Annotated in this window: 54 protein-coding genes and 1 tRNA gene (1 of these 55 running past the window's edge); 5 read left to right on the forward strand and 50 right to left on the reverse strand. The window is 40.9% G+C overall.

Features of this window, described 5'->3' with window-relative positions:
- Positions 1-21 precede the first annotated feature (21 nt).
- The 45 genes from B3F51_RS15780 to B3F51_RS15995 form a co-directional block, all read right to left on the reverse strand.
- On the reverse strand, positions 22-759 hold the full coding sequence (locus B3F51_RS15780; protein ID WP_070371203.1) for a YlmH/Sll1252 family protein: 738 nt from the start codon (positions 757-759) through the stop codon (positions 22-24).
- A gap of 37 nt (positions 760-796) precedes the next feature.
- On the reverse strand, positions 797-1,090 hold the full coding sequence (locus B3F51_RS16280) for a YggT family protein (protein WP_414632384.1): 294 nt from the start codon (positions 1,088-1,090) through the stop codon (positions 797-799).
- A complete protein-coding gene (locus tag B3F51_RS15785) occupies positions 1,074-1,562 on the reverse strand; it encodes a cell division protein SepF (RefSeq protein WP_070371201.1) in 489 nt (162 codons plus the stop codon). The genes B3F51_RS16280 and B3F51_RS15785 overlap by 17 nt, the downstream gene beginning before the upstream one ends.
- A 10-nt stretch (positions 1,563-1,572) precedes the next feature.
- Positions 1,573-2,220 (reverse strand): YggS family pyridoxal phosphate-dependent enzyme, encoded by a 648-nt coding sequence (locus B3F51_RS15790; protein WP_286948071.1) that lies wholly within the window; start codon positions 2,218-2,220, stop codon positions 1,573-1,575.
- Between the two features lie 14 nt (positions 2,221-2,234).
- Positions 2,235-3,350, reverse strand: a complete 1,116-nt coding sequence (locus B3F51_RS15795; protein ID WP_286948074.1) for a hypothetical protein — start codon at positions 3,348-3,350, stop codon at positions 2,235-2,237.
- Between the two features lie 142 nt (positions 3,351-3,492).
- Positions 3,493-3,569, reverse strand: a tRNA-Pro gene (locus B3F51_RS15800).
- Positions 3,570-3,698: 129 nt separating this feature from the next.
- Positions 3,699-4,169: a SoxR reducing system RseC family protein gene (locus B3F51_RS15805; RefSeq protein ID WP_228883391.1), complete on the reverse strand. Its 471-nt coding sequence runs from the start codon at positions 4,167-4,169 to the stop codon at positions 3,699-3,701.
- Entirely contained in the window at positions 4,169-5,938 is a 1,770-nt protein-coding gene (aspS, locus tag B3F51_RS15810; RefSeq protein WP_228883389.1) for an aspartate--tRNA ligase, read from the reverse strand. Before aspS ends, B3F51_RS15805 begins: the two co-directional genes overlap by 1 nt.
- 205 nt (positions 5,939-6,143) lie before the next feature.
- Complete coding sequence (hemZ, locus tag B3F51_RS15815) at positions 6,144-7,607, reverse strand: coproporphyrinogen dehydrogenase HemZ (RefSeq protein ID WP_286948075.1); 1,464 nt, start codon at positions 7,605-7,607, stop codon at positions 6,144-6,146.
- Between the two features lie 9 nt (positions 7,608-7,616).
- Positions 7,617-8,246: an MBL fold metallo-hydrolase gene (locus B3F51_RS15820; protein WP_228883386.1), complete on the reverse strand. Its 630-nt coding sequence runs from the start codon at positions 8,244-8,246 to the stop codon at positions 7,617-7,619.
- Between the two features lie 27 nt (positions 8,247-8,273).
- Positions 8,274-8,726, reverse strand: a complete 453-nt coding sequence (dtd, locus tag B3F51_RS15825; protein WP_286948078.1) for a D-aminoacyl-tRNA deacylase — start codon at positions 8,724-8,726, stop codon at positions 8,274-8,276.
- A gap of 9 nt (positions 8,727-8,735) precedes the next feature.
- On the reverse strand, positions 8,736-10,907 hold the full coding sequence (locus B3F51_RS15830; protein ID WP_070371193.1) for a RelA/SpoT family protein: 2,172 nt from the start codon (positions 10,905-10,907) through the stop codon (positions 8,736-8,738).
- 31 nt (positions 10,908-10,938) lie between these two features.
- Complete coding sequence (locus B3F51_RS15835; protein ID WP_070371192.1) at positions 10,939-11,457, reverse strand: adenine phosphoribosyltransferase; 519 nt, start codon at positions 11,455-11,457, stop codon at positions 10,939-10,941.
- 14 nt (positions 11,458-11,471) lie between these two features.
- Entirely contained in the window at positions 11,472-13,574 is a 2,103-nt protein-coding gene (gene recJ / locus B3F51_RS15840) for a single-stranded-DNA-specific exonuclease RecJ (RefSeq protein ID WP_286948081.1), read from the reverse strand.
- A 133-nt stretch (positions 13,575-13,707) separates the two neighbouring features.
- On the reverse strand, positions 13,708-14,601 hold the full coding sequence (secF, locus tag B3F51_RS15845; RefSeq protein ID WP_286948083.1) for a protein translocase subunit SecF: 894 nt from the start codon (positions 14,599-14,601) through the stop codon (positions 13,708-13,710).
- Positions 14,602-14,614: 13 nt separating this feature from the next.
- On the reverse strand, positions 14,615-15,883 hold the full coding sequence (secD, locus tag B3F51_RS15850) for a protein translocase subunit SecD (RefSeq protein ID WP_084633610.1): 1,269 nt from the start codon (positions 15,881-15,883) through the stop codon (positions 14,615-14,617).
- 25 nt (positions 15,884-15,908) lie between these two features.
- Positions 15,909-17,387: a glutamate--tRNA ligase gene (gene gltX / locus B3F51_RS15855; protein ID WP_286948086.1), complete on the reverse strand. Its 1,479-nt coding sequence runs from the start codon at positions 17,385-17,387 to the stop codon at positions 15,909-15,911.
- A gap of 72 nt (positions 17,388-17,459) precedes the next feature.
- Positions 17,460-18,404 (reverse strand): tRNA epoxyqueuosine(34) reductase QueG, encoded by a 945-nt coding sequence (gene queG / locus B3F51_RS15860; protein WP_070371188.1) that lies wholly within the window; start codon positions 18,402-18,404, stop codon positions 17,460-17,462.
- Between the two features lie 132 nt (positions 18,405-18,536).
- Entirely contained in the window at positions 18,537-19,118 is a 582-nt protein-coding gene (gene yihA / locus B3F51_RS15865) for a ribosome biogenesis GTP-binding protein YihA/YsxC (protein WP_070371187.1), read from the reverse strand.
- 32 nt (positions 19,119-19,150) lie between these two features.
- Positions 19,151-21,535, reverse strand: a complete 2,385-nt coding sequence (gene lon, locus B3F51_RS15870) for an endopeptidase La (protein WP_084633609.1) — start codon at positions 21,533-21,535, stop codon at positions 19,151-19,153.
- A 162-nt stretch (positions 21,536-21,697) separates the two neighbouring features.
- Entirely contained in the window at positions 21,698-22,969 is a 1,272-nt protein-coding gene (clpX, locus tag B3F51_RS15875) for an ATP-dependent Clp protease ATP-binding subunit ClpX (RefSeq protein WP_070371186.1), read from the reverse strand.
- An 11-nt stretch (positions 22,970-22,980) separates the two neighbouring features.
- Positions 22,981-23,598: an ATP-dependent Clp endopeptidase proteolytic subunit ClpP gene (clpP, locus tag B3F51_RS15880; RefSeq protein WP_070371185.1), complete on the reverse strand. Its 618-nt coding sequence runs from the start codon at positions 23,596-23,598 to the stop codon at positions 22,981-22,983.
- 26 nt (positions 23,599-23,624) lie between these two features.
- Positions 23,625-24,923: a trigger factor gene (gene tig / locus B3F51_RS15885; RefSeq protein WP_070371184.1), complete on the reverse strand. Its 1,299-nt coding sequence runs from the start codon at positions 24,921-24,923 to the stop codon at positions 23,625-23,627.
- A gap of 184 nt (positions 24,924-25,107) precedes the next feature.
- On the reverse strand, positions 25,108-25,812 hold the full coding sequence (locus B3F51_RS15890) for an ABC transporter ATP-binding protein (protein ID WP_070371183.1): 705 nt from the start codon (positions 25,810-25,812) through the stop codon (positions 25,108-25,110).
- Between the two features lie 10 nt (positions 25,813-25,822).
- Positions 25,823-26,581 carry an ABC transporter ATP-binding protein gene (locus tag B3F51_RS15895; protein ID WP_070371182.1) on the reverse strand — a complete coding sequence of 253 codons (759 nt, stop codon included), beginning with the start codon at positions 26,579-26,581 and terminating at the stop codon, positions 25,823-25,825.
- Positions 26,578-27,585, reverse strand: a complete 1,008-nt coding sequence (locus tag B3F51_RS15900) for a branched-chain amino acid ABC transporter permease (RefSeq protein ID WP_148636421.1) — start codon at positions 27,583-27,585, stop codon at positions 26,578-26,580. Before B3F51_RS15900 ends, B3F51_RS15895 begins: the two co-directional genes overlap by 4 nt.
- Positions 27,586-27,588: 3 nt before the next feature.
- The gene (locus B3F51_RS15905; protein ID WP_070371180.1) at positions 27,589-28,494 is read right to left on the reverse strand and encodes a branched-chain amino acid ABC transporter permease; all 906 of its coding nucleotides are present in this window, start codon (positions 28,492-28,494) and stop codon (positions 27,589-27,591) included.
- A 71-nt stretch (positions 28,495-28,565) separates the two neighbouring features.
- A complete protein-coding gene (locus B3F51_RS15910) occupies positions 28,566-29,711 on the reverse strand; it encodes an ABC transporter substrate-binding protein (protein WP_070371179.1) in 1,146 nt (381 codons plus the stop codon).
- Between the two features lie 75 nt (positions 29,712-29,786).
- Positions 29,787-30,443 (reverse strand): endonuclease III, encoded by a 657-nt coding sequence (gene nth / locus B3F51_RS15915; protein ID WP_070371178.1) that lies wholly within the window; start codon positions 30,441-30,443, stop codon positions 29,787-29,789.
- Complete coding sequence (locus B3F51_RS15920) at positions 30,440-30,793, reverse strand: cupin domain-containing protein (RefSeq protein ID WP_070371177.1); 354 nt, start codon at positions 30,791-30,793, stop codon at positions 30,440-30,442. Before B3F51_RS15920 ends, nth begins: the two co-directional genes overlap by 4 nt.
- A gap of 12 nt (positions 30,794-30,805) precedes the next feature.
- Positions 30,806-32,998 carry a transglycosylase domain-containing protein gene (locus B3F51_RS15925; RefSeq protein ID WP_070371176.1) on the reverse strand — a complete coding sequence of 731 codons (2,193 nt, stop codon included), beginning with the start codon at positions 32,996-32,998 and terminating at the stop codon, positions 30,806-30,808.
- A 13-nt stretch (positions 32,999-33,011) separates the two neighbouring features.
- A complete protein-coding gene (locus tag B3F51_RS15930) occupies positions 33,012-33,872 on the reverse strand; it encodes an RluA family pseudouridine synthase (protein ID WP_243134714.1) in 861 nt (286 codons plus the stop codon).
- Between the two features lie 416 nt (positions 33,873-34,288).
- Positions 34,289-35,290: a 4Fe-4S binding protein gene (locus tag B3F51_RS15935; RefSeq protein WP_070371174.1), complete on the reverse strand. Its 1,002-nt coding sequence runs from the start codon at positions 35,288-35,290 to the stop codon at positions 34,289-34,291.
- A 12-nt stretch (positions 35,291-35,302) separates the two neighbouring features.
- Positions 35,303-35,881, reverse strand: a complete 579-nt coding sequence (gene rsxA, locus B3F51_RS15940) for an electron transport complex subunit RsxA (RefSeq protein ID WP_070371173.1) — start codon at positions 35,879-35,881, stop codon at positions 35,303-35,305.
- A gap of 12 nt (positions 35,882-35,893) precedes the next feature.
- Positions 35,894-36,484: an electron transport complex subunit RsxE gene (gene rsxE, locus B3F51_RS15945; protein ID WP_286948092.1), complete on the reverse strand. Its 591-nt coding sequence runs from the start codon at positions 36,482-36,484 to the stop codon at positions 35,894-35,896.
- 13 nt (positions 36,485-36,497) lie between these two features.
- Entirely contained in the window at positions 36,498-37,121 is a 624-nt protein-coding gene (locus B3F51_RS15950; protein WP_148636419.1) for an RnfABCDGE type electron transport complex subunit G, read from the reverse strand.
- Entirely contained in the window at positions 37,121-38,077 is a 957-nt protein-coding gene (locus B3F51_RS15955; protein WP_070371170.1) for an RnfABCDGE type electron transport complex subunit D, read from the reverse strand. Before B3F51_RS15955 ends, B3F51_RS15950 begins: the two co-directional genes overlap by 1 nt.
- A gap of 11 nt (positions 38,078-38,088) precedes the next feature.
- Entirely contained in the window at positions 38,089-39,420 is a 1,332-nt protein-coding gene (gene rsxC, locus B3F51_RS15960) for an electron transport complex subunit RsxC (protein WP_286948094.1), read from the reverse strand.
- A 324-nt stretch (positions 39,421-39,744) separates the two neighbouring features.
- The gene (locus B3F51_RS15965; protein ID WP_286948096.1) at positions 39,745-41,181 is read right to left on the reverse strand and encodes an aminopeptidase; all 1,437 of its coding nucleotides are present in this window, start codon (positions 41,179-41,181) and stop codon (positions 39,745-39,747) included.
- 37 nt (positions 41,182-41,218) lie between these two features.
- The gene (locus B3F51_RS15970) at positions 41,219-41,392 is read right to left on the reverse strand and encodes a DUF896 domain-containing protein (RefSeq protein WP_084633607.1); all 174 of its coding nucleotides are present in this window, start codon (positions 41,390-41,392) and stop codon (positions 41,219-41,221) included.
- A 31-nt stretch (positions 41,393-41,423) separates the two neighbouring features.
- Positions 41,424-42,722: an aminotransferase class I/II-fold pyridoxal phosphate-dependent enzyme gene (locus B3F51_RS15975; RefSeq protein WP_414632386.1), complete on the reverse strand. Its 1,299-nt coding sequence runs from the start codon at positions 42,720-42,722 to the stop codon at positions 41,424-41,426.
- A gap of 11 nt (positions 42,723-42,733) precedes the next feature.
- Positions 42,734-43,699 (reverse strand): tRNA (adenosine(37)-N6)-dimethylallyltransferase MiaA, encoded by a 966-nt coding sequence (miaA, locus tag B3F51_RS15980; RefSeq protein WP_070371166.1) that lies wholly within the window; start codon positions 43,697-43,699, stop codon positions 42,734-42,736.
- Between the two features lies 1 nt (position 43,700).
- Positions 43,701-45,785: a DNA mismatch repair endonuclease MutL gene (gene mutL / locus B3F51_RS15985; RefSeq protein ID WP_286948102.1), complete on the reverse strand. Its 2,085-nt coding sequence runs from the start codon at positions 45,783-45,785 to the stop codon at positions 43,701-43,703.
- A 143-nt stretch (positions 45,786-45,928) separates the two neighbouring features.
- A complete protein-coding gene (gene lon, locus B3F51_RS15990) occupies positions 45,929-48,316 on the reverse strand; it encodes an endopeptidase La (protein WP_286948103.1) in 2,388 nt (795 codons plus the stop codon).
- 37 nt (positions 48,317-48,353) lie between these two features.
- Positions 48,354-48,773 (reverse strand): MarR family winged helix-turn-helix transcriptional regulator, encoded by a 420-nt coding sequence (locus tag B3F51_RS15995; protein ID WP_070371163.1) that lies wholly within the window; start codon positions 48,771-48,773, stop codon positions 48,354-48,356.
- 299 nt (positions 48,774-49,072) lie between these two features.
- Here B3F51_RS15995 and B3F51_RS16000 point away from each other — a divergent pair, with 299 nt between their 5' ends.
- Positions 49,073-49,831 (forward strand): peptidylprolyl isomerase, encoded by a 759-nt coding sequence (locus B3F51_RS16000; protein WP_070371162.1) that lies wholly within the window; start codon positions 49,073-49,075, stop codon positions 49,829-49,831.
- A gap of 60 nt (positions 49,832-49,891) precedes the next feature.
- Here B3F51_RS16000 and B3F51_RS16005 read toward each other — a convergent pair whose 3' ends face one another.
- The 3 genes from B3F51_RS16005 to B3F51_RS16015 all read right to left on the reverse strand — a co-directional run bounded on the left by B3F51_RS16005 (position 49,892) and on the right by B3F51_RS16015 (position 52,015).
- Positions 49,892-50,059: a hypothetical protein gene (locus tag B3F51_RS16005; RefSeq protein WP_250932876.1), complete on the reverse strand. Its 168-nt coding sequence runs from the start codon at positions 50,057-50,059 to the stop codon at positions 49,892-49,894.
- 172 nt (positions 50,060-50,231) lie between these two features.
- Entirely contained in the window at positions 50,232-50,444 is a 213-nt protein-coding gene (locus B3F51_RS16010) for a YjfB family protein (protein ID WP_242871604.1), read from the reverse strand.
- A gap of 194 nt (positions 50,445-50,638) precedes the next feature.
- The gene (locus B3F51_RS16015) at positions 50,639-52,015 is read right to left on the reverse strand and encodes a GntP family permease (RefSeq protein WP_286948105.1); all 1,377 of its coding nucleotides are present in this window, start codon (positions 52,013-52,015) and stop codon (positions 50,639-50,641) included.
- 197 nt (positions 52,016-52,212) lie between these two features.
- Between B3F51_RS16015 and B3F51_RS16020 the strand changes: the two genes are divergently transcribed.
- Entirely contained in the window at positions 52,213-52,629 is a 417-nt protein-coding gene (locus B3F51_RS16020; protein WP_070371160.1) for a hypothetical protein, read from the forward strand.
- Positions 52,630-52,690: 61 nt separating this feature from the next.
- On the opposite strand, the gene B3F51_RS16025 is transcribed toward B3F51_RS16020, so the two are convergent.
- Together B3F51_RS16025 and B3F51_RS16030 are read right to left on the reverse strand one after the other, a co-directional pair.
- Positions 52,691-53,335 carry an HAD hydrolase-like protein gene (locus B3F51_RS16025; RefSeq protein WP_070371159.1) on the reverse strand — a complete coding sequence of 215 codons (645 nt, stop codon included), beginning with the start codon at positions 53,333-53,335 and terminating at the stop codon, positions 52,691-52,693.
- A gap of 15 nt (positions 53,336-53,350) precedes the next feature.
- On the reverse strand, positions 53,351-55,174 hold the full coding sequence (locus B3F51_RS16030) for a sensor domain-containing protein (RefSeq protein WP_286948109.1): 1,824 nt from the start codon (positions 55,172-55,174) through the stop codon (positions 53,351-53,353).
- Positions 55,175-55,568: 394 nt separating this feature from the next.
- On the opposite strand from B3F51_RS16030, the gene B3F51_RS16035 reads away from it, so the two are divergent.
- The 3 genes in view from B3F51_RS16035 to hisD are tightly spaced (at most 47 nt apart) and all read left to right on the forward strand, a layout consistent with a single transcriptional unit that may run on beyond the window.
- Positions 55,569-56,825 carry an ATP phosphoribosyltransferase regulatory subunit gene (locus B3F51_RS16035; RefSeq protein WP_070371157.1) on the forward strand — a complete coding sequence of 419 codons (1,257 nt, stop codon included), beginning with the start codon at positions 55,569-55,571 and terminating at the stop codon, positions 56,823-56,825.
- A complete protein-coding gene (hisG, locus tag B3F51_RS16040) occupies positions 56,826-57,446 on the forward strand; it encodes an ATP phosphoribosyltransferase (protein WP_070371156.1) in 621 nt (206 codons plus the stop codon). It abuts the gene before it with no gap.
- Positions 57,447-57,493: 47 nt separating this feature from the next.
- Positions 57,494-57,671, forward strand: the 5' end (the start) of a protein-coding gene (gene hisD, locus B3F51_RS16045; protein WP_286948112.1) for a histidinol dehydrogenase. Its footprint extends 1,103 nt past the window's final position; 178 of the gene's 1,281 nt are visible here — the first part of the coding sequence; it begins with the start codon at positions 57,494-57,496; its stop codon lies beyond the right edge, outside the window.

Raw genomic sequence — 57,671 nt, forward strand, 5'->3', positions numbered from 1 at the left:
TTTTCATTTCGCAATTACCTATTATATATATCGATCCACTTCTAATCGGATATTACCTTTTTTTGTCCGTTCATCCATACTGATGATTTTTGCCTTTCCTTTACCTCTTAGCGACAGAATATCACCTGATTTCAGCCGAAAATCATTTTTATATATCTCCACGTAGTTCACCCGCAGTTTACCTTGTTTGATTAAAACAAGACTATTCTGTCTCGAAAAACCCCATATTTTATTGATGATCCCGTCTATTCGGTTCGAAGCAACCACCACAGACAATCGCTTGTAGTTCTTTTCAAAGCTTTCGATTTGCTGACTGGTCTTTATTGTCGTTCGTATCTCCCGTCCTTTAATCTGATTGAAATTGATCCACATGAACTCCTGTAGTCGCTGATGCATGATAATTTGTACCTTTTCATCACCCACATCGATATCACCAATACTCTCCCTAGTTATTCCCAAGTGCATGAGTTCCCCTAAGACATTGCGGTGATCAATTGGCATCACTTTTTCGAATTCAATGGCGAAGATGGGCCATTCCAGATCCTCTGAAGAAAGATAATCCGGATAAATGCATAACATCTTACGCTCAGCATCCGGGTGCCCTCCAAAAAAAAGATAAGGGACACCACTATGCTTAATGGTGTCCGCTATTTTTTGTTGAAACACTTCATCATAAAAATCAAAGAATCGGGGTTTAAAATTTTTACAACACGCATCAGTAATACGTGATAATAAAAAAGTATCTTTTTTTTCTGTCATTAGACATCCCCTTAATACTTGATATCTGAATATAACTCTAAAATATTAACATGACGACCATTTTATAAAGCGGAAACAATACGATCTGCATTAATAATATCGCAGCAAAGGCTGATAAATCCAATGGTCCAATGATTGTAAATCGTCGCAACGGCGATAAAATGGGCTCCGTTAAACCATAAATCGTCTTTACAAAAATATTATCTGGATTGGGTCTCACCCAACTAAATATAATGTTGACAAAAATTAATAGTGTGATCAATTCAAATAATAGATTACCGGCTTGAATGAGAATTCCTTGGATCATAAACGACCTATTCCATATCCTCATCCCACTCTAAAATCGGCGCATTGAAATCCAAATCATCATGCTGTGGATTAGTCAACACCGCCACCGCTTTTGGAGCTAAAATAAATACATTGTCTGCAATTTTATTAATTGAACCGTCTAGTGCAAATAATGCTCCACTTAAAAAATCAAATATTTTACGACCATTTTCATAATCAGTGTTTTTTAAATTCAATACAACTGTTTTGTTATTTCTTATTTTATTGCAGATACTTGGTGCATCTTTAAAAACTTCAGGTTCCAACACTAAGACTTCTGGACCGTCATCGAGGGATAGTTCACTTCGTCTTGAAGTTGTTGTTTTTTTTGCTTTTGGCGCTGTGAAGGCACTTTTTGTATCTTCAACATCGTCATCATATACATCTTCCTCGTAAATTTCGTCGTAACCATCCTCATTGTCTACTTCCATGCCAAAAACCTTAATAATTTTATCCTTAAATTTTTCTGCTGCCATCGTATCTCTCCTAACTAAATATTTTGCGTCCAACTCTAATCATATTGGAGCCCTCTTCTATTGCAATGGTATAATCATCAGTCATACCCATGGAAAGATAATTCATTTGAATAACCTCACCCACAGATTCCTCTTTTATTTTATCATAAATTCTTTTTAAATCCACAAAAATCTCACGTATTTTGTCATTATTTTGAGTTAAAGGACCCATCGCCATCAGACCTTTGATCCGGACAAACTGATATCCGGACAACTCATTCAATACCGTTTGCAGATTTTCTTCGAGAATTCCAGATTTACTGTCTTCTCGAGCTAAATTTAACTGGAGTAAAACATCGGTAACAATTCCCTGTTTTTTTCCTTCCTTTTCAATGACATCCATCAACTCGATTGAATCGACAGAATGGATCAGAAAGGTTTTACCAATTAAATATTTTACCTTGTTTTTTTGCAAATGTCCAATAAAATGCCAACGTGGCTGATCGCCCAGAACCTCGTATTTTTTAAGAAAATCCTGAACCTTACTTTCGCCAAGGTCAAAAACGCCAGCTTCTAAAACCGCCTGGGTTGCTTCCAGACTTTGATATTTTGTCACCGCAACTAGCGTAACATCTTCGGGTATTTCTGATTTGATCCGTTTTATGTTTTCTGAAATCACTTTGTTTCACATCCTTAGGGATAAATACTAATCCGCATACCACTGCTTAAATTCGGATTCTCATCGGTTCTCAAAACAGCATAGCCATTATTATACTTTTCCACAACAACCGGAAATGAATCACTAAAATAACCTTTTGTTACGGTGTCGATCAATGTCTCATCTCCGATAGTGTATACTGCACTTTTGGGTATTTCATAGGCACTGTAGTCCTGAATAAAAACGTCTGACTTACCGATTACCACCTTGGAAAAATCATTAACATAGTCTTTAAGCATCAGTACAATTATCTTTTGGTTACCTTCATCAACAACATCTACAAAATAACCAGAATACACCTGATCATCAAATTTAAATCGAAGCTTAGGAAAATGGTATAACTGATCAACTCTTTTAATTAAAAACTCATAGTAATCTTGATTAATCCCACTGTCGGTAGTCCCCATCAATTCAGTCTTTAAAGCCTCAACCTCAGCTTCGCCCATAATGGCCATGTCACTTGGCATGGAAAAAGCGACATAAATGTGGTCATTATTTACAACCTTTAAAAGTCCTTCGGATTGCTGATCAACTTTACTGGCGGTTTTTAAAAAAGTGGTATTAATATAGGGGAGCATGCTTTCACTTAACGCTTTTTCAACTGGTTGGATCGAAGTATAAACATAGCCACTCGAAAGTAATCCAAGTTCATTCAAGGCAATGTTTCTCGGTTGACCACCAAGCAGGCCAACCAGCGTTTGCCGTTTTTGTTGAAGGGCGGCTAAATCTAATCCCATGTATTGCACTGATTCAATCAGAAATTTTTTTCGTTCCCGCTCTGTTTCACCGATCTGGTTGGTAATGCTCGAAATACCTTGATAATTCGTCACCATATCGCCCACGATCCGGCTCCAGTTGTTATAATACTCTTCTTTAATGATCGTGTCAATCACGGCAATTTGTTGATTTAAATATTCCGTATTAATAACCTTCGGTGAATTTGTCAACGGTTTATAACCATTGGCTTTTTCCCCTTCCATCAGCGATAAATCACTGGCCTGGAAATTATCGAGCGTTCGATAATCAACATCTTTGAAAAAATACATCTCTGTTTTATACGATTCAGTATACTCTTTTTTTTCGAGCAGCATGCTCATATTACCCCGGTAACTGGAAATAATAATTATTGCTACAATAAAAAAAAAACGATGCCAACAACAATTTTTCTTAAAGAATTGACTCGTCTATTATTTTTTCTTTTAATTTGACCCATATTTTCACCTTAATAAAAAATGGTCTGAGTGAGAGGATTTGAACCTCCGGCCTCTTGACCCCCAGTCAAGCGCGCTACCAAGCTGCGCTACACCCAGACAGTAAATATATTATAATGAATCACGGGGGATTAATCAAGCTTTTTTTTATTTATTTTGTTTAAACCAACAAAAATACATCAATATTTAAGGTATCTGCGTTAAAAACCGCAGATACCTCTTTCGTAATTAATTACCCATTCGTTTTTCCATAGGGGTCGATTTAATCTCAGCATTATCGATAACAGCAATGATCACGGGTTGATACTTGCTGTTAAATCGACCCTGACGATCAAAGTGACGGATTGCCAGATAGGCGATGGCCGTTAGACAGATTCCTGTCAAAAAAGAGACCAGCACTTGATCCAACCCTAATTTGAAGCTACCAATCACATAATATGTCACGCTACTTCCTAAAATAAAGGCAACAAGCGGTATTCCATACATGATAAATGCGGCAACAAAGACATTGACAAATTGCATTTCTACTTCAACCGTTTCACCGTTCTTAGCATTGACTGTGTTCTTCGCTGTCGTTAACATAACTGACTGATCTTTGCTGATGTGACAGGCACCACAGTCACCACAAGCTGAATTACGTTTAATTTCAACTTCGGCATTATTTCCCCGAAGTGATCTAACTGTTCCTATTTCTTTCATTACAATTCATCCACAGAGATGCCCAGATCGATGAGTTGATCCAGACTGGCACTCGCTGGTGCATCCATCATCAGACAACCATGATTTTGAGTTTTCGGGAAAGCAATAACGTCACGAATATTGTCATTATCGGTAAGCAACATCACCAGACGATCCAGACCAAAGGCCAACCCACCATGGGGCGGAGTACCATATTTAAGAGCTTCCAGCAAAAATCCGAATTGCTCCCAGGCTGATTCCTGAGTAAAGCCCAACGCCGTGAATACTTTTTCCTGGATGTCCTGGTTATGGATACGAATACTTCCACCGCCCAGTTCGACCCCGTTTACGACCATATCATAAGCATCCGCCCGAACCTTTAGCAGATCGGTTTCCAGATACTGCAAGTCTTCTTCAAGCGGCATGGTAAAAGGGTGGTGTTTAGCGGTATAACGGCCTGCTTCCGGGTCATATTCCAATAATGGAAAATCCGTTACCCAGAGAAAATTATACTGGTCTTTTAAATCATATTCCAATTTACGTGCCAGTTCCAGTCGTAATTGACCTAAAGCATTACAGACTATTTCGTTGGTATCTGCAATAATAAAAATTAAATCCCCTGGCTTTGCATCAGTTTTTTCAAAAATTGCGGTTTTTTCTTCTTCTGAAATGAACTTCAGGATTGGTGATTTCATCTCGTCTTCGGAAACGTCGATCCAGGCTAAACCTTTAGCTTTATAAATCTTAGCAAAATTTTCCAGTCCTTTAATGCCTTTTTTACTTAATTTATCCTGCGCCCCTTTAGCATTGATGGCACGAACGCTACCACCCTTTTTTACGGCACTGGAAAAAACTTTAAATTCAGAGTTTTCAACAATTTCTGATAAGTCAATCAGTTTTAAGTCAAATCGGGTATCGGGCTTGTCCGAACCATATTGATCCATCGCTTCCTGATAGGTCATTCTTACCATTGGCGTTTGAACATCGACGCCTTTTACTTCTTTCATAATCTTTGCAATCATTTCTTCGTTAATGGCAATAATATCGTCTTTGTCAATAAACGACATTTCCATATCAATTTGAGTGAACTCCGGCTGGCGATCCTGTCTTAAATCTTCATCACGGAAACATTTGGCAATCTGATAATAACGGTCAACGCCAGAAATCATTAAGATTTGTTTGTATAACTGAGGTGACTGCGGCAATCCAAAGAACTTTCCTTTTTGTACCCGGGATGGCACCAGAAAATCTCGGGCTCCCTCAGGAGTCGGTTTAGCCAGCATTGGTGTTTCGACTTCCAGAAAACCCTTCTCATTTAAAAAATTTCTGGCAATGGCAGCTGCTTGGTGCCGTGTTCTTAGAATTTTCTGGAATTTCGGTTTTCTCAGATCAAGGTAACGATATTTGAGTCGTACCGCTTCATTGGTCTGATCATTGTCTTCGATATAAATTGGTGGTGTTTCCGATGAATCCAGAATTTTTACCTCGATAATTTCAACTTCGATTTCACCAGTTAGGATATTTTTATTAACATTTTCCAGGCTTCTTAAGACAACCTTACCTTTAACCGATAAGACATACTCATTTCTGACCTTTTCTGCAATTTCAAAAGCTTCTGGTTTTTCTTCGTTGACCACCAGCTGAATTTTTCCGGAGCGGTCTCTTAAATCGATAAAAAGTACCCCGCCGAGATTTCGACGATTATCTGCCCAGCCCGCCAATTCAACAACCTGCCCAACATTGCTTGCTGTTAATTCTCCACACATGGTATTTCTATAATAAGTATTCATTCTACCTCCAATGTATATAGTGATTTATTATCTTCTTACCTTTATATTATAATGAAGATGTAATAGAGCTGTCAAGCGGGAATGCTGAAAAACAATTTGTGTATCATGATTTATGAATCGTTTCAACGATTTAATGATTTATAATCGTCATTAATAGTCCAAATATAAAAAATCGGAACATTCTATTCCGATTTAAAAAATAGTCTTATTTTTTATTCATTGATAAAATGCGATAAGCACCGCACTTTTTCTCCACAATCTCCTCAAACCGTTCATTATAAGTTTTCACATCTTTTACCGTGAAAACCTTGGAGATATTATCGGTCACTGGATCATAGAGGTTTCCCGTTGCTCCAGCCCCAATACCTAGAGTTGACTGGCACTCAGCCATCATCAAGATGTTGTAAATTCCTTCATGTCCCCGCTTGGCGTACCCGACATTTTCACTGTTGTCCCGGGTATATTTTAGACGATACAGATAATAGGGTTCGAAACCTTCAGCACCCAAGCGGTTTTTTACTGCTTGATAAAAGTCTTCGCCATAGCCCTCATTAACAACAATGCCGTTTTGATCTTTTAGTCGGGAGCCTTTTTTTATTGACAAATTATGGATAGTAATGTTTTGAGGATCCAGGGCGATTACAGCTTCCAGGGATCGTAAAAAATCCTCGGGTGTTTCATTGCCCAATCCAGCTATCAGATCCATATTCAAGGTTTTAAACGCCATCGACTTAATTAATTCCACCTGTTGTTCAAGGAGTCCCGCTTGCCAGGGTCTTCCTACACTTAATAGTGTTTGTGGGTTCATGGACTGAGGATTCAGACAAATCCGCTCCACGCCATGGGCCCGTGCCACTGCCAGCTTTTCCTGATTAATCGTTTCGGCTCGCCCTGCTTCCAGAGTATATTCCCTCAACTGCGATAAATTAAAGCTACCCTCAAGTACTGACATCAGCTGTTCCAATTGATTTGCACTTAACACGGTTGGTGTGCCGCCACCGATATACAAGGTGTCAATTCGCAAATTGGAAGCCTTTAGAACTTCCCCTGTTTTTTTAATTTCAATAAGTAAATGATCCAGATATCGCTGCAAATTTTCACCCTTTTTATCGACAATCGTGGACACAAAGGAGCAATAGTCACATTTAGAGGGACAAAGAGGAATTCCTACATATATACTAATAAGGCGATTCGCCTCACTAACCTGTTCACTGGGAATGAGGCTGGCTTGTGTTTTTGAAATCTGAAGCAAAAGATCGGTGCGGTCATTGCTGACACGATAATAATCCCTGAATCTATTTCTTATTTGGGTTGTCGTCCTACCCTGTTTGTAATATTGCTGTACCATTTTTACTGGTTTAATACCGGTTAATGTTCCCCATTGCAGCCTTTTTTCAAAGTACTCAGATAGAAAATCATAAAGAAACCCCTTATAAAGGCTATTTTCAAGGGGTTCGACGCTGCTATTGAATTGATAGGTTCGAGTTAGTGCTTTACCACCTTCCCATGTCAAAGTTAGCACAACTTGTGTTCCTTCGGTTTTCTCAACTAATACACCATCTGCTTTTCCTGTCAAGACATTTTTTACACCCGGATCGAAGGCCTGATATAATTCATGAAAATAATATTCTAATTCTGGCCGTTCCAGATCAAAGCGAAGCACTCTCATTGGCCCCTCCTAGAAACGCCCCTTTAAAAAAGGATTGTGCATTTTTTCGTACCCAATGGTCGTATTCCCACCATGTCCCGGTAGTACAATGGTTGCATCATCAAGGATAAACAGTTTCATCTCAATCGCATTGAGTAACTCACTTAAGTCGCCATCTGCAAAGTCCGTTCGGCCGATCGAAGTGTTAAAAAGAGTATCTCCAGCTATGAGCTGACCGTCTGCCAAGAAACAGACCCCTCCCTTTGAGTGACCAGGTGTATGTATTATGCGGATAACAATCTCTCCTAATGTGATTGTTTCATTTTCGTTTAAATATCCATCAGCTGGCGCCAGTACCATGTCGATTCCAGCCAATGCTGAGAGGTTTCGTTTCGGATCCACAAGACAATCCGCATCATTTTCGTGAATCAGAACCTTAGCTCCAGTTAATTGCTTAATCTGATTAACGCCACCAAGATGATCGAAATGACCATGTGTCAGCAGAATGTATTTTACTTTGAGTTTATTGTCATTAATGATGTCACCAATTTGTTGATCCTCAAATCCGGGATCAACCACCGCCGCTTCCAGTGTGTTCTCATCCCAAACCACGTAACAATTTGTGCCCATTTGTCCCAGGGATTTTTTGATTACTTCCATATTGCTTTCCTTATCTATTTAATCAATTTAAAAAACTTTTTCACTATCTAATAACAGGGTAACCGGACCATCGTTGACAATCAATACTTCCATTTCAGCCTGAAAAACACCCGTCTCAATTTTTTTAATTGGTTGACGTTTTAATTTATCAACAAAAATGGCATATTTTTTTTCTGCAACATCTACTGGCCCACTTCGGGTAAAGCCTGGCCGTCTGCCCTTACGACAATCACCGTAGAGAGTAAACTGTGAGACTACTAACAATTCACCTTCTTCATCGAGAATGGAGCGATTCATTTTGCCATCTTCATCTTCAAATATTCTCAGGTTAACCAACTTATTTATGATATAGTCCATATCTGCCTCGGTATCATCATCTTTAATGCCCAGAAGTACATTGAGTCCATGGCCAATTTTCGCCACTGTTTCATTGTTGATCCGTACTTCTGAAGCGGTCACCCGCTGTATTACTGCCCGCATAACTACTCCTTATACTCGGTAAATCTGTGTAATTTCTTTTATTTTGTTCAAATTCTTAATCAGCAAATTTAATTCACGACGGCTCTTTACCTCGAGCGTGGCCGAAAAAAAGTCATATTCATTTTTCTCATTTTTCGCATTCAGAGCTGTCACCGGAATGCCCATATCCAGAAATGTTTTCGAAATTTGAATAATCGTACCCGGTGATTCCTTGGCTTTTATGTGTATTTCTGCTGTAAATGATCCGGTACTGTATTTATTCCACTCTACTTCGACAATCCGGTTGGGATCCGTGAGATTAAGAACATTGGAACAATCCGCCCGATGGACTGAGATCCCCCGGCCTTTTGTGATATATCCTACAATTTTATCGCCAGGCACCGGATTACAACATTTGGCAAAGTGGACATCAATTTCGTTATGTCCCGCAACAATCACTGTACTACTGGATTTCTTTGGATCTTTAGTCGGTTTTTTTAAGACGATCTCTTCAACTTCTTCAGGAAATTCCTTAGGAAACAGCAGTTTCATCTTTTGAAAAACAGTTCCAATTTTTATCCCATTATAACCAATAGCAGCATAAAAATCGTTGAGGCTCTTATAGCTACACTTTTCAGCCAGGAGCTCCAGATTATTCAAATTCAATAAATTTGAGTGCTGCAAGCCTTCTCGTTTGATTTCTCGCTCTAAAATACTTCGGCCTTTTTGAATGTTCTCATCTTTTTCTTCTTTTTTAAAATATTGCTTTATTTTGTTGCGCGCATGTGGGCTCTTAACAAAGGTCAGCCAGTCTCTGCTGGGACCATTTGAATTCTTGGAAGTCATAACTTCCACGATGTCTCCACTCTTCAAGGGACTATTGAGTGGGACAATTTTATTATTTACCCGAGCCCCGACACAGCTGTTTCCGATATCACTGTGAATTCGGTAGGCAAAATCCAGGGGACATGATCCTGCCGGAAGCGGAACGACGGCGCCTTTGGGCGAAAAGACGTAGACCTCTTCATTGAGAAGATCAACCTTAATGGTTTCCACCAATTCTCCGGCGTCTTCAGAATCCCGCTGGAGTTCAAGCATTTGACGCAGCCAGGACATTTGAACCTCATACTTATTGTCCTTGGCATCCATTCGTCCTTCTTTATATTTCCAGTGGGCAGCAATTCCGTACTCTGCGGTTTCATGCATTTCTCTGGTACGAATTTGAATTTCGAAGGGTTCGCCCTTGGGTCCCATCACCGTTGTATGAATGGACTGATAGAGATTTGGTTTCGGCATGGCAATATAGTCTTTAAAACGTCCCGGAATGGGTGTCCATTGTGAATGAACCACGCCCAGCACTCCATAACAGTCTTTTAACGAATCAACAATAACCCGAACGGCAATCAAATCGTAGATTTCATCAAAGCTGCGGTTTTGGCTTTTCATTTTTCGGTAGATACTGTAAAAATGTTTAGACCGCCCATAAATCTCGGCATGGGTACCGACTTTTTCGATTTCTTTGGATAACACTTCAATTACATCGGCAATATAGGCTTCTCGGGCGCTTTTCTTAATTTTTATTTTTTGAACTAAATCATAGTAACCTTCCGGATCCAGATATTTTAGTGCCAAATCCTCCAGTTCCCACTTGATGGTCGAAATTCCCAGTCGATTTGCCAAAGGTGCATAGATATCCAACGTTTCTTTGGCTTTCTCAATCTGTTTAGCTTCCCGCATGTATTCCAAGGTACGCATGTTGTGAAGCCGGTCAACCAGCTTAATCAGAATGACCCGAATATCTTTGGACATGGCCAGAATCATTTTGCGGAGGTTTTCCGCCTGACTTTCTTCTTTGGACTGAAAGCCAATCCGCCCGATTTTCGTAACACCCTCCACCAGGTCCGCAATATTTTGATTGAATTCTTCTTTTATATAATCATATGAATAGATTGTATCTTCAATAACATCGTGCAAAATAGCGGCCACAATCGTTTCCGTATCCATTTGCATTTCAGCCAAAATATAAGCAACAGAAACCGGATGGATTACATAGTCTTCTCCAGAAAGACGTTTCTGATCTTTATGAGCTTCCCGGGCCAGGTCATAAGCCTTATAGATCATCTCCGTTTGTGCATCTGGATTATTTGCTTTAACCAGGTTTATTACATTGTCAATTTTTCCTCTTACTGCATCATTATCCATATCGTTTCTGCCTTTTATTAGTGAGTAGTCTTTAGTAGGGGTAGGTCACAATCGAGTGTACAAAATAATTCTTAAGAAGCTCACGCCCCCCTAATTCAGTGAGTTCAATCAAGGTGATGATGCCCGAAATTTCCCCACCAAGATTTTCGATCAATTTGGTAGCGGCCATCATCGTTCCCCCGGTGGCCAGTAAATCATCGACAATAATAACCCGATCTCCCGGCTTGATGGCGTTTTTTTGAATTTCGACAATATTTGATCCATATTCAAGGTCATAAGCTTCCGATGAAACCTCACCAGGCAGTTTTCCAGGCTTTCGAACGGGCACCAAACCAGCACCAATTAAATATGCCAATGGCGTCCCAAAAATATAACCTCTGGCTTCAGGAATTACAATTATATTAGCATCAAGGGCCTTTGCTACTTTCGTCATTTCGTCAATGACATGTGCAAAAGCCTTCGGGTTTAAAATCAGACTGTTTATATCTTTAAAACTAATCCCTTCCTTGGGAAAATCTTCGTAAATACCAATGCTTTCTTTTAAATCCATCTTAATCTCCCTTTTCAATCACAAATCATTTTTTCTAATTTTATCATTAGTTGCGTGTTTTGAATATCCTTTTTTTCCTGTGTTTCTATAATTTTCGAAAAAACCAGCCCGTTTTTTAATCGGTATGCAATTAATCCTGCTTCTCGAAGTATTTCGCATGCCATTAAAAAATGAAATGGCGACAATTTTGTGCTATTTGGGTTTTGTACAGATACCCCAACTTCTCCCGATTTTTTCAGGACCAGATAAACGCATTTTACGGTCTCCCGCTGCATTCGCATTTCATACGGATCAATTCCATAAGACTGCAACTTAATTTCTATTTTGGGATTCACCGATTGAACGATGAACTTCACCAAAAACATCGCCATGTCAAAATCCCAGATGGGATTTTGGTGGATGTCTTTTAATACCAATTGCAAAGTTTTATTCCCTCGATACTCGTTGACATCCAGGCGACAAATAAACTCCACTCCCCGGAAACCATTTGCGCTTAATTCGGGGCGATTGGTCAAAAACTCGCCAAACCCAAAACCGACTCCGCTAACATCATTACTCAAACTCAGCCGCAAATGATTATTTTCTTTTCCCATGGTTCTCATCGAAATAATATCTGGACGGTTGAGGACAAATTGCACGCCGGGATTTCCCAGACCACACGGTTCAAAATGTGAGCAGTCATTAAAAAGATTCCAGGTGATTTCCGTCTCATCAATAATCGCATCGTAGGGAATTTTTTTGATCAGATGTTTTTTTATTTCTGTAAGGTGTCCGTATTCAATAATTTTCTTGGTCATCTGGGCGAGATTCTCAGCATCGATACTAAAACCGGCTGCTTGATCGTGACCACCATAACTGCTAAATAACTCACCACAGGATTGTAGGGCTTCAAAAATATTGAACCCTTCCACACTGCGACAGGAAGCTTTCCCCTTTCCATCCGTCACACTAACGACAATCACCGGATTATAATACTTTTCCTGAATCCGACTGGCAACAATCCCAATAACACCCGAGTGCCAGTTTTCCCCAACGACGATTATAATATCATTTTTATATAGCTCCTGGGATTCAACCTGAGCAAGTGCTGCATCCAGAATGGTTGATTCAAGATTCTGGCGTTTCCGGTTTTCATCACTTAAAAATTTAGCCAATTCCATCAATCTAGCTGGATCATGTCCAGTGAGTAAGTCAACAATGTGATGTGCCTCTCCTAATCGCCCTGCTGCATTAATCTTGGGACCCAGCACAAAACCAAAATGCCAGGCTTTCACCTGGGCCAACTCACTTACTTCAATCAATGCCCGAATTCCAGGATTTTTGTGATTCGAATTAAGGTAATGTAGTCCCATGGCAACCAGAATTCGATTCTCATTCTGAAGTGGAACCAGGTCTGCTACTGTGGCTAATGCAACGCATTCAATCGCATTCTGCAAATCGAAATCTAATCCGAGCCTCGTACTGATCGCCTGAACAAGTTTAAAAGCCACCCCGGCACCACATAGTTCCTTAAATGGATAATTTTCTCCTGGCACCTTAGGGTTGATAATTCCAAATGCTGCCGGAAGCGTTCCTTGACATTCATGGTGATCGGTTATAATTACATCCAGATTGTGCTGATTACAAAAATCAATCTGGTCATTGGCGGAAATCCCATTATCGACAGTAATCAGAAGCCCCACCGCTTCATCAATTAAGTTTTGCAGCGGATCAATATGTAGTCCATAACCAGTGATCAGTCGATTGGGAATAAAGTAGGAAACATTGAATTCATGGCGTTTCAAAAAACTGTACATGATAGATACCCCAATAGTACCATCTGCATCATAATCGCCATACAAACATATTTTTTCGTTTGCCGCTTTTGCTTTTGCAATTCGGTTTACTACTTTTTCCATCTCGTTAAAAAGAAACGGATCATGAAGATCAGCCAACGAAGGATTAAGATAGCGCCGGGCTTCCTCAATGGATGTTATCCCCCGACTGATCAGTATTTCAGCTGTTCGTTTTGTTAAGTTGAACTCCTCCATAATTTGATCTATTAAATCTTCATTTTCGGGCACACTTAAATGACTGTGCTTACTTTTTCTTTGTATCCATTGTGTTTTTACTGACATATCCACCTCAAGATTGAATTGTATGATTTACTGTAGTCCGTACTAAAGATCAGACACCTAAAACGAAAGCGTCAGGGAGCTACCTCCTTGACGCTAAACGCTTTGTTATTTGTTTTATTTCATATGTTCGTTGTTAACTTTTAACCGCCGCACTTTTACTGGCCTGAAATTCTTTAATTTTGCACCAGAGGGCACTGGCGATAAAGATAGATGAATAGGTTCCACTGACAATCCCAACCATTAACGGCAGAGCAAAATCCTGAACTGCTGGCACCCCAAAGGCGTATAAAGCTCCGATTGCCAACAAGGTGGTAAAAGAAGTATTGATACTGCGTCGCAAGGTTTGGGTGACACTGGTATCGACTAAATTGGCATAATCGTATTTCCCAAATTTAGGACGATTTTCACGAATGCGGTCAAAAACAACGATGGTATCATTGATGGAATATCCCAATATCGTCAGCATTGCCGCAATCAGTGGTGAATTCACTTGAATCTGGAAGATCGAATAGACTCCTAAAACAATGATCAGATCGTGCACTAAGGCGATGACTGCGGCTAAGCCAAACATAAACTCAAAGCGGAATGTAATGTACACCAACATCAGTAATACTGCGACAACTGCCGCAATCATGGCACTGTTAGCCATTTCTGCACCAATTGAGGGACTGACCGTGTCAATCGACAACAAATCCGTATCTTCTAAATTATATTTTTCCTGAAATTTTGAAAATAGCGTCTGTCGTTCCTCAGTGGATAAATCTTTTTTGGTAGAAATAATCACCTGCGTCTTCGCTTCCCCGGCATAGGTCACATCAGCACTGGAATCATACTCTTCAATCAACGCTTTGGCATCACTGGTTTCAAAAGGTGTGTTTAACTCAATGGTAACAATGGTTCCACCAATAAAGTCAATACCAAAATTGAGTCCATTGATGAACAACGAACCAACACTGATAGCAATTAAAATCAACGAGATGGCAAACCATATTTTGCTTTTTTCGGCTACTTGAATGTTCTTTTTCATTATGGTCTCCTCTCTATATTCCGTAGAACGAATTGCTTTTAAACAATTCAGTTTTAACCAGTAAAATGACCAACTGTTTGGTAATTACAACTGCCGTAAACATACTCACAAGAATACCTAAAATCAATGTCACGGCAAATCCCTGGACGCTTCCACTTCCTAAAAAGAAGAGTACAAAGCCAGCAATCAAGGTAGTCACATTGGAATCAAGGATTGTTGAAAAAGCTCTTGAAAAACCATTATCGATTGCTGTAAGTAGTGATTTTCCCAGCCGAGCTTCTTCTTTGATACGCTCAAAAATAATAACATTGGCATCTACCGCCATCCCAATGGTGAGAATCAATCCGGCAATACCCGGCAGTGTCAGAGTAACGTTAAGGGCTGTTAAGATTATCATAAATATAATGATAAAGATAATCAGCGCCAAATCAGCAATAATTCCCAGCCCGCGGTAGAAAATCAGCATAAAAACGAGCACCAGCGCAATCCCAATCATACCGGCATAGATACTTTTATCCAGGGAATTCTGACCAAGTGTCGGGCCAACCGTTCGCACTTCGATTGGCACCAGTTTGACAGGCAATGCCCCGCCGCGAATAAGGGAAGCAAGATTGCCAGCTTCTTCGATGTCGCCAATTCCTTCAATGACGGCCTCACCGTTAGTGATTGCGACGTTGACAGTAGGTGATGAAATAATTTCGTCATCGAGTTTAATCTGAATTGCCTGACCAATATATTTTTGGGTTGCATCAGCAAAAAGCTTGGTGCCTTCTTCGCTGAATTTTAAGGTAACAACCGCTTTTTCCAATCCGGAGCTGTCTGTCTGCATAACCCCTTTGGAATCCACGACGTCTTTACCCGTCAAAATAACGGTTCCGTCAGGCCCCACAAATTCCAGCTGAGCTGTTTTACCAATCAGATCCAGGGCTTCTTCCTGATCGCTTACCGAGGGAATGGAAACCCGGATGCGATTATCGCCCTGTTTTGTAATTGTCGGTTCCGAAACGCCTAACGTATCAATTCGCTGCCGGATGGTCAGCATGGCCGATTCAATTTTTTCTGCAGTAACCGCCTCATCATCCGTTGCCTGGGCTTCCAGCACGACATTGACCCCACCGGTTAAATCCAATCCGTAGTTGATGTTTTGACTGACATTACCAATGTCATAAACACCTACTGATACCCCATTAAAGAGTACATATCCTACCAATCCAATAAACAGCGCAATCAGGATCAATAGCATTCCGCTTTTCGCCTGACTATTTGTTTTTTGTTTACTCATGTACTTTCCTCCTTGTTGATTTTATTTATAATTGCATAATCGATGCCACTGACTTGATGCGGTTTAAAACCTCATCTTTACCCAGAACATCCATAATTAATGTAAGATCCGGACCATGCATTTCACCGGTAATCATGATCCGACTTGGCATAAAGAGCATTTTGCCCTTGATTTTTTCTTCTTTTTGAATTTCTTTTAGAATGACTTTTCCCCGGGCCGCATCTAAAACGTCCGTCGTTTCGATTTTTTTTATCAGTGCCTCGTAAAGCCGTTTAGAAGACTCTTCGTGCAATAATGTCAATGCTTCCTCGTCTTCAATGACATAATCATTTTTAAATAACATCTCTAATTCCTGGGGCGCCTGGGCAAAATACTCAATTCGATCTCTTAAAATCTCGGCTATTTTAGCCAACCAATCCTGTTTTTGGGGGACATCTTCCTGATTTATCAACCCGGCCGCAACCAAAAATGGTGTCAAATGATCTACCAATTCGTCCAGTGGCAATTCTTTGATATAATGGGCATTCATCCAGTTTAGCTTAGCCCGATCAAAAACTGCTCCCGATTTGTTAATTCGAGATAGGTCAAAGGCCTGGATCAATTCTTCCATTGAAAATATTTCCTGCTCATTCTCCGGGCTCCAACCCAGAAGCGCCAGGAAATTTACAAGTGCCTGTGGTAAATAACCTTTTGCCAAAAAATCACCAACTGAAACATCACCCTGACGCTTACTGAGCTTTTTACGGTCATCATTCAGGATATTTGGTAAATGGACAAACTTTGGCGCTTCCCAACCCAGACATTCATACAGGTAGACGTGTTTGGGCGTGGATGGTAGCCACTCTTCCCCGCGAATGACATGGGTAATTGCCATCAGATGATCATCGACGACAACCGCCATGTGGTAAGTTGGAAAGCCATCAGCCTTTAATAAAACCTGATCATCCAAATCATTGGTATTCATCTCGATGACACCCCGCACCAGATCATCAAAAACAATCACATGATTTTCCGGTAATTTCAAGCGGATGGTATAAGGCAGCCCCGCCTCAAGATTTGCAGCGATCTCAGCCTGCGACAATTCTCGACACTTTCCGTCATACTTAGGCGTTTCGCCTTTTTCCTTCTGACTAGTTCTAACCGCTTCCAGTCGTTCTTTGGTGCAGAAACAATAATAGGCCTGTCCCTGATTAAGTAACAACTCAATATGTTTTTTATAAATGTCGAGACGTTGGGATTGAATATACGGGCCATGCTGGCCTTTTTCAATCACACGATCATTTTCTTTTATTAAGCCTTCATCCGGAATCACGCCGGTCATATTCAGTGCATCCAGCAGGTTATCCACTGCCCCCTGTTCAAGCCGGGTTTGATCTGTATCCTCAAGACGGAGCAAAAACATTCCGTCCATTTTCTTAGCATATAAGTAATTATACAGTGCTGTCCGCAAACTTCCAACATGGACATTGCCAGTTGGACTCGGTGCAAAGCGATCTCGTACCATTTTCCCTCCATGTTTAATTAAAATAAATGTAAAAAGTTCTCTAACTTAATTATTATAGCATTTTATTATCGACTAATCATATATTTTTTTATTTTTTTTGATGAGTCGGGCATTTCTGATTAAACTTTTTTTTCCTCGCCAGCCACTGGCAGTTTTCTCAAAACGAATTTTGAATTCCTTTTTTGTCAGGGCCAATATTTCGTCCAGTGGTGGAGACGCAGTTTCTGCGTCAATCCAAAAGGCTTCTTCCTGCGTTTCTTCAAGATCCTGATTATAGGGACAGGCTCTCTGACAGAGATCACAGCCATAAAGATATGTCGATAGCCGCATTTCTTCATCAGCGGAAAGGGATTTTTTTTGAGTTAGATATGAAATGCATTTTGTTGGTTCAAGGCTGAACCCTTCGCCCAGAGCCTGATGGGGACATGCATCAAGACAGCGCCGACAGGTTCCACAACTATTTTCTGGCAGTAGTGGCGGTTCAAAAGCAATGACGCTGTCAATCAATATTTGTCCGATAAAGAAAAAAGAACCCAATTGATGATTGATCAGACAGTTGTTTTTGCCATAAAAGCCCAACCCGGCACGGTATGCAGATCCCCGATCAACCAGTGGACTATTGTCAACAAATAGTCGATACTGTATTTGTGCTCCTCCTGTCTGCCGTTGGATGTCATTCATGCGCTCCATTAATTGCGTCATTCGTCGCTTCAGTACCCGATGATAATCTTCACCCCAGGAAACCGATGCGAGCTGAACCCGATATTTCTCATCTGCCACTTCTTCAAATGCCTGATAGTTATTGATACCAATAACTATCCCCGTTTTTGCATCAGGATAGGCTTTTAAATAATTAATTCGATCCTCTGGTTCGCCACCCTCAAAGCCTGTGGAAAACCCTTCTTGATGGCGCCTGATCAGATAAGGCAGACACTCCTTAAGTGGTTCCACCGAAAAAAAACCAATCAGATCAATACCTGCTTGTTCTGCCAGCACTCGAATTATTTTTTCAGTCATTCCAACCTCATAAAATCGCCTCAGAACTGTTTTAACAGAACTGGAAAAGCTTCCTGTTGAAAGAAGGTTAAGCCGTAACAAGATCGAAGCTTGTCTTTAAGCCTAAGTCTTCCAAAAGGAAGCTAAAATTGATTATAATACGTTATGAATACATTCCCATACTTCGTCTTTTCCCAATTTCGTTTCTGCCGAAAATAGGATGAGCTCATCAGATTTCTTCAGATTCAGTGATTTTGCAATACGATTTACTGCCTTTTTTTGATTCGTTTTTGACAGCTTGTCGGCTTTGGTGCCAATTATTACAGGTTTTAAATCATAATAGATCAGCCATTCATACATTAATAAATCATCTTCTGAGGGTTCATGTCGAGAGTCAATAAGTTGAAAAATCAGTACCGCATTTTCACGATTCCGAAGATATTTTTCAACCATCTTCCCCCATTTTTCACGTTCCGTTTTGGACGCTTTAGCATAGCCATAACCAGGCATATCGACAAAATAGAACACGTCATTTATTCGATAAAAATTCATCGTCTGGGTTTTTCCCGGCTGGGAACTGGTTCGTGCTAAGCTTCGCCGTTCGATTAAGGTGTTGACAAACGTTGATTTGCCAACATTCGAACGCCCCAACAGCACTATTTCCGGTAGATTATCATCAGGATACTGTGCTTCTGCTACAGCACTGATGACAATTTCCGCTTTTGTTACTTTCATTATTTTCTCCATTTTCTGAAAGTTCGGTCTATTTATTGAAGATCTTTAAAAACAATTTTTGTGACCTCACTCATTTTTGAAACAGACTGAATATGTAAAGCCTCCAAAACAACGTTTGGTACATCTTCCAGGTCTTTTTCGTTTTCTTTTGGCAAGATAATTTCTTTAATACCGGCACGATGGGCTGCCGTCAGCTTTTCACGCAATCCGCCAATTGGCAGAACCCGGCCACTGAGGGTTATTTCACCGGTCATTGCCAGATTTTGTGGCACTGGTATATTGGTTAACGATGAAATCAGCGCCGTTGTGACTGCGATCCCAGCTGATGGGCCATCTTTCGGTACAGCACCCTCAGGTACATGGAGATGGATGTCTTTTTTTGAGTAAAAATCAGATTCGATTTCTAACACCTTCGCCTGGGAGCGAATATAACTAATACCCGCTTTGACTGATTCTTTCATCACATCACCAAGCTGTCCGGTGATTTCAATTTTTCCGGTACCATCCACCACGATCACTTCTATTTGCAGGGTATCACCACCAACCGGTGTCCAGGCTAATCCATTGACCAAGCCCACTTCTTTTTTATCACCTACGGTATCAAACGAATAGCGATGTTTTCCTAAGAATTTTTCCAGATTCTTCTGCGTGATGCTGATGCTTTTTTTCTTGTGTTCCACAATTTCTTTTGCAGCGACACGACAAATCTGAGCAATTTTTCGCTCAAGTTCGCGAACGCCTGACTCTCTGGTGTAATATTCAATGGTATTCTTTATTACTGCTTCACTGAATTTACAGGTGGATTTTTTTAATCCGTGAATTTCCAATTGTTTGGGAATCAGATAGCGTTGGGCGATTTCCACCTTTTCACTTTCGACGTAACCATTCACCTCAATAATTTCCATTCGATCCAGCAACGGTCTTGGAATGGTTGATAAAGAATTGGCGGTTGTTAAAAACAACACTTGCGACAGGTCAAACGGTAGTTCGAGATAGTGGTCAGTAAAGGTGTTATTCTGCTCCGGATCCAACACCTCCAGTAATGCAGAGGCGGGATCGCCATTGAAATCTTGTCCCAGTTTATCAATCTCATCCAGTAAGAATAGCGGATTTCTGGTTCCACATTTTTTCATATTGTATAAGATTCGTCCTGGAATGGCACCAACGTAGGTTCGACGATGACCTCTTATCTCGGCTTCGTCTCGCATCCCCCCCAATGACATACGGACATACTTACGATTTAAGGCTCGAGCAATGGATTTGGCAATCGACGTTTTTCCGACTCCAGGAGGTCCCACCAGACAAATAATTGGTGATTTGAGACTCTTTGAAAGCTGCAGCACCGATATATATTCAAGAATTCGTTCTTTAACCTTTTTTAATGCATAATGATCTTCATCCAGAATTTTTCGGGCAATTGAAACATCAACCGTTTCTTCGGTTAGCGTATTCCAGGGAAGATCCAGTATCCATTCCACATAAGTTTGAATTAAACCTGCCTCTGATGAGCCTTGAGGAACTTTGTTCAAACGATTCAGTTCTCCCAAAACCTTGTCTTTTACCTCGTCAGGTACTTCCAGTGCCGCCAGTCGTTCCCGATACGTTTCCAACTCATTTTGAACGTCACCTTCACCTAATTCATTTTGGATCACTTTTATCTGCTCCCGCAAATAGTATTCCCGTTGATGCTTATACATTTCACTACGAACTTTTTCGTCGATGTTGTGCTCGATTTTAATCATTTCAACTTCTTCAACCAAAATCTCGTAGGTAAGTACCAAACGCTTATTCACATCGGTTTCTTGAATCAGCCGTTGACTGTCTTCCAGATCCAGGAACAAATTGGCACCGATAATGTCAATAAGCTGATCCGGATCATCTAATGAATCCATGGCCAGAATAAGATCCGTCGCCACCTTTCTGGTAACATTCATATAATTGGCAAACGATTCGCGAATCATACGGATGAGTGTCCGATTCTCTTTTGTATCATAATAAACGGAACGGACCGGTTTGGTTGTAACCAGAAAATAGGGATTTAAACTTTCAAATTCAACGATTTCTCGTCTTTCCTGGACTTCAACCAGAACCCGAACAAGATTGTCCGGCATCTTTAATAATTGTTTAACTTTTACTCTGCAACCAATATTATAAAAGTCATCTGGATTAATATCCTCTTTAATAACCTCTTTTTGTGTGACCAAAAAAGCCATTTGGTCTCGCTCCATCGCAGCTTCCAATGCTTTAACAGATTTCTCGCGACCCACATCAAAATGAACCACCATACCAGGAAAAACACTCATCCCACGAAGCGGTATCAATGGTAAGGTTTCTTTTTCCTGAACAAATAATTCCGGTTCAGTCATTCCCAAATGGTCAGTCTTTTCTTCTGGAATTTCCTTTTTTTCAATACTCAAATTAATCAACTCCTTACCTCTATTATTATGAAAAGCACCTTTTATGTAATTACCTGTATTGATTTATACCCAAGTTTTTTAAAAAAAGCCGTGCAAAATTTCAAATACACGGTATAAAATACCAAAGAGTAGTTGGTCTTTTGAACGGCTATTTAATAAAATCTACGATACTACATCATTCTTTTTGCTTTTTTCGTTGTTTTTCTGTCCAAGAATCATAATCGGTTCAACTTGTTTTTCAACAACCTCTTTGGTTATGATCACTTTCTCAATATTCTCATTCGAAGGAACTTCAAACATAATATCAAGCATTATATTCTCAATGATTCCTCGGAGACCTCTGGCACCAGTTTTTGTATCCATGGCTTTTTTAGCAATTGCCACGAGTGCATCCTGCTGAAATTCCAATTCGACCCCTTCAATCCGAAACATTTTTATGTATTGTTTCACTAACGCATTTCGTGGCTCCGTCAAAATTTGTATCAGGGCGCTCTCATCTAAGTGTTCTAACGATGCAATCACAGGAATTCGACCAATAAACTCCGGAATCAGACCATACTTCAGCAGATCTTGCGGCTGAACTGAACTCAGATCATCATCCTCAATTTTTTCTTTGGAACTGCGAATGTCTGCACCAAAACCCATTGAACTTTTTTCCATTCGCTGCTCAATTACTTTATCCATGCCGTCAAAAGCACCACCACAAATAAATAATATATTGTTTGTGTTAATTTGAATAAAATCCTGATGCGGATGTTTACGTCCACCCTGTGGCGGGACATTTGCAATTGTACCTTCAAGAATTTTTAATAACGCCTGTTGTACACCTTCACCGCTGACATCTCTGGTGATTGAAGGGTTGTCACCTTTTCTGGCGATTTTATCAATCTCATCGATATAAATAATGCCCTTTTCGGCTTTGGCTACATCAAAATTAGCCGCTTGAAGTAGTTTTAACAGAATATTTTCCACATCTTCGCCGACATAACCGGCCTCCGTTAATGAAGTTGCATCGGCAATCGCAAATGGTACATTTAAAACTCGGGCTAATGTTTGCGCTAAAAGCGTTTTTCCTGACCCCGTTGGACCAATTAATAGAATATTACTTTTTTGCAATTCAACTTCGGCATCATTTTCATCCATCGCAGTAATCCGTTTGTAATGATTGTAAACGGCCACAGCCAGGGCTCGCTTGGCACGGTTTTGAGCGATGACATATTCACTTAATTTGAGTTTGATTTCTTTTGGTTTGGGGACATCATCAAACGCAATATCCTCAGGCATGCTTTCCACATCCATTATTTCTTCACAGAGCTCGATACATTCATTGCAAATATAAACGCCTGGCCCAGCCACCATTCGTTTTACCTGAGATTGGCTTTTACCACAAAAGGAACATCGGGCATTTTCGATGCTATCTTCATTTCTTGCCATTTCTAAGCCTCCTATCTCGACACAATGATCTCATCAATCAATCCGTAGGCCTTCGCTTCGTCAGGATCCATAAAATTATCGCGATCAGTATCTTTAGCAATAGTTTCCAGGGGTTGCCCGGTTCGCTCGCTAAGTATTAAATTTAATTTTTCTCGTGTCTTTATCAAACGTTTTGCATAAATTTCCACATCGGTGCTTTGCCCCTGAGCGCCACCTAGCGGCTGATGAATCATTATTTCACTGTTTGGAAGAGAAAAGCGTTTTCCCTTTGCTCCGGCAGCCAATAAAAATGCCCCCATCGATGCAGCAAGTCCTACACAGATAGTAGACACGTCACAACGTATGTAATTCATTGTGTCGTAGATGGCCAAACCTGCTGTCACTGCCCCACCCGGACTATTAATATAAATCTGAATATCTTTTTCCGCATTATCGGATTCTAAAAAAATCAGTTGTCCGACAATCAAAGAAGCCAGGCTTTCATTTATTTCCCCATTTAAAAAAATGATTCTTTCTTTTAATAATCGCGAAAATAGGTCGTATGATCGTTCTCCCCGGCCAGTCTGTTCGACAACCATCGGAACCAGGTTATTGCTAATTAACGATTGTGTTGTTTTACTTGTTAGCATGAATACACTTTCCTGCTTTCTTATTATTACTCTGAAATTTTTGTAGTCGCTGCATCTACCAGCATTTCCACTGTCTTTCGTCTAATAATATTTGCCTTGATATAGTCTAACATTCTTTCCTGAAGACCTTTTTTATATTCTTCAAAATCATGTCCATAGGCATCTGCAAATACTTTAATCTCTTCATCCACTTCTTCTTCAGTTGCTTCCAAAGCTTCCATTTCACCGATTTTTGAAAGAATCAGCTCCGTTTTGATATTTCTTTCTGCATCCTCTTTCAGATTATTTCTGAAATCTTCACGATTAACATTCGTATATTTAAAGTAGTCATCCAATGAAATACCCTGCTGTTTCATTTGGCTTTCAAAGTTTTGCAGGTTATTGTCAACCTCTTCCTCAATCATTAAATAAGGTACATCAATTTCAGCGTTTTCCACTGCAAAATTAACAGCTGTAATTTCAGCCGCTTTTCTCAGTTCAGCAGTTTTAGCATCTTTTAACCGTGCTGCGACATCAGCTTTCAGTTCGTCTAAAGTATCAAACTCACTGGTATCTTTCGCAAAATCATCATCTAATTCCGGCAATTCTTTTTCTTTAATCCCCTTAACCGCAACTTTGAACACTACGGCTTGTCCCTTAAGGTTTTCGGCATGGTATTCATCTGGGAAGGTAACGTTGACAGTTGCTTCTTCACCGATCTTAGCACCAATTAATTGTTCTTCAAAGCCAGGAATAAAGGTTCCGCTCCCAATTACTAAATCATAATCAGTATCTTTACCGCCAATAAATGGCTCATCGTTTAAAAAGCCTTCGTAATCAATGGTAACCGTCGCACCATCTTTAACTTCACCAGCTTCTAATGTAACCAGTCGGGCATTCTGGTCCTGCATTTTTGCCAGCTCAGCCACAATCTCCTCATCTGTAATCTCGGCTTCCAGAGAATCTACTTCCGCCCCTTTGTAGTCACCCAATTTAATTTCTGGTTTCACCCCAACCTTAACGATAAAGGTCGCGCCTTCTTCTTCGCTGATTTTTTCGATGTTTTCCAGATCAGGTCGAGTTACTGGTTTGATTTCTGTTTCTTCCAATGCACTGGTATAAGCAGGCGCAAAGGCAAAATCGATGGCGTCTTCCATAAATACATTTTTTCCATAGTAGGATTCGATTACCTGTTTAGGTACTTTTCCTTTTCTGAAGCCTGGAACCGAAAAACGTTTTTTATTTTTATCATAGGACTTTTTAACAGCCTTTGAATATTCCTCCGGACTTATTTCAATTTTTAGGGTTGCAATATTTTTTTCAATACTTTCTACTGTAGCACTCATGTTATCCTCCGTATCTTTCACTATAAATTATATTCACATTCAATTTTAACAGTATATCATAGGTATATTTTCATATCAAGGATGAAAATCAAGGTGTTTAAGAAATATTCCAGGTGTATGACATCAAATTTAACAGAGATGTCCCTCCCATTAAAAAACTGCCTCTAGCGAGACAGTTTTTTAATCAACCACCTAAATAAGCTTGTTGCACTTCCGGATTCACCAGAAGATCTCTGGCATTACCAGAAAGTTTAATGTATCCAGTTTCCAGCACATAAGCTCGATTGGCAATGTGCAAAGCCTTGTTCGCATTTTGCTCAACCAATAAAACCGTTGTTCCAGCATCATTTACAGTTTGGATCATGTTAAAAATCTCGTCGACCAGAAGTGGTGCCAGACCCATTGATGGTTCATCGAGCAAAATCAGTTTTGGTCGTGTCATTAAGGCTCGTCCCATTGCTAACATTTGTTGTTCACCACCGCTTAAGGTTCCGGCAATTTGTTTAATCCGTTCTTTAAGTCGGGGAAAATTCAAAAATATTTTTTCCATGTCCTCTTGGATCTGATCCTTATCATTTCTGATATAGGCTCCCATTTGGAGGTTTTCATAAACGGTCATTTCGGCAAAAATACGTCGCCCTTCTGGAACATGGGCTATTCCCATTACCGGAATCTGATGGGCTGGCACCTTATTAAGGTTTTCGCCTTCAAAAGACACCATCCCTTCACTGGGTTTTAATAGTCCTGAAATCGTTTGGAGAATAGTCGTTTTCCCAGCACCGTTGGCACCGATAAGGGTAACAATCTCACCCTCATTGACCTCAAAGCTAATACCCTTGATCGCATGAATTTTTCCATAATGTACATTTAAATCTTTTACTTTCAGCATTTACGGCCTCCTAATCTCCTAAATAAGCACGAATAACATCAGGGTTGTTCTTAATTTCATCCGGAGTGCCTTCAGCAATAGTTTTTCCGTAATCTACCACGATAATCCGCTCACAAATCCCCATAACCAGTTTCATATCATGTTCAATGAGCAAAACAGTAATGTCAAATTTGTTCCTGATGAAGTGAATGGTTTCCATGAGCTCAGCCGTTTCATTCGGGTTCATTCCCGCCGCTGGCTCGTCCAACATCAGTACTTTTGGATCTGAAGCCAGCGCTCTGGCAATTTCCAGTTTACGTTGCTGCCCATAGGGAAGGTTTTTAGCCAGGGTATCAGCATACTCGCCCATATCAAAAATATCCAGAAGTTTCATGCATTCTTCGTGAGCTTTTTTTTCTTCTGTCCAGAATTTTTTTGTTCTGAACATCCCCTGAACCATGTTATAGTCGATAAAATTGTGATAGGCTATTTTTACATTTTCCACCGCAGTCAAATCTTTAAACAATCGAATATTTTGAAAGGTTCGACTGGCACCCAGTTTGACGATTTCGTGAGGAGTTTTTTTAATGATGCTTTGATCATTAAGCATAATCTCACCCATTGTTGGAACATAAACGCCGGTTAGCATATTGAAAATTGTCGTTTTGCCTGCGCCATTGGGTCCAATTAAACCAACCAGCTCGTTAGCACTCAATTCAAGATTAAACTGATCAACTGCAGTTAAACCACCAAATTGCATCGTAATATTTTTTGCTGATAAAACGGTCATGATGCTTCACCTCCGCCGATGGAATTCTTGACGTTTTTTCGTTGAATCAGTGATTCAATAAAAGCTGTCAGCGAAAATTCGGATCTTCCGAAAATTCCCTGCGGTCTGAAAATCATCATGATAATCAACACAAGAGAGTAAACCAATAGTCGGTATTCGGAAAAACTACGAAGCATTTCCGGCAACACTGTCAAAACGATGGCCGAAATGATTGAGCCGGTTAAGCTTCCCAATCCACCTAAAACTACAATAACAAACATTTCAATCGAAAACATAAAGCCAAACTTGCTCGGCTCCAGAAATGATTGATAGTGGGCATATAATGAACCGCCAACACCAGCAAAAAAAGCCGCCAGCGAAAATGCCAATACCTTGTATCGGGTGGTCGGTATCCCCGCAGCCTCCGAAGCGATCTCATCTTCTCTGATGGAAATAATGGCCCGCCCCTGCTTTGATCTGCCTAATGTAAAAATCAGAAATGCAACAATTATCGTAATCCAATAGACATTGTTGAAATTCACCAGCCGGGTAATTCCTTTTAATCCAGCGGCTCCACCAGTCGGTCCAAAATTAATAAAAAAGATTCGGATAATTTCCGAAAACCCGATGGTTACGATCCCCAAATAGTCCCCACGGAGTCGCAGCGTTGGTGTCCCGATGAGAAATCCAAAAATTCCAGCAACAATCCCGCCAACAATCATCGCCAGAACAAGCGTGACAATTGGCGGCAATGACAATCCTCCGTCAATCAATGCCATCGAAAAACTGGCAGATGAGTAAGCGCCAATGGCCATAAACCCGGCATGACCCAAGGCCATTTCACCTAAAAATCCGGCTACAATATTTAAACTCATCGCCATGATAATCATTATACAAGTCATAATGGCAATTCCCACAAAATAATTGTTCATGGTCTTCGTCTGAATCAGCACGAAAAATACAAGGTAAAGGGCAACGATAGCAATTGCATTAATTAAATATGCTTTTTTCTTATTGTGATCCATTGTTTATACCTTCTCTCTCGTATTTTTTCCCAAGATGCCTGTTGGTTTGAAAAGCAGTACCACAATTAGAATCGCAAATACAATGGCATCAGCCCAAGTTGTTGAAAGATACGCTTTTGTCATTGTTTCGACCATACCAATGATAAATCCGCCGAGCATCGCTCCAGGGATAATTCCGATCCCCCCTAATACCGCAGCAATGAATGCTTTTAAGCCAGGCATAACGCCCATTGTTGGGTATACCTGAATATACGCGACACTGTAGAGAACCCCGCCTAAAGCACCAAGTGCTGAGCCCACCGCAAAGGTAAGCGAAATCGTTCGATTAACATTAATCCCCATCAGAATCGCAGCATCCTTGTCTTCTGATACGGCACGCATGGCACGACCCTGTTTTGTTTTTCGAATAAATAGATCCAATAGAACCATAAAAAACAGTGACAAACCTATAGTAATCAGAGTGGTTGAACTGATTTCGATTTCACCTATTTTATAAATGGTCTCCGGAAATATTTTTGGCATAACCTTGGGATCTGGCTTAAAAATAATCAACGCCAGATTTTGCAAAAACAAACTCACCCCAATAGCAGTAATCAGCGCAGACAGTCGGGGGGCATTTCTCAAGGGACGATAGGCGATAAATTCGATGGCAACTCCAATGATAGCCATAATGACCATCGATGATAAGAGCACCGCCCAAACCGGAAGGTGAAAGCTGGTGGCAGCAATAAATGCAAAATATGCGCCGAACATCATGATTTCACCATGGGCAAAGTTGATTAGTTTAATAATGCCATATACCATGGTATAACCGATTGCGATGAGCGCATAGATACTCCCTACATTGAGCCCGTTGATCAGCTGTTGCAGAAATAAATTCACGATGTATCCTCCTTTATAGAATAACATAAAATGGATATAGAAGAGATGGTCTCTCCTATATCCCTTGTACTGCTTGTAATATTGTCGTTTATGAAATACTATTTGTTAACAACGGTTGAGTCATATTTTAACTGACCGCCATCGATCTTAATAATAGTTACTTCTTTATCCTTTGGATTTCCCTCTTCATCAAACTTCAAAGTTCCAGTAACGCCAGGATGATCCGTCGCATTTAAAGCTGTGATAATATCTGCAGACTCAGTAGAACCAGCTGCAGTAATTGCTTCGACCATGGCATATACAGCATCATAACCTAAAGCTGCAAAAGAGTTTGGCACTTTATCATACTCGGCTTTATAGGCAGTGATAAAGTTCTGAACGGTTTCAGATGGTGAATCGGCAGCATAGTGATTGGTGAAGTAATTTCCCTGAGCGGCGTCAGCGTATTCTTCTTGAACGCCATCCCAACCATCAGCTCCAACAAATTTTGCGGTAATACCCATTTCTTTGGCTTTTTGAAGAATTGGTCCAACTGTTTGAACATAGTCTGGAACAAATACGACATCCGGATTCATTTCTTTGATTTTTGTCAACTGAGCACTGAAATCTTTATCAGCCGTACCGTAAGATTCGCTACCGGCAATTGTGCCACCTTTAGCTGTAAATGCCGCTTTGAAGGCTTCTGATACACCTTCTGAGTAGGGATTACCCGTTCCGATTAACAATGCCGCAGTTTTTGCACCTAAAGTAGTAGCCGCAAAGTTAGCAGCAGCTTGACCCTGATAGTCATCCAGGAAGCATGCTCGAAATACATTTGGAGCATCTTGAGTTACTTCCACAGCTGTTGCTGTTGGTGACAGTACTGGCATATTATCTGAAACCATGATGTCTTTCATTGCTAAGGTTTCCCCACTTAAGGTTCCGCCGATCACTGCAACAACACCATCCTGGTCTCTTAATCGATTATAAGCATTGATTGCTTCAGTTTGATCTGCTTTTGAATCATAAGCAACCAATTCGATGTTTTTTCCATCAATACCGCCAGCAGCATTAATTTCAGCGACGGCTAATTGCGCACCTTCTTCTGCTGAGCTTCCATAAATAGCAGCATCGCCAGTCATTGGTCCGATAAAACCAAGTTTGACAACATCAGAACTTCCGCCAGATGTTGAACATCCTGCGAATGCAAAAATAGAAGCGGTGAACATAACAACAAGTAAAACACTAACAACTCTTTTCTTCATTTCTTTTCCTCCTTTTTCTTTTCAATGATTATTTATAGTGCTTATCATAAACCATTCTTAAGAAAAACACAAGAATTAATTGCTTTGAGACGATGCTTCTTTAATATTTTGACGTCCAAAATCACAGATGCTGCTTAGCTCACACCCGCTACAATTGGGATTTCTTGCTGTACAACATTTTCGTCCATGCCAGATAAGCCAATGGTGAGCCTGGGACCATTTGTCTTTTGGAATATTTTTCATCAATTCTTTTTCAACTTCCAAAACGGTCTTTCCCTGAGCCAGACCGATTCGACGTGAAACTCGAAAAACATGGGTATCAACTGCAATTGCCGGGATATCAAAGGCATTACTCATTACCACATTGGCAGTTTTGCGTCCAACCCCAGGAAGTGTAATCAGTTCATCCAGTTGCTCTGGTACCTTGCCACAATACTCTGTCAATAACCGATGACAGGTCAAAATAATATTTTTGGCTTTTGTTTTAGCCAGTCCACAGGTTTTTATTTTTTCAAGTAGCCCTACTTCCCCCAATGACAAAATCGATTCTGGTGTATTATAATTCTTAAACAAATCCCCGGTAACGATATTTACTCTCACATCGGTGCATTGTGCTGATAGGATGGTGGCGATCAACAATTCAAAAGGGCTACTAAAATCTAAGCCACATTGTTCCTGACCGTAAAGGCACTCCAATGTGGCTAAGACTTGTTCAATATTCTTCTTGATCACACATTTTCATTGAGAATCAGTGCCATAAACACCAAATCCTCATCCCCAGTATTGACAACGCTGTGGCTACCCTGATCCGGAGTGACCATCACATCTCCGGGTCCTATCTGTAACTGAATGCCATTATCAACGACCATCCCTTTTCCTTGTAAAAAATAGAATATTTCCTGCTCACCTGTATGCTGATGTTCTCCAATGGAGTCTCCCGGTTTTACTGTGATCTGGGCAAATAGTCGGCAGTTTTTCCCTAGAATTTCGCTATCAGTGATGTGGGTAATCTCAACGTTCCCGTGACCACCCCGCATATTCTGTTTTATTTCTTGTGTTTTTGATTCATTTTGTATGATCATCTTTATCCTCCATTAGGTTGTCGGTGTTGTTGGATCCGTTGGTGTCGTTGGATCCGTTGGCTCTGTTGGCGTGGTCGGATCGGTTGGCTCCGTTGGCGTAGTAGGATCTGTTGGCTTGGTTGGCTCCGTTGGTGTTGTTGGCTCCGTCGGCGTGGTCGGGGTTGTTGGAGTTGTCGGGGTTGTCGGTGTGGTCGGGGTTGTTGGCGTGGTTGGCTCCGTTGTTTCTTCTTTATTCGTTGTACTTGTTCCCGAATCAATCGAAGAGGCTCCGGAACTTTCACCCTCGTTAGAGGTTCTTTCAATTTCAGTAGTTGTCAACAAGTCTTGATCGATAACCATACTCAAGTAATTTCCATAAATCCCTGCCGCTCGGGAACTCCCCCCATAAAGCACATCGTTTTCCGGCGTCCCCAGCCAGACTGAAGTGGTTAGATTCCCGGTAATCCCGGTAAACCATAAATCTTTGTTATCATGGGTTGTCCCCGTCTTTCCGGCAGTGGTATAAATCTGGGCCGCCGCAGAACCAGTTCCGTAATCAACAACCCCTTCCAGGATATTCATCATATTTGTTGCCGTAGTATCCGACATAACTTTTCGTGTCGTTGTACTGGAGGAATCTTTTGTATATAGAACCTCGCCATTTACCTGCTCTAGTTTTGTGACATAATAAGGTTGGTTATAGACACCAGCGTTATTAAAAACATTAAATGCGGCCGCCATTTCCAGAGGTTTGATTCCGTAGGTCATCCCACCAAGTGCCGTCGCCAAGTTATAATCGTCATCCTCAAAAGTCGAAATACCCATTGTCTGCATAAACGCTACTGCTTCTTCTGGTCCAACTTTATCGAATACTTTAACAGCCGGGATGTTGTAAGAGTTGACTAATGCCGTCTTAACAGTTACCGTCCCATGATAGCTACCATCATAGTTTTTAGGGGCATATCCACCAAAGTCAGTATAAGTATCCGAGATAGTTGTACTGGGGGTAATTAATCCCTTATCCATGGCTGCTGCGTAATAAAGCGGTTTAATGTTCGATCCTGGCTGTCTTGGGGTGTTAGCCATATCGATTTGGGTGTTCCCACCATAGTATGCTTTAACCGCCCCATCCAGATCGACAGTGACGATGGCTCCCGTTTCGTTGGGCAAATCTCCATCTAACGCACTTGTCAAGCTTTCGATTGCATCTCCTTGCATCGCCGTATTAATGGTTGTGTAAATACGGTAACCGCCATTGGCAATATTTTCTTTGATATAATCAATTGCCTGGTCTTCAGTGATACCACGCTCCTGCATGACTGCAGATGCTTTTAATTGCGCATACTCGTTGAGTGCCCGTCCAACATACGCTTCATAATTGTCAACGATCTGATCATCATTACTAATGGTCGCCGGATCGCGGATGACCAGTTCTTGCGCATATGCAGCGTCCGCTTCTTCTTGCGTAATATATTTTTCTTTTACCATTCGCGTCAGTACTTCCAGTTGACGTTTTTTTGCGGCTTCAAAATCAGTATTCGGTGCATAGGCACTCGGTGCTTGAGGCAAACCTGCCAGCATTGCGGCTTCGGCCAGATTAACCTGAGAAACCGGTTTGTTGAAATAAGTTTGTGCTGCTTCTTCAATCCCATATGCTCCTGAACCAAAATAATACTCATTGAAGTACATTTCCAGAATTTGTTCTTTTGTATACTTCTCTTCTAATTGGAGTGCTATAGAAATTTCTTTTAGCTTACGCACCAGCGACTGATTAAAATTCTGTTCCGTTGCAATATCAGGTAAGAACAGAACTCTGGCAAGCTGCTGGGTGATAGTGCTGGCACCTTCACCAATCCCATTACTGGCAATATTTGAAAAAAACGCTCGAACAATCCCCAGCAAATCAATTCCAAAATGATCGTAAAAACGCGAATCCTCCACGGATATTAATGCCTGTTGCAATTGCACCGGAATCTGATCAATCGTTACATTGGTTCTGTTCTTTGTGTACAATTCAGCGATTAGAGCATTATCCGCCGAATAAATCTCCGTTTTATCCTTAGCCTGATACTGATAATCTGAAATATCCATGCGATTTGCAGCATAGATTGAATACATAACACCGACTCCCAGAATCCCCAGGACTAAAAGAACAATCAGTACCTTTACTCCAATATGTTTTTTCTTTTTTCGTCTTTTTATCCCCTTTTTTTGCTTTTCGCTCATTCCATCACCTTTTCTATATTTTATCTATTAGACGCTTTCGAAGGTCTATTAATTCATTGTTATACTCAGCTAGAACATACAGCTGCTTTTTTTGGGGTAATGATAACTCCAAACTTCGAGCATGTAAAGCCTGATGAGACATTCCAAAACAATCATCTTCCTGCTTATCACTGTGATACAAGGGATCTCCAATAATGGGATTCCCCAAATATTTTAAATGAACCCTAATTTGGTGGGTTCGTCCAGTTTCCAGCACCAGCTCCACCAGCGAAGCATCCCTGTACTCTTCCAGTACCCGATACTGGGTAACCGATGGCTTTCCGGACTCCATTACAATCCTATGAATACTGTCTTCATAGGGCTGGCCGATCGGAGCATCAATAATTCCGACTTCATTAGGGAGCCTACCATGAACAAATGCATGATAAACCTTTTTTACCTTACCAGAATTCATTTCTTTTTGTACATAGTGATGCACATATTTATTCTTGGCTATTGCAACAATACCGGTGGTATCTCGATCCAATCGATTGATAAAGCGAATCTTCGCTGCAGTCCCCTGTTCCTGCCAGTAATAGCTAATGAAATTTGCCAGTGTATCCAATTGATGGCTCTTTGTGGGATGCGTCACACAAAGTGGCGGTTTATTGACTACTAAAAGCTCATCATCTTCATAAACAACATTAAGTTTGCCCGCTACCGGTTCCCCATCAATATCTTCCCGGGGCATCTTAATTTCGATGATATCTCCTGGTTTGATTTGCTGTCCCAGAAAACACTCTTTGTGATTCAAGCTGATCTTTCCAATCCGTTTGATTTCTCTGATTAATCGGCTAGAATAACAATAACGACTGATCAGCTCTTCTCTGACCAACTTTTCATGACTGTCTGATATTTGATAAGTATAGATGAGACTTATAATTCTACCCCCGAATCTGACCTGATATAAAAACTATTTGTTTCAATCAGTTTTCTGATTTGTTTATAAATGATGCATTATGTAATTTAGCATGAAACGACTCAGCAATAAAAACATGCATACTATTATACCTTAATTTGACCAAAGTCGTTAACTTTTTTTATTTTTTAATAGTTATATCCACATTTGATTTTTCGTTCACCATATGACAGATTATTTCGACAATACCACCATTTTAACAGAAAGCAAAACCATTTTATACATCTTTCCTAAAATTCTCATTAAAAATTTGCACAAACACGGAATTGTCATAAATTCTTCATAAAAAAAGACTCTCCATTTTTCAATGAAGAGTCCTGTAAAATTATAGACTATTTGGCTTTATTGGGTCGCATTTCAATGGCATTTTTCTTGCACTTCTTAAAACAGATACCGCAGCCAATACATTTTTCATGATCAATAACATATGGTGGCTTTTTGATTTCACCAGAAATTGCTTCAACTGGGCAGTTCTTTGCGCAAGCGCCACAACCGATACAATTTGCATCAATGATATATGCTGTCTTCTTACCGGTTTCAACGTCACCAGAAATAGTGTGCATTGGACATTTAACGACACATTCATAACATTGAACACACTTATCATAATCAATTTTGGCAATATTGTTTTCAACGGTGATTGCATCAAATTTACATGCTTTCACACAGGCTCCGCAGGCAATACAAGCTGTTGTACAAACCAGTTTTGCTGTCTTTCCTTTATCTTTGTTATTACATTTTACAATAACATCCTGAGTCGCCGGAACCAGATTCATAATCGCTTTGGGGCAGGCATCCACGCACTTGCCACAGGAAGTACATTTATCCGGGTCAATTTTCGGCAACCCGTCTTCTCCCATAACAATGGCATTAAAAGGACATACTGATTTACAGGTTCCCAAGCCCATACATCCATATCGACAACCTTTCGCACCACCGGAAGCAATCATGGCTTCCCGACAATCCATTTCACCATAGTACTCGGCCCGATTTGGAGCCGTTTCACAGGTTCCCTGACAAATAACAGTGGCAACCTTTTTAACCGCACTGCCAGCTTCCATACCCATAATTTCCGCAATCGCAGCGGCACAATCAGCACCGCCAACTGGACAGGCATCAATTCCCGCTGTTCCTTCGACAATATTGGATGCCAAGGCATCACAGCCCGGTAAACCACAACCACCACAGTTAGCGCCAGGAAGAGCTGCACGCACTAATGGCACACGAGGATCTTCGTATACTTCAAATACCTTAGCTGCAATAGCAAGGCCAATTCCAAATACTAAACCAAACACACCGAGGATAACGACCGGAATTAAAATCTCATTCAACATTTCCGTATCCTCCTAACCTAACTTCATTCCGGAGAATCCCAGAAATGCGATGGCCATCAGACCTGCCGTTAACAACGCAATGGGAAATCCTTCGAGCGCTTTGGGCACAGCTGATGTTTCAAGTCGCTCACGAATACCAGCAAACAGCACAATAGCAAGCGTGAAACCAAGCGCTGCACCAACGCCGTTGAAAATGGTTTCGATAAAATTGTATTCGTTTTGAATATTAATTAATGCTACCCCGAGAACCGCACAGTTTGTGGTAATCAATGGCAGATAGACACCCAATGCCTGATAAAGTGAAGGGCTGGATTTTTTGATAATCATTTCGACTAACTGAACCAACGCAGCAATGATTAATATAAATGCAATTGTCTGCAGGTAGCCAAGATTTAGCGGATCAAGAATCGAATACTGAACCACATAGGTAATGGCAGAAGCCAGCGCCATAACAAAGGTTACCGCAACTCCCATCCCCACAGCGGTTTCAACTTGCTTTGAAACCCCTAAAAACGGACAAATACCTAAAAATCGTGACAGTACAAAGTTATTGACAAAAATCGCACTGATCATTATAAAAATTAAAGTCATCGATATCTCCCCCTATGCCTTTTTCGTTTTCCAATTAAAGAGGCCAATTAAAAGACCAAGGGTTAAAAATGCCCCGGGAGGTAGGATCATCAGTAGTATCGGTTCATAAGCTGCACCGAACAGTGAAAATCCAAAAATACTTCCTGCCCCTAAAATTTCTCGGATTGAACCTAAAACTGTTAAAGCCAGGGTAAAACCAAGGCCCATTCCCAAACCATCCGCAAATGAGTCGGCAATGCCATTTGTAAAGGCAAAGGCTTCGGCCCGAGCCAGAATAATACAGTTAACAACAATCAAGGGAATAAATATCCCCAGCGCCGCATCCAGTGCTGGCACATAGGCCTTCATCAACATCCCGACAATCGTAACAAAAGAGGCTATTACAACGACAAAGGCCGGAATTCGGATATTATCGGGTATTACTTTTCGCAATGCTGAGATCGCCACATTCGAACCAATCAATACCAACATGGTTGCCAGGCCCATCCCCATACCGTTGATGGCTGATGTGGTAACCGCAAGGGTTGGACACATCCCCAATACAAGTACAAAGGTGGGATTTTCTCGGATGATTCCTCGAGTAAGATTTTTCATAAAATTCATCTTGCGTTCCCTCCTATTCTGATAAAGTCTGGTAAACCTGGATTGAGACGTTTACCCCAGATGTAACTGCTTTTGAAGTAATTGTTGATCCAGTGATGGCCTGAATTTCATTGCTGTCTTCTTTAGCAGTACCTTTTACAACCACCAATTCTTCTTCTGCTGATTTTCCGGTAAACTGATCATTCCATTCTCCTGCTGCCAAAGCACCTAAGCCTGGAGTTTCGTTATGCTTAATAATCGTAATGCCAGTGATGACTCCGTCCGACGAAATACCCGTTAAAACTTGAACTTCTCCTGCATAACCGCTGGTTGGTCCGGTTTTTACCGTATATCCCACTGTTTCGCCATTATTTGTTCCAATATAGACTTCCATCAGTTCTTCCGGTTTTTCCATACCAATTTCTGAAGCAATTTTTGCCACATCTTCTTCAGGAACTTGTTCAAACTCAGTGGCATCTGGCAGTACTTCCTGCCGTGCTTCCGTGTTTGCATCAATATTCATCTGTTCGATGGTAGGAGCTGTTACATAATTGGTTAATGCCAAGGCGCAGGCGGCTACAGCAGAAATAACCAACAAAATAAGACCGAGTTTGAAAACGACTTTCCAGTCGATTTGCACTTTTTCTTTTGCTTCCATTATGCCTTTGCCTCCTTTTTGATCTTAGTCACACCATAGATTCGCTCTTTGGTGAAGCGTTCAATTAGAGGTGTCGCAACATTCATCAGTAAGATCGAGTACGAACATCCTTCCGGATATCCACCGTAGATACGAATGATCATGGTAATCAAACCACAACCGACTGCATAGATGATTTGACCTTTTGGAGTAACTGGAGACGAAGCATAATCAGTCGCCATAAAGAAGGCCCCTAAAACGACACCACCTGAGACAATATGAACAATTGGATCTTGTCCCACTAACAAAGCAAAAATGCCGATGGTTAATAAATAGATAACTGGGATTCTCCAGCTGATAATTCCTTTAATAATCAGGTATACCCCACCGATTAATAAAGCCAGGGCAGAAATTTCTCCGATACAACCATAAACACCATTTAATCCTGTGAAAAGATCCAGTGTTGACGGCATACTTGCCAGATCACCAGCTTTTAATAATGCCAGCGGGGTCGCTGTGGTAACCGTGTCCGTAACCGGAATATAAGCGGTACTGGTCATATGTCCTGGCCAGGATGCCAACAGAAAGGCTCGTGCGGCCAGGGCTGGATTGATAAAATTCTGTCCTAACCCACCAAAACATTGTTTTACAATGGCAATAGCAAAAACAGAGCCCACAACAGCAATCCACCAGGGTGCATTAATCGGTAAGTTGAATGCTAAAAGCACACCTGTTACAACGGCACTCCAGTCATTGACTGTGATCGGTTTTTTCAGCAGTTTTTGAATGACTGCTTCCGTAACAACTGACGAGATAATACAAATAGCTACGAGTGCCAATGCCCATACCCCAAAAACATATCCTGCGACAGCCAATGCAGGTAACAAAGCAATAATAACATTTTGCATAATGTTGGCTGTGGTATGTTTTGCCCGGATATGAGGAGATGATGACACTGTAAGATTTAATTCATTCATCAATATTCCTCCTAATTTCCTTTTCTTCGTTGTGCGATAATCTCACGTTTTGCCACGCGAATAGACGATACCAGGATACGTTTTGCGGGACAGATATAAGAACAGCTTCCACATTCGATACAATCCATGGCATGATTTGCTTCACATTTATCCCATTTATTTCGTTGCGAGTACTCAGCAATATAAAGTGGCTGTAAATGAATTGGACAGACGCCAACACATTTGCCACAATGAATACAATTCGAAGGCGTCGCAATTTTAGCTGACTCTTTCGTCAAACATAAAATCCCTGATGTTCCCTTCATTACTGGAATTTCAGTTTCAAACTGAGTAACGCCCATCATCGGTCCCCCTGAAATTACTTTTCCAGGCTCAGCAGAAAACCCACCACATTGATCAATGACAGACTGGAACGGAACTCCCACACGAATTTCCATCGTCTGGGGATTTTTGATGGCATCCCCTGTACAAGTCAGATAACGTTTATACAACGGCATTCCTGTCGTCATGGACTCAGCGATTTGAGCAGCAGTCCCAACATTCATAACAACCACACCGGCGTCAGCTGGCAGCGCTCCCGATGGGACTTCACGACCCGTTATTGCTGCAATCAATTGTTTTTCAGCACCCTGCGGGTATTTCGTATGCAATGAATATACTTCTAATCTGCTATCGTTTCCAATAGCTTTTACCAAGGCTTCAATAGCATCAGTTTTGTTGTCTTCAACCCCAATAAAGCCTTTTTCAACACCAACAGCCTTCATGGCGACCTTCAATCCCATGACAACCTTTTCAGCTTGATTCAACATCAAGTGATGATCGGCCGTTAAATAAGGCTCGCATTCAGCGCCATTTAAAACTACACAATCAACTTTTTTGTCTGGTGGAATCGCCAGTTTTACATGCGTTGGAAATGTTGCCCCACCTAAACCGACAATACCGGAGTCCAATACCATTTTTTTAATGGCCTCTGCATCCATATCTTCCAACGTACCATATGGTTTGATACTTGAGTCGATGGTATCCAAACCGTCTGATTCAATAACAACCGCCATGATTCGGTCTCCCGATGCATGTGGACGTTCCTCAACCGCAACAACAGTTCCAGAGACACTGGCATGTACCGGTGCAGAAACAAACCCATTTGGTTCTCCGACTCTCTGGCCAAGAAACACCTGATCGCCTTTTTTTACGATCGGCGTACAAGGTGCCCCAATGTGCAGCGACATGGGTATGATCACCATTTCCGGCTTTGTGCCAAAGCCCAAAGGCACTTCAGCAGTACTTTCCTTTCTATAGGGTGGGTGGATTCCCCCCTTAAAGGTTCCATGTTTTACATTCATCTTAAGTCAAACACCCCTCAAATTAAATTTTTTACACAAGAGAAACTGTATACTTGTATATATAGGCAGTATCATAACATATAAATAATTTTTTTTCCATACGAATTGATAAATTTGTTTAAAATAATACTGTACCCGCTGGGCCCATAAAAAAATGATAATTTATAGTTCTAAAAGTATAAATTCTAGACCATAATTATCATTTTAAGGTGAACATTTATCTGCTAAAAATCATAAATGGATTATATAGCATTTGTTACTATATTAACAAATGCGTTTTTCAAATCTGTATTTCGTCTTAACAGGTATTATTTTGTCATTTTGCTACGCCAGAAAGCTTTTATAGCCCTTATAACACATAAAAAGATCAACTTTAGAAGCCAATTCAAATGGCGAGTGCATACTTAATAGCGCTGGACCACAATCCAACACATCCATTCCATACTCAGCTAGAATATGGGCAATGGTTCCTCCGCCACCAAGATCTACCCGGCCAAGCTCTCCCATTTGCCAAACCACCCCAGCTGCTTCCAGTGTTTGTCTCATTTTTCCCATAAACGCCGCATGCGCATCATTGGAGCCAGATTTTCCGCGGGCACCGCCATACTTTGATAAGACCATTCCTTTGCCAATATACGGAGCATTGCCTTTATCGTGGGTACCGGTAAAGTTAGGATCAACGCCAGCAGTAACATCAGCAGAAAGCATTTCAGAATTCATAAAACATCGGCGGATGGCCAATTCTGGTTTATTCACATCCATCAAATCGATAAGTTCAGCTACAGCGTTTTCAAAAAAACGAGAATGCATACCGGTGTTGCCTACACTGCCGATTTCTTCCTTATCAGCCAAGATTACACATCGTGTGCGAATCGGAACCGTCTCCTGATCAACCAAAGCACGGAGCGCCGTGTAGGCACAGATCCGATCATCCTGGCCATATCCCCCAATCAGACTTTCATCGAAACCAACATTTCGGGCTGCCCCGGCCGGCACTACTTCCAGTTCAGCAGTGGCAAAATCTTCTTCCATCATCCCATATTTTGTATATAAATGATTCAGTATGTTTAGTTTAACACCCTCTTTGAGATCTTTTTCCGGATATGGCTGGCTCCCCACAATAATGTTGAGCCCTTCTCCAGTAATCCCCTCAGTCATTTTTTTTGTATTTTGTTCTTGAGATAAGTGAGGCAGCAAGTCAGTGATACAAAAAACAGGATCTTCTGGGGCTTCTCCAATAGAAATGTTGACTGTTTCACCGTCTTTTTTTACGACTGTTCCGTGCATAGCCAGCGGGATGGTCACCCAATGGTATTTTTTTATGCCACCGTAGTAGTGGGTCTTGAAGAAAGCCATATCATCACTTTCATACAACGGCGATGGCTTTAAATCCAATCGGGGCGAATCAATATGGGCACCAACAATAGCCATTCCTTTTTCAATCGGTTCGCTACCAGCCACAAAGAAAGCGACAGTTTTGTCTTTATGAATCATATAAACCTTATCACCAGGCTTGATTTCCCCGGCTTTCTGATAGGTCTCCAAGGGTTTAAAACCAGCCTTTTCAGCCAATTCAATACTGAGCTCAACACATTGCCGTTCGGTTTTTCCAGCTGTCAAAAAGCGCATATAGTCATTGCTGATAGCCTTGACTTCTTCAACCTCTTCATCACCAAGGTCTTTCCATGCCAACTCCCATTTTTTTCCAAGCTGTTCCTGAAGCATAACAGCAGGGCTCTTTTCTTTGTCTTTATTTTTCATGTCATTTTCTCCTTAGTTTCTAGACTCGTTTACAATTCTACTTATCGACAATTTCAATATTGTCCAGTTGGGCTCTCAAATTTGTTCTAACAGCCGATAAATATTCAGCTCGCAATGTCATTTGTTCATCCGATTCATCTTCAGTCAACCCACACTCTTTTTTCTTCCGGGCCAATTCGTTGATTCGATCAATTTTTTCTTTTGTTATCATTTTAATTACCTCAAATTCTTTATCTTAATTTTTATATTTTTACGAGTTGCTTATCCTTAAGCCGCTGGAGGCTAAGCAAAACCCCCAGTTTGCCATGAAAATGGGTCAGTCCCCCCTGAAAATAGACATAATAAGGTTCTCGCATCGGCGCATCAGCTGAGAGTTCAATGGAAGATCCTTGAATAAAAGCCCCTGCTGCCATAATTATCGGATCTGAATAGCCGGGCATGTCCCAGGGTTCAGGAGTGGCCTGGCTATCAACCGGGGCCGCCTCCTGAATTGCCCGGCAAAAAGTCTTGACCCCTTCAGCCGTTTTTAAACAAATGCTCTGAATAATATCACTGCGATAATCTGACACTTCCGGGCAAACAGCAAAGCCCAGCTTTTTATAGCAAGCTGCCAAAAGCACCGCCGACTTAATTGCCTGAGCAACTACAGTTGGTGCCAGGAAGAGACCTTGCAACAACGTTCGATTAATTCCCAGTGTTGCCCCTGTTTCTCTGGCAACTCCAGGCGCCGCCAGTCGGCAGGCAGCCAGATGAACCAGATCCGCCCGTCCCGCTACATAGCCGCCAGTTGGAGCCAAACCGCCACCGGGATTTTTAATCAGGGAACCGGCCATCAAATCTGCCCCGATTGACACCGGCTCAACTCGATCCATAAATTCGCCGTAGCAATTGTCAACAAAAACAATGACGTCTGCTTTTACTTTACGAATTTTTTTAATCATCTTTTCCATCTCATCCATTTGAAGCGCAGCACGCCAGCTATAGCCAGTAGAACGTTGCAGATAGATCATTTTTGTCTCTGGAGTGATTGCAGCAAGTATGGCTGACTCATCAAAACAGCCGTTTGAGAGCAGTTCAATCTGATCGTAGTTTACCCCAAACTCTTTAATCGTTCCCTGGCCAATACCAGTGTCTTCCAGACCAATAACAGTACGTATGGTGTCATAAGGTGAACCAGTAATAGCCAATAAATGGTCACCAGGCCGCAATACACCATAGAGAGCCAATGCTATTGCATGCGTCCCCGATGAAATATGCGGTCGCACCAAAGCGTCTTCTGCACCAAATACATCAGCATAAATAGCTTCCACTACTTCCCGACCCACATCGTCATAACCATAACCGGTCGAAACGGTGAAGTGGCGATCTCCCAAACCTGCCTTTTGCATGGCTTTAATCACCCGATACTGATGCAACTCCGACAAATCGTCCAATTTCTTCAACTGTAGTGCGATATCTTTTTCTGTATTTTTTACGAAATTAATAACTGACTCTGATATTTTAAATTCCTGTTCAAGATAGGTTTTAATGTCATTTTGAATGTTCAAACAATTTACTCGCTTTCATTTATTGATTCTAACTGTGGTTTAATCAGACTAAGGCATTCCATAACCTGAGTTTCTAAATTACTAGGTTCACCCATTTTTAGCCATTGGATACGCTCATCCTTTCGAAACCACGTCATTTGACGTTTGGCATAGTGACGGGAATCCCGTTTCAAAATACTGACCACTTCTGCCAAAGTGGACTCACCTTCCAGATAAGGCTTCAATTCCTTATAGCCTATTGCCTTCAACGATGTCAGGTTCCAATCATAACCCCTTTCAATCAGCATTTTTGTTTCTTCGATCAGACCTTCCTCGATCATCCGATCGACCCGATGATTTATTCGATTATAAAGAGTCTCCCGATCCCAATCCAAACCGATCATAATATAATCGTAGGGCACTTCCTGTTTTCTTGATTCTTCATCAAAATGAGATTTTGGTTTGCCTGTGAGCTCATAGATTTCCAATGCCCGGATAATGCGGTTTAGATTGTTGGGATGAACGATTTCTGCAGTGGCTGGATCCACCAATTTTAATCGCTCATACAATGCATCTTTGCCCAGAACTTCAGCTTCAGCCGTTAATCGCCACCGAATTGTCTCATCACTGTCTTTTTTTTGAAAATCCCATGGGAGACTCAGACTGTTGATATATAATCCAGTCCCCCCTATTATAATAGGAAGTTTTCCTTTTATAAGAATTTCTTCGATGGCTTCAAGCGCTGCCTCTTTATACTTAGCCACACTGAACTCTTCATCTGGCGGCACACAGTCAATCAGGTGATGGGGCACCCCTTGCATCTCTTCTGAGGTAACCTTGGCCGTGCCGATATTCATGTGTTTATAGATTTGCATGGAGTCGGCTGAAACGACTTCGCCGTTGAGTTTTTTTGCGAGAGCTACGCCCAGGGCCGTTTTTCCGCTGGCTGTTGGCCCTACAATGACTACTATTTTCGGTTTTTTTACTTCCATATTATATTACCCGCTTGAATAATTTCATTAATTCATATTCCTTTAATCTCATTATAATGGGGCGACCATGGGGACAGGTGTAGGGATTATCAAGATTTGTCAAATTCTCGAGCAATCTTTTAATTTCGACCTGAGTTAAGGATTGCCCGCCCTTAATGGCAGCTTTACAGGCCATGGAAATGATTTTATTCTGTGTTTTTTCTGAAAAAACGTTATTTACGCAAAACCTGTCATCACACTCAAATAAATTCTCGTCAATCATCAATTTTAGCAAATCCGGACTCTGGGGTTCCCCAAGCAATATCGGAACACTTCGAACCAACAGCGTGTCTTCACCAAAAACATCGCAGTCAAAACCCAGATTTTTATATTGCGCCAGGGTCTGTTCAATTCCCACTAAATCTTTTGGCCGAATTTTAATCGGTATTGGCGTCATCAACCCTTGGCTGGGAAGAACCTCTTGACGATTAAACAGATGCATCAGTTCCTGGGTTAAGAATGCCTCGTGGGCAGCATGTTGATCCAGGAGATAGATTTCCTTGTCTCCCTCCAGTAGAATATAGACATTAAACAATTGTCCGACAATTTTCATTTTGGTCAGATATTTAATGTCCGCTCTGGCACTTGTTGAACTGCCTGATACCTGAATACCCTTTTCCGGATTGGGCCGACCCGACTCGAAGATGTTCAAATCATTATCAACCTGCCTGTACCGATCCGATGAAAAATACACGTCAGCATTCTCAGACAATGCCATCTTTCCTGCCTTTAAGCTTTCGGTTAATGGTGCGGTGTTTTGAGCTTTCTCTGATTGTCCAGTTAAAGCCGATTTTCTCTGATCAACACCAAACCCCATCCGCTTTTCAGACGATGACAATTCCGTATCCAAACAGTTCGCAGAAGTCATCAAAGCGCTACTACTTAGCACTGTCTCAATGGTAGTTTGCTCTTCTGGCTGGTTATTTTGTGCTACTGACACGCTTATCATTTTGCCAGCGTTATAAAAAATCTCTGCGTCATGGTTACCAGTCGGTTTTTTATCTGCATATTTATTTTTCTCATTAACATCGTCAAACTCAACCGTGTGTGCTGTCCCCAACTCAACAATCAGACTGGCATTTCTGAGCGTTTCTCTGATCCCTTGTTTAAAAAGCAAGCAAACCAGGCTTTCATTAAGAATCTTTATTTCCGTTTTAGCCGGATGGATGTTTACATCCAACATTCGACCAGGTAGTTCAATAAAAACAATACCCAGGGGATGCTGGTGTTTCATACTATATCCATCAAACGCTTCGTCTAATGCTTTTGATAGTCGGTTGTTTTTGACAAATCGTCCGTTTATAAAAAACATTTGATCTTCCCGATGCGTTCTCATCGTTTTTAGATTCCCTACAAACCCTTCCAGTTTCATCGGCTTATTTTCATAATTAAGGGTTATCAGATTGTCTGCCATTTCACTCCCGAAAAGTTTTTTGACCACATCGATTACCTTTCCTGTGCCGGGGGTTTCGAGAACCATTCGTCCATTACTGCTTAGTTGGAAACGAATCTCCGGGCGCGAAATAGCAATTTTCTCTAACTGATCCCGGAGGATCGCCTCTTCCTTTTTGTCCTTTTCCAAATGCTTTCGACGGGCCGGGGTATTATAGAACAAATCTTTCACGGTAATTTCAGTCCCCCGATTATAGGCGCAGACCCGCTGATGAATGAGAGCCCCCCCCTCGAACAGGGCCTGGCTCCCAATCTCTTCATTCTCGAATCGCGTCGTAATCTGAACCTTAGCCACCGCCGCTACACTGGACAAGGCTTCGCCTCTAAACCCCAGCGATTCAATTTCTTCCAGATCTTCAATGGTTGACAACTTGCTGGTGGCATGACGTTTAAAGGCCAATGGAATCTCATTATACGCTATCCCACAACCATTGTCCCGAACCGTTATTCGGTTTTTACCACCTGCCTCAACAATCACCGTAATCTGATCTGCTCCAGCATCAATGGCATTTTCCACCAGTTCCTTTACCACAGATACTGGCCGGATGATAACTTCACCAGCGGCTATTTTATTGATTGTTTCGTTATTTAACATCTTAATTTTCATGGGAGATATTATATCATAAGAAAATACAGCCGTCGACTGAACCGGTTAGAAAAAAAGAAAGCTGCCATTTGACAGCTTCCTTTCTACTCTACTCAACAGCTTTTTCTTATCGCTTTTTTTAATAATGGAATTTATTCCTCAACCATACTCAGTTGCACATTGGAATCACCTTGTGGTCTATTTAATACCAATTTAGATTCTGGTAATTCGATCCCCAATGCCTCTTTTAGCACTTCTTCAATGGTTGCAACATGAATAATGGTTAAGGCATTGCGCACTTCTTCAGGAATATCACTGACATCTTTTTCATTATCTTTTGGCAATAATACTTTTGTGATGCCGCTGCGTTGAGCAGCAATAACCTTTTCTTTAATGCCGCCCACCGGTAATACCTGACCACTTAAGGTAATTTCCCCTGTCATGGATAGTTTTGAATCAACCGGTTTCCCCAGGATCAATGAAGCCAGTGCAGTCGTTAGGGTAACGCCAGCGGATGGTCCATCTTTAGGTGTTGATCCGGACGGAACATGAATATGGGTATCATTTTTAAAGTAGTCAAAGCCATTGGCCAGATCACCCAAGCGGGATCGGATCAGACTCATCGCAATCGTAGCACTTTCTTTCATGACATCACCCAATTGGCCCGTCAACGTCAACTTACCACTTCCCGGCATCAGGCTTGCTTCGGTAAAGAGAATTTCTCCACCAACTGCTGTCCATGCCATTCCTGTTACCACGCCAGGTTTGTTATTTTCACCAGCTTTTTCATGGCGTCTGGTTTTATTACCTAACACGTCACTCAGGTTTTTCGTTGTCACAACAAAGGGAAGCTCAACTTTTTTAGAGACAATTTTTTCCGACACAACTCGGGCAATTTTTGCCAACTGCTTGGTCAAACCTCGAACGCCCGCTTCAGCTGTATAGTTTTCAACAATTGCTTCGATGGCAGAATCTTCAATCTGAAGCATCTCAGTGGTCAATCCATGGTCTTTTAAAACACTTGGCAGCAGGTGATCGATGGCAATCCGTTTCTTTTCGCCGTTGGTATAACTCGACAGCTGGATTATTTCTGCCCGATCCAAGAGCGGTGCTGGGATGGTGCTCAAATCATTAGCTGTTGCGATGAAAAATACCTCTGATAAATCGTAGGGGATTTCCAGGTAATGATCCGAGAAGGTACAATTTTGTTCTGGGTCTAATACTTCCAGCAAAGCTGAACCAGGATCACCCTGGTGGGACATGCCCATTTTATCTATTTCATCCAGGATAAACACCGGATTCTTAGCTTCAGCATTGGCAATACCTTTAATGATACGTCCTGGCATTGCCCCCAGGTATGTTTTACGATGGCCTCGTATCTCAGCCTCATCCCGAACCCCACCCAGACTGGCTCGTACGTATTTACGATCCAACGCTTCAGCAATACTCCTTCCCAAACTGGTTTTGCCGGTTCCCGGAGGTCCCACCAGCAGCAGGATTGAACCTTGTTTATCTTTTTTTAATTTCATTACGGCCAGATGTTCAATGATTCGTTTTTTTACATCATCGATACCAAAATGATGAGACTCCAATACCGCTCTGGCGTGTTCAATATCAATTTCTTTTTTCTCACTGGTCCATGGTAGTTCTAAAAGCAAATCCAGATAGTTCATAATCACATTGCTTTCACCCCCATTGGGTGGTGAGTTTTCAAATTTCCTGACCTCTTTCAAGGCGATTTTTTTAACATCCGGGGGCATATCCGAATCCAGCACTTTTTTGCGGTAATCGGCTTCTTCTTCCAGCTCTTCATCGAGTTCTCCGAGTTCGGCTTTAATATTTTTTAACTGTTCCCGAAGCATCGCTTCACGATAGGTTTTATCCTTTCGTTGGGAATACTTTTTGCTGATTTCCAGTTGCAAATGAACCGAATCTTTTTCCCGGATAATATAGTCAATAAAGCTCAAGGCACGTTCTTTTAATGAATCAATTTCTAAAAGAACCTGTTTGCTTTTTAATGGAATGCCCATCATCGGAATGGTATAACCCATAATTTCTTCTAATGAAGGCAGACCTTCCAGGATACTGACAAAATACTCAGCTCCTTTAAAATTATGACTTAAGTCTTTCATCAATCCTTTAATGTAAACAATCATTTCCTGCTCTTCATCAGCATTAATGTCCAGTATATCATCTTGAACAGTATATGAAGCAGTAATCTGTTTTTCTTCGAAGGTAAAATCCAGAACCTTTACACGATTGATGGTAGTAATATCAATAATGAAACCATTATCGGATTTCTGAATGTTGTCAAATTTCATTAACACGCCAATCCGATAAAAGGAATCAGCAGTCAATTGAACCAATCCTTTATAATCCTTAGTTGACAAGCCGATGGCCAGGGTATTATTTTTAATGATCAGTTCTTTGATATTATTACCAATATCTTCGTTGACAAAAATACGATTTGAAATCCCCGGATAAATTACAGTTTCCGTAATCGGGATTAATGGTGCGCTTTTAATTTCTAGTGTACTCATTTTTCTTCCTCCTCATCCTCTAAAGATTTGTTTTTTATTAAAGGATTTTGTTTAGTAAGGTGATCAATTGATCCAGCTCTTCATCGTTGAGACTGCTTTTAATACGTTCAATCATTTGAATCTGGGTTCTTTCCTCGGATCTGGCAATTGATTTACCCTTTGGTGTGAGATAAATAAAATACACCCTGCCATCCTCTGGTGAACGTTCACGATACACACAGCCCATGGAAATAAATTTACTAATCAATTCAGTAATCGTCGGTTTCGAATTTCGTGTTTCCTGAGCCAATTGACTAAAGGTGACACGATAATTCTTATCGATAATTTTCAGATAATATTTCTGTTTTGAGGTAACATCTTCCGCCTGACACTGACAGGTTTCATTTTCATGCAATGCCGCATCCAGTTTCAGCAGTTTATGATAGGCCTCATATAATTCGTTTTTCTTACAAGTCATATTATCACCCAACTTTTTTATTAGTTAGCGCTTACCTAACTATCTATCACTAGTATAGCGCTCCATTCCATAATTGTCAATCATGCCGTCTTATTATTCGGAATCATTAAGCTTTACTTAATGTAAATCGATCAAATCACATAATCATCCTGCTCATAGGCGCTACCCTCAACAACAGCTTTGGTACAAGTGTATGCTACTTTGATTCGTAGCCTAGCTGAACTACGTATTGACAAAGATCCATCCACAGGCTATGATCATATAAGATAATAAATTTATTGGACCTAAAGGAGACGATTATGGAAAAAACCCCTTTGGCTACCGTCAATGGTAAAACAATTTACTCTGCGGATCTCGATGCCTTAATAAGACAATTACCCCAAGAACAAGCAAATCAATTTACTTCGAAAGAAGGTCGACGTCAATTGCTAGAAGAACTCATTGCTCAAGAGCTTTTTTATTTAGAAGGCAAGGCAGCAAAGGTCGATGAAAGTGAAGAGTTTCAAAAAATGCTCATCGATGCTGAAGAAAAGCTGCTTAAAACCCATATGATTGCCAAATTCATGATGGATATCACCGTACCTGATGAAGAAGTTCAGAAATTTTACGATGAGAACCCGAACCAGTTCATTGCTCCCGACAGTATCCGAGCCAGCCATATTTTGTTGCCGACTGAAGAGCAAGCTGTAACCGTGATTGAAGAAATCAAAAATGGAAAATCCTTTGCAGCTGCTGCGAAAGAGTACTCGATGTGTCCATCCAATGAAAAAGGTGGAGACCTCAGTTATTTTTCTAAAGGTCAAATGGTTCCCGAATTCGAATCCGCCGCCTTTGCCCTTGAAATCGATGAGATGACCGAACTACCAGTACAAACACAGTTTGGCTTCCATATTATTAAGCTGACTGATCGCAAGATCGCTCAAACGATCCCCTTTGATGCCGTAAAGGAAAATGCTCGTAATTACTTACTGCGTGAAAAGCAGAACAAAGCATTTATCGGCAAGGTCGAAGACCTCAAACAAAAATATCCAGTCAAAATGGAAGCAAGCACCCTATGATTAAAAGACCGAAGCGTTTTTCGCTTCGGTCTTTTTCGTAACTCTTACCGTTCCGTTTCTCTATTCTTCATCCTGATTTTTACAACACCCTTTGCCGATAAAACGATGGCCGATGACAAACCCCGCAATCGTAAAGGCAATTGTAAGCACAACTAAAGCGCACGGGACAATTTTGTCCTTATGAACCGCTACACAGCATTGGCTCTCTTCATTATTTTTACAACACATTTTATTTCCTCCAGCTTTCTTTAGTCTATGATCTGATTTGTACCCCATTTTTTACTTTTAAACCATCAGGCTTGCAATAATTCCCGCAACAGAATATTTATCGAAATTACCTGCACCTTATGTATATTAACAATGAAAAATCCAGCCGGTGTTATAATCCGGCTGGATCCATTTAAATCGAGATATCCAACAACTGGCCGATATTAGGATCTGGTGCAGGACCAGCTACAGTGGCCGACGGAGTCGCTGTTTCGACCATTGCCATCATATCAGTCATTTGCTCTGTACCAGTATCCATTGCCATTTTCATCACCGAAATACTGGCTTGTTGACTAACCTGCATTTGGCTCAAACCCATTGATAGTGCCGCAATATCCATATTCATTCCACCCTTCTTTTTTGTGAATCAATGAAAATTTCATGAAACAAATTCGTTCGAATCAGCCGTTGCCTTAATCTACATTCTAAACACATGTATGTTATCGTACTGCGATGCCTTTACTTTAGGATAATAATACCATAATATGAATAACAATATCTTAATCGTTACATTTAATTTTTAGACTATTAATTACTTAATTATAACACGAATAGCGATAAAATAAAAATAGTTACCATTGCTGTCATTCCCATAATCAGGGTCAATAGCGTCTGGGTACGATAGCCATCCTGGGGTGCCATTGCCCCAAAGTTTGTCACCACCCAAAAGTAGCTATCGTTTGCATGGGATACCGTCATTCCCCCAGCCCCGATCGCCAGCACTGCCAGAACTGCAGATAATGGGGTACTTAAACCTAATGCCGTCATCATTGAGCCAGCGTCTGAATAGCTGCCCATAATTCCTGCCGTCGTAGTCATCGCAACTGTTGAAGATCCTTGAGCCGTTTTTAAAATAGCTGCAATCAGAAATGGAAAAAAGATACCGGCCTGGGATATGAAACCGGCATTGGACTGAATAAATTCAACAAAGCCAGCTGCAACAATCACCTTACCTAAAACCCCACCAGCAGCTGTTACAAATAGTATGGGTCCAACAATCTTCAAGGTTTCATTGGTCAGTTCATAAAAATCTGCTGTTTTTTTTGTTGAAATCAAGAGCCCCAACGCACATAGTAACCCTCCCGTTAGTGCAATCATGGGAGTTCCACAAAAAGCAAAAAATTGACCCAATATTCCGCCAACTGAGAATAAACTGGTAATTGAACCAAGCGCCATCAGTACCACAGGTACCAGAATCGGAGCAACGGAAGCCAGACCACCTGGTATTTCACCATATTCAGAAAGTAGTTCCGCCATATTTTTTTGATAGTCCTGATCCTCAAGTTCATCTTTTGATTTGATTTTTTCACCAATGTATTTTGAGAATATCAGCGCCGCCACTAATGTAGGAATCGACACCAGTGTACCGACACCAATAACTAACAGCAAATTATTTCCAACCCCAAGCGTTCCAGCTGCTGCAATCGGTCCTGGTGTGGGTGGAATAAATACATGAGCCGTATAAAGTCCCGCTGCCAGAGCTACCGTCATGGCTACTGATGAGGTTCTGGTTTTTGTTTGCATTGCTTTGCGAATCGGATCTAAGATTACAAACCCACTATCGCAAAAAACCGGCACTGCGACAACCCATCCTATAATCATCAAAGCCAGTTCAGGATTATTTGGTCCAACCATCTTTACTACAAGGTCTGCCAATTTAATTGCCGCACCAGTTTTTTCCAAGATTAATCCAATTAAAGCACCCAGAATAATCACAATACCAATACTTGTAAATATTCCTGAAAATCCGGATCCTAAAATTCCGGGAATTTCTGAAAGCGGCAATCCGACAACCACAGCAAGGATTAATGAAACACCCATAATCGCTAAAAAGGGGTGGACACCCCATCTTGAAATGGCGATAATCATCACACCAATTGCAATTGAAAATGTACTCATCAAAACCAAACCGGTCATAAAAATACCCCTCTTTTTATTTTAAGCATTCGTCCTGAAATCAGCGAAGCCTAGACGTTCTTACCATACTATTTAATATTCTGGATAAGCTTTTGGCGCAAATCATTCATCCCATTGAGCATTTCATTTGCCATCAAAATGTGTTATGATTAAGATTATTATGATCCACTAGCAAATTATTTAAGGAGAACAATCCGATGCGAAAAAGACTATTTATTGTATGTATTCTATTCCTCTCTATTGCAACACTAGTTGGCTGTATACCGACTTCTGAAAAAGAGTCCGATTCCCTGGGTCTGGAATCCACCGACCGTTATGAGCTTCTTATCGGACTCAATGATGTGAGTACCGGTAAACAAATCATGGATACCCAGGAGGCCATTGAAATAATTAAAATGAAACTTTTAAACCATGTGAGCGGCGTAACACTAACTGTTTCTAATGGCTATTATTATATTGGCGCATTAATTGTAGATGAAACCACACTAAATTGTGTGATTTATGGTGCCAATGACGAATCCATTACCGCCCTTGTTGATGAAATAAACAAAGATCTGAATGTCTCTGTGTTGGTATCCAAAACGCCCAGCAAATACCGTCTAATCACACCATAGCGGGTAATTAGCGTCGGCGCACTGAAGATTATTTGTTCCACTACTGATGCATAAATCCGATTCAATGATCATTTTTTGTTTTAACAATATCAATGACTTTCCAGATATTGTCAATCATGAACGTGGGTTTACACTTTTCAAGAGCAAGGGGTGTATTATAGCCCCAGTTAACCGCAGCAACATCGACCCCAACCTTATGACAGGCTTCAATATCTCGGACTTCGTCACCGATATATAACATTTCACTAGGTTTAATATCATGTTTACGCAGCACCTTCTTGATTTTTTTTGACTTCGACATCAGTGCCGAGCACATGATAAATTCAATCTCATGACTGATGTCGTAAGTTATTAAGAAATCAGAAACAGTTTTCTTTATATTCGAGGTGAGAATGCCAATATGCTTGGTTTCCCGTCTCAACGCCGTAAAAAACGCATGAATATCTGGGGCAAAAGCATGGATTTCATTTGATTCCTTGCGCATCATTTTTTGCCCATCCCGCAGTGCTCGAGGAAATTGATAAAATGGGATATCAACAATTTCCTTTATCTCTTTCACATGAAGATTCTTAATATGCTGAAGTTCTTCCATGGTGACAGTGCTGTATTTATATTTTGTTGCCAGTTCGTTGTATATATTAAAGGCTTTCTCTTCAGTATCCGCAAGGGTACCATCAAAATCGAAAACCACACATTTATAGGCCATAGATGACTCCTCAATTTAATTGTTTTTTTGTTTGTATCCAATCACTTTGCTTTTTAATTTCTTTTCTAATGAATCATGAAAAAAATAGTAATCCAGACCTAATCGCTGCGCCTCATGCATCGCTGCGCTACCAAAGCGGATTAAATCATCCTTAGTATTTGCATGGTCAGGAAATTTTGAAATTCCAATATGGCATTTTAATGTAAATGCGTTTTCCTCAATAACAAAGGGCACCTCAAACAATTTCGATATCAATTGACAAATCTCCATAACTATTTTAATACCCGTGTCACACGGATAAAACAAAACAAACTGATCCGTATAACGACGAACGAAAAGCCCATATTTCCCAACACTACCATATAACCGCTCACTCAAGGACTGCATCAAATGATCTTCAACAGCCTGACCAAATGCGTCACCGACCAAATGAATTCCCTCAACGTGAATAAAAATCAAAGCCAGGTTCTTATCAGGGTTTTTCCCGTTCTTGTCAAAGTAATTATCCAAAACCTGTTCCAACTTATAACGATTGGGTAATTTAGTGACTGGATCCTGAACAAACGCGGCTTCCAAGGCTTTGCGTTTTTCGATAGTTTCTGATACATCGATACCAAGCAGAATATTAGTGTTTTTTCCATCTCTTCTGGAAAAAGTCGCATGATCCCACTGAATATAATGGATATTTCCTTTGTAATCTCTAAAGGGTAATGGTCGTCGAAAATCTAAATTTTCATTAACAAACTTTCGATGTGCACGGTTAAGATTTCCAAAAACATCTCGAAGATTTTTATTTTCGATCTCATCATCAGTAATTCCACTCAATTGCTGAACCACGTGATTAATGTTTCTAACTTCAAAATTACTGTCAAATTCAATAAATAAAAGCCTGCTGTTGTTAAGCACCTTATCTGTGAAAATCAGTTGTGCATTTAGTTCTTCACGTAAATCGACCTGTTTTGTGACATCCTGAAGAATCCCAATGGTTCGAAGATGCTCATTTTCTTTAGTAAAATAATGTCGAATTCGCAAATAGATATCCCGAATTTCACCACGGTTGTTTTTTATCCGGTAATGTGTATCCACTTTTTCCTGCGCCTGAAATGCCCGTAAGAAGGCTTTCCAAACCCGGTTCTGATCATCCTCATAAGCCATCCAGTAGATGATGTCAAGATTCGGCTCGACCTCACCTTCTTCATAGCCAAGTATACTATAAAGCTCTTTTGACCAGTAAATTTTTTTTGTTAAATAATTCATTTCCCAATAGCCCAAATGGGCAAGATGCTGAATTTCTAACAGTTCTTCTTTCTGCTGACTGATATACTCATCCTTTTCATAGGTATTTTTCAAATCCGTACCGGTTACCACCATGTAGGTTTTTTCACGTCCCTTTTTACTGTTTATCTTCAACGGTTTAAAAACTAGATGAATTGGAATTACCTCACCACTTTTATGATAAAACTTGATATCCCTTTCATACACACCCTTTTCAGCAATCGCTTTTTTTAATTGGTCCATCTCGTCTTCAAAAACATAGTCCATCGGAATCCGTTGGATACTTTTTCCGATAATTTTATCTGCTGGTTTTCCCTGATACTTCAAAAATGTTTCGTTTGCTTTATGTATGATTCCATTTTTATCAACTACAACAATACTATCTGTCACTTGATTGAATACTCCCTGAAACACCTTTTCAGCCTGTTCCCACTCTTCCCGCCGATTATTGATTTTAACGAGATGATAGATAATTGTCCCTGCCAAACAAAAAATAACAATGGTTCCTAATATTACCATTGTTGTTATATTCTCTCCTAAAAAAATATTTATCTCATTTTGCATAATGAACACCTTGCTTTCTGATGTATCATGTAATCGGCATATCAACCAAGCTATTTGTTCAAAGATGATACTTAGGATATTTGCCTTCAATTCACAGATATATTATAATACATACTGTCAACAAAATCCATTACTGTCCATTTTTATTTTTTTAAATTGGACTATCTATTTTGAACTACATCTATTTTTGTCGCCGACATGTAGATAACAATGAACATATTTGGAATCAATCATACACCAATAATCTAATCGTCCTTGCTTGTAACAAGCATCCGGCAGAAGGAAATTTGATAAATCACTTAAAAAGCTTTGACAAATTGTGAATTCATGCTACAATAGAGCTAACACTTTACCAGACTACAGCAATAAAGCAAATATGAACAAGGAGGTTCACATGCTTTTCAATTATACCATCGATGGATTCGAAAACATCCAGCATCAGGATTATTTTGCCTTGCAGCAAATCAATCATAAACTTATGTCACTTTACCGGTCCTTTGGCTATCATCAGATTTCCACCCCCACCTTTGAAACCTACGACCTTTACGTCAATGAAGATTCTATCCCCAGCGATGATCTCTTTAAGCTGGTGAATCATCAGGGCAAGGTCCTTGTCTTGAAGCCCGATGCCACCTTGCCGGTGACCCGTATGGCTGCTATGAACCATCCCAATGCTCAGGATGTCATTAAATTTTCTTATGAGACCAACATTTATCGTAATTTTTCATCACCAGAGATCATCAAAAAAGAGATTACCCAAATTGGGATCGAATATTTTGGCAACAACAGCCCGGAATGTGACGGCGAAGTGATTGCCCTGGCGATCCGTTCCCTGCTTCAAAACGGCATTAACGATGTCCATATTGATCTGGGCCATGTCGGCTTCATCAATTTTCTTTTTGACGATTTGGCCTTTTCCGCCAAAGAGAAGGCTACCCTATTTAAATACATCGAAAACAAAAACATTGGCGACATCGCCAACTATCTGGAAAAGCTGGCCTTGCCGGATGATAAAAAAGCCATCATTCTTAAACTGCCACTGCTTTATGGCGAGCCTAAAACGGTATTAAAACAGATGGAAGCCCTGTGCATCAATGATAAAATGCGTCAGGTTGTCGAAAAAATTTCTGAAATCTACGCCCATCTGGAGATCATTGGCCTGGCTGATTATGTCAGTTTTGATCTTGGTTTTACCAATCAGATGAACTATTACAGCGATATCAACTTTAAAGGTTATATCAACAGCTGTGGCGAGCCGGTGATCAGCGGCGGACGCTACAACCATTTATCCGAAAAATTCGGTATTCCCCGTCCGGCCTGCGGTTTTGCCATCGATCTGCTCAAAGTGATTGATTACATGGAGCAACATCAGCTACTGCCCCGGGATGACCAGCGGATCCATGTGCTTTTTTATGAAAAAGCACAAAAAGCCAACGCCTACAAAATGGCCGAGCAATTGCGATCTCAAGGAGCCATTGCCGAAGTTTTCTTGATGAATGAAACGAAAGAAACGCATGCTTTGTCTTTCCAGGCAAATGCCCTTTATAAAAATGCCGCCCTGTACTTTATAATGGACGGCAAACTCTTTTCCGAAAACAACGGAAATTTTTCAGAAATCAAAACAATTAGTTCCGAAAGCGAGGTGCAATAAATGGTCATCCGATTCGCCCTGGCCAAGGGCCGTGTCGCCAAAAAAGCGATTGAGCTGTTAATTGATCTCGGTTATGTTTTTTCCGACTACTCGGAAAAAAGCCGCAAACTGATCTTTACCGATACCACCGGTGCTATTGAGTTTTTTCTGGTGAAATCACCGGATGTTCCCACGTATGTCGAAAAAGGCGCCGCCGATATTGGGATTGTCGGCAAGGATGTGCTGCTGGAACACCCGGCCCAGGTTTATGAGATGCTAAACCTTGACATCGGCAAATGCAAAATGTGCGTGGCTGGCTTTGAAAACCGTCCCATCCCCTATGGTAAAAAAATGGTGGTCGGTACCAAATACCCGGTTATCGCCAAAGAATACTTTCATACCAAAAACCAACTGGTCGATATCATTAAAATCAATGGCTCGGTGGAGCTGGCCCCGCTGATTGGTCTGGCCGACTGCATCGTCGATATCGTCGAAAGCGGCAGCACCTTGAAAGAAAACGGACTATCGGTGCTGGCAGAAATCTGCGAGATCAGCTCCCGATTGATTGTCAATCAGGTCAGCCTGAAAACTAAACGGGAAATGATCGACCCCATTATCAAGGCATTTGAAAACCAGTTGTAGTTATTAGTGACGAGAGCTGGTTATTTAATTAAATCGAGAGGAATAAAATGAAAACTATCACTTATAAACAAGGGATGGACCTTGACACCATCTTAAAACGCAACGACGATGAGCGGGAGGATATTCGCAACGCCGTTCTGGAAATAATTAAGGGCGTCAAAAAAGAAGGCAATGCCGCTCTTTTGTATTATACGCAAGCCCTTGATCACTGTGTTCTCACCCACT

Origin of the sequence: Acetobacterium sp. UBA5834, from assembly GCF_002435675.1 — a bacterium.
GTDB lineage: Bacteria > Bacillota > Clostridia > Eubacteriales > Eubacteriaceae > Acetobacterium > Acetobacterium wieringae.

What these genes read in the sequence shown, in the direction of transcription:
- B3F51_RS15780 (WP_070371203.1), bottom strand. Translation starts at nt 759, where the DNA reads ATGACAGAAAAAAAAGATACTTTTTTATTATCACGTATTACTGATGCG.
- B3F51_RS16280 (WP_414632384.1), bottom strand. Translation starts at nt 1,090, where the DNA reads ATGAGGATATGGAATAGGTCGTTTATGATCCAAGGAATTCTCATTCAA.
- B3F51_RS15785 (WP_070371201.1), bottom strand. Translation starts at nt 1,562, where the DNA reads ATGGCAGCAGAAAAATTTAAGGATAAAATTATTAAGGTTTTTGGCATG.
- B3F51_RS15795 (WP_286948074.1), bottom strand. Translation starts at nt 3,350, where the DNA reads ATGCTGCTCGAAAAAAAAGAGTATACTGAATCGTATAAAACAGAGATG.
- B3F51_RS15805 (WP_228883391.1), bottom strand. Translation starts at nt 4,169, where the DNA reads ATGAAAGAAATAGGAACAGTTAGATCACTTCGGGGAAATAATGCCGAA.
- aspS (WP_228883389.1), bottom strand. Translation starts at nt 5,938, where the DNA reads ATGAATACTTATTATAGAAATACCATGTGTGGAGAATTAACAGCAAGC.
- hemZ (WP_286948075.1), bottom strand. Translation starts at nt 7,607, where the DNA reads ATGAGAGTGCTTCGCTTTGATCTGGAACGGCCAGAATTAGAATATTAT.
- B3F51_RS15820 (WP_228883386.1), bottom strand. Translation starts at nt 8,246, where the DNA reads ATGGAAGTAATCAAAAAATCCCTGGGACAAATGGGCACAAATTGTTAC.
- dtd (WP_286948078.1), bottom strand. Translation starts at nt 8,726, where the DNA reads ATGCGGGCAGTAATACAGCGGGTGACCGCTTCAGAAGTACGGATCAAC.
- B3F51_RS15830 (WP_070371193.1), bottom strand. Translation starts at nt 10,907, where the DNA reads ATGGATAATGATGCAGTAAGAGGAAAAATTGACAATGTAATAAACCTG.
- B3F51_RS15835 (WP_070371192.1), bottom strand. Translation starts at nt 11,457, where the DNA reads ATGGATTTAAAAGAAAGCATTGGTATTTACGAAGATTTTCCCAAGGAA.
- recJ (WP_286948081.1), bottom strand. Translation starts at nt 13,574, where the DNA reads ATGTCAGTAAAAACACAATGGATACAAAGAAAAAGTAAGCACAGTCAT.
- secF (WP_286948083.1), bottom strand. Translation starts at nt 14,601, where the DNA reads ATGAAAAAGAACATTCAAGTAGCCGAAAAAAGCAAAATATGGTTTGCC.
- secD (WP_084633610.1), bottom strand. Translation starts at nt 15,883, where the DNA reads ATGAGTAAACAAAAAACAAATAGTCAGGCGAAAAGCGGAATGCTATTG.
- gltX (WP_286948086.1), bottom strand. Translation starts at nt 17,387, where the DNA reads ATGGTACGAGATCGCTTTGCACCGAGTCCAACTGGCAATGTCCATGTT.
- queG (WP_070371188.1), bottom strand. Translation starts at nt 18,404, where the DNA reads ATGACTGAAAAAATAATTCGAGTGCTGGCAGAACAAGCAGGTATTGAT.
- yihA (WP_070371187.1), bottom strand. Translation starts at nt 19,118, where the DNA reads ATGAAAGTAACAAAAGCGGAAATTGTCATCAGTGCTGTAGCAGAAGCA.
- clpX (WP_070371186.1), bottom strand. Translation starts at nt 22,969, where the DNA reads ATGGCAAGAAATGAAGATAGCATCGAAAATGCCCGATGTTCCTTTTGT.
- clpP (WP_070371185.1), bottom strand. Translation starts at nt 23,598, where the DNA reads ATGCTAACAAGTAAAACAACACAATCGTTAATTAGCAATAACCTGGTT.
- tig (WP_070371184.1), bottom strand. Translation starts at nt 24,923, where the DNA reads ATGAGTGCTACAGTAGAAAGTATTGAAAAAAATATTGCAACCCTAAAA.
- B3F51_RS15890 (WP_070371183.1), bottom strand. Translation starts at nt 25,812, where the DNA reads ATGCTGAAAGTAAAAGATTTAAATGTACATTATGGAAAAATTCATGCG.
- B3F51_RS15895 (WP_070371182.1), bottom strand. Translation starts at nt 26,581, where the DNA reads ATGACCGTTTTATCAGCAAAAAATATTACGATGCAATTTGGTGGTTTA.
- B3F51_RS15900 (WP_148636421.1), bottom strand. Translation starts at nt 27,585, where the DNA reads ATGGATCACAATAAGAAAAAAGCATATTTAATTAATGCAATTGCTATC.
- B3F51_RS15905 (WP_070371180.1), bottom strand. Translation starts at nt 28,494, where the DNA reads ATGTTATTCTATAAAGGAGGATACATCGTGAATTTATTTCTGCAACAG.
- B3F51_RS15910 (WP_070371179.1), bottom strand. Translation starts at nt 29,711, where the DNA reads ATGAAGAAAAGAGTTGTTAGTGTTTTACTTGTTGTTATGTTCACCGCT.
- B3F51_RS15920 (WP_070371177.1), bottom strand. Translation starts at nt 30,793, where the DNA reads ATGATCATACAAAATGAATCAAAAACACAAGAAATAAAACAGAATATG.
- B3F51_RS15925 (WP_070371176.1), bottom strand. Translation starts at nt 32,998, where the DNA reads ATGAGCGAAAAGCAAAAAAAGGGGATAAAAAGACGAAAAAAGAAAAAA.
- B3F51_RS15935 (WP_070371174.1), bottom strand. Translation starts at nt 35,290, where the DNA reads ATGTTGAATGAGATTTTAATTCCGGTCGTTATCCTCGGTGTGTTTGGT.
- rsxA (WP_070371173.1), bottom strand. Translation starts at nt 35,881, where the DNA reads ATGACTTTAATTTTTATAATGATCAGTGCGATTTTTGTCAATAACTTT.
- rsxE (WP_286948092.1), bottom strand. Translation starts at nt 36,484, where the DNA reads ATGAATTTTATGAAAAATCTTACTCGAGGAATCATCCGAGAAAATCCC.
- B3F51_RS15950 (WP_148636419.1), bottom strand. Translation starts at nt 37,121, where the DNA reads ATGGAAGCAAAAGAAAAAGTGCAAATCGACTGGAAAGTCGTTTTCAAA.
- B3F51_RS15955 (WP_070371170.1), bottom strand. Translation starts at nt 38,077, where the DNA reads ATGAATGAATTAAATCTTACAGTGTCATCATCTCCTCATATCCGGGCA.
- rsxC (WP_286948094.1), bottom strand. Translation starts at nt 39,420, where the DNA reads ATGAATGTAAAACATGGAACCTTTAAGGGGGGAATCCACCCACCCTAT.
- B3F51_RS15965 (WP_286948096.1), bottom strand. Translation starts at nt 41,181, where the DNA reads ATGAAAAATAAAGACAAAGAAAAGAGCCCTGCTGTTATGCTTCAGGAA.
- B3F51_RS15970 (WP_084633607.1), bottom strand. Translation starts at nt 41,392, where the DNA reads ATGATAACAAAAGAAAAAATTGATCGAATCAACGAATTGGCCCGGAAG.
- miaA (WP_070371166.1), bottom strand. Translation starts at nt 43,699, where the DNA reads ATGGAAGTAAAAAAACCGAAAATAGTAGTCATTGTAGGGCCAACAGCC.
- mutL (WP_286948102.1), bottom strand. Translation starts at nt 45,785, where the DNA reads ATGTTAAATAACGAAACAATCAATAAAATAGCCGCTGGTGAAGTTATC.
- lon (WP_286948103.1), bottom strand. Translation starts at nt 48,316, where the DNA reads ATGAGTACACTAGAAATTAAAAGCGCACCATTAATCCCGATTACGGAA.
- B3F51_RS15995 (WP_070371163.1), bottom strand. Translation starts at nt 48,773, where the DNA reads ATGACTTGTAAGAAAAACGAATTATATGAGGCCTATCATAAACTGCTG.
- B3F51_RS16000 (WP_070371162.1), top strand. Translation starts at nt 49,073, where the DNA reads ATGGAAAAAACCCCTTTGGCTACCGTCAATGGTAAAACAATTTACTCT.
- B3F51_RS16005 (WP_250932876.1), bottom strand. Translation starts at nt 50,059, where the DNA reads ATGTGTTGTAAAAATAATGAAGAGAGCCAATGCTGTGTAGCGGTTCAT.
- B3F51_RS16010 (WP_242871604.1), bottom strand. Translation starts at nt 50,444, where the DNA reads ATGAATATGGATATTGCGGCACTATCAATGGGTTTGAGCCAAATGCAG.
- B3F51_RS16015 (WP_286948105.1), bottom strand. Translation starts at nt 52,015, where the DNA reads ATGACCGGTTTGGTTTTGATGAGTACATTTTCAATTGCAATTGGTGTG.
- B3F51_RS16020 (WP_070371160.1), top strand. Translation starts at nt 52,213, where the DNA reads ATGCGAAAAAGACTATTTATTGTATGTATTCTATTCCTCTCTATTGCA.
- B3F51_RS16025 (WP_070371159.1), bottom strand. Translation starts at nt 53,335, where the DNA reads ATGGCCTATAAATGTGTGGTTTTCGATTTTGATGGTACCCTTGCGGAT.
- B3F51_RS16030 (WP_286948109.1), bottom strand. Translation starts at nt 55,174, where the DNA reads ATGCAAAATGAGATAAATATTTTTTTAGGAGAGAATATAACAACAATG.
- B3F51_RS16035 (WP_070371157.1), top strand. Translation starts at nt 55,569, where the DNA reads ATGCTTTTCAATTATACCATCGATGGATTCGAAAACATCCAGCATCAG.
- hisG (WP_070371156.1), top strand. Translation starts at nt 56,826, where the DNA reads ATGGTCATCCGATTCGCCCTGGCCAAGGGCCGTGTCGCCAAAAAAGCG.